The 57243-nt window shown below is 48.7% G+C and carries 55 protein-coding genes and 1 pseudogene (1 of these 56 only partly in view); 35 read left to right on the forward strand and 21 right to left on the reverse strand.

Annotated elements, in window-relative coordinates; genetic code table 11:
- Nucleotides 1–299: 299 nt before the first annotated feature.
- The 8 genes from RN22_RS10075 to RN22_RS10110 are packed head-to-tail and all read left to right on the forward strand — an operon-like array spanning nt 300 to nt 8275.
- Nucleotides 300–983 (forward strand): hypothetical protein, encoded by a 684-nt coding sequence (locus tag RN22_RS10075; RefSeq protein ID WP_002538116.1) that lies wholly within the window; start codon nt 300–302, stop codon nt 981–983.
- A 9-nt stretch (nt 984–992) separates the two neighbouring features.
- Nucleotides 993–1832 carry a transporter substrate-binding domain-containing protein gene (locus RN22_RS10080; RefSeq protein ID WP_046304165.1) on the forward strand — a complete coding sequence of 280 codons (840 nt, stop codon included), beginning with the start codon at nt 993–995 and terminating at the stop codon, nt 1830–1832.
- A gap of 14 nt (nt 1833–1846) precedes the next feature.
- Nucleotides 1847–2695 carry an ATP-binding cassette domain-containing protein gene (locus RN22_RS10085; RefSeq protein WP_002538118.1) on the forward strand — a complete coding sequence of 283 codons (849 nt, stop codon included), beginning with the start codon at nt 1847–1849 and terminating at the stop codon, nt 2693–2695.
- Entirely contained in the window at nt 2686–3150 is a 465-nt protein-coding gene (locus RN22_RS10090) for an OsmC family protein (protein WP_046304166.1), read from the forward strand. Before RN22_RS10085 ends, RN22_RS10090 begins: the two co-directional genes overlap by 10 nt.
- Before the next feature lie 12 nt (nt 3151–3162).
- Entirely contained in the window at nt 3163–3969 is an 807-nt protein-coding gene (locus RN22_RS10095; RefSeq protein ID WP_002538120.1) for a ferritin-like domain-containing protein, read from the forward strand.
- Between the two features lie 56 nt (nt 3970–4025).
- On the forward strand, nt 4026–5126 hold the full coding sequence (locus RN22_RS10100) for an NAD(P)-dependent oxidoreductase (RefSeq protein ID WP_046304167.1): 1101 nt from the start codon (nt 4026–4028) through the stop codon (nt 5124–5126).
- A complete protein-coding gene (locus RN22_RS10105) occupies nt 5119–7473 on the forward strand; it encodes an RND family transporter (RefSeq protein ID WP_046304168.1) in 2355 nt (784 codons plus the stop codon). The genes RN22_RS10100 and RN22_RS10105 overlap by 8 nt, the downstream gene beginning before the upstream one ends.
- A gap of 1 nt (nt 7474) precedes the next feature.
- The gene (locus RN22_RS10110; RefSeq protein ID WP_231590881.1) at nt 7475–8275 is read left to right on the forward strand and encodes an outer membrane lipoprotein-sorting protein; all 801 of its coding nucleotides are present in this window, start codon (nt 7475–7477) and stop codon (nt 8273–8275) included.
- Nucleotides 8276–8338: 63 nt separating this feature from the next.
- Here the strand turns inward: RN22_RS10110 and yegD are convergent, their stop codons facing one another.
- Entirely contained in the window at nt 8339–9691 is a 1353-nt protein-coding gene (yegD, locus tag RN22_RS10115) for a molecular chaperone (protein WP_046304169.1), read from the reverse strand.
- A gap of 255 nt (nt 9692–9946) precedes the next feature.
- Here yegD and RN22_RS10120 point away from each other — a divergent pair, with 255 nt between their 5' ends.
- Nucleotides 9947–10306, forward strand: coding sequence for a hypothetical protein (locus tag RN22_RS10120; RefSeq protein ID WP_046304170.1), 360 nt, complete (start codon nt 9947–9949; stop codon nt 10304–10306).
- Nucleotides 10307–10813: 507 nt separating this feature from the next.
- Nucleotides 10814–11560 carry a phosphoglycolate phosphatase gene (locus RN22_RS10125; RefSeq protein ID WP_046304171.1) on the forward strand — a complete coding sequence of 249 codons (747 nt, stop codon included), beginning with the start codon at nt 10814–10816 and terminating at the stop codon, nt 11558–11560.
- Nucleotides 11561–11591: 31 nt separating this feature from the next.
- Here the strand turns inward: RN22_RS10125 and creD are convergent, their stop codons facing one another.
- Nucleotides 11592–13043, reverse strand: coding sequence for a cell envelope integrity protein CreD (gene creD / locus RN22_RS10130; protein ID WP_046304172.1), 1452 nt, complete (start codon nt 13041–13043; stop codon nt 11592–11594).
- Between the two features lie 295 nt (nt 13044–13338).
- Here creD and RN22_RS10135 point away from each other — a divergent pair, with 295 nt between their 5' ends.
- The gene (locus tag RN22_RS10135; protein WP_046304173.1) at nt 13339–14112 is read left to right on the forward strand and encodes a hypothetical protein; all 774 of its coding nucleotides are present in this window, start codon (nt 13339–13341) and stop codon (nt 14110–14112) included.
- A 45-nt stretch (nt 14113–14157) separates the two neighbouring features.
- Here RN22_RS10135 and RN22_RS10140 read toward each other — a convergent pair whose 3' ends face one another.
- Both RN22_RS10140 and grxC read right to left on the reverse strand, forming a co-directional pair.
- Nucleotides 14158–14655, reverse strand: coding sequence for a YkgB family protein (locus RN22_RS10140; RefSeq protein ID WP_046304174.1), 498 nt, complete (start codon nt 14653–14655; stop codon nt 14158–14160).
- Nucleotides 14656–14697: 42 nt separating this feature from the next.
- Nucleotides 14698–14967: a glutaredoxin 3 gene (gene grxC, locus RN22_RS10145; protein ID WP_046304175.1), complete on the reverse strand. Its 270-nt coding sequence runs from the start codon at nt 14965–14967 to the stop codon at nt 14698–14700.
- Between the two features lie 109 nt (nt 14968–15076).
- On the opposite strand from grxC, the gene RN22_RS10150 reads away from it, so the two are divergent.
- The 9 genes from RN22_RS10150 (at nt 15077) to RN22_RS10185 (ending at nt 21551) form a co-directional block, all read left to right on the forward strand.
- On the forward strand, nt 15077–15925 hold the full coding sequence (locus RN22_RS10150; protein ID WP_046304176.1) for an AraC family transcriptional regulator: 849 nt from the start codon (nt 15077–15079) through the stop codon (nt 15923–15925).
- Between the two features lie 160 nt (nt 15926–16085).
- On the forward strand, nt 16086–16532 hold the full coding sequence (locus RN22_RS10155) for a pyridoxamine 5'-phosphate oxidase family protein (RefSeq protein ID WP_046304177.1): 447 nt from the start codon (nt 16086–16088) through the stop codon (nt 16530–16532).
- Nucleotides 16533–16974: 442 nt separating this feature from the next.
- Nucleotides 16975–17415 (forward strand): peptide-methionine (R)-S-oxide reductase MsrB, encoded by a 441-nt coding sequence (gene msrB / locus RN22_RS10160; RefSeq protein WP_046304178.1) that lies wholly within the window; start codon nt 16975–16977, stop codon nt 17413–17415.
- A 129-nt stretch (nt 17416–17544) separates the two neighbouring features.
- Entirely contained in the window at nt 17545–18048 is a 504-nt protein-coding gene (locus RN22_RS10165) for a DUF1772 domain-containing protein (protein ID WP_046304179.1), read from the forward strand.
- Between the two features lie 54 nt (nt 18049–18102).
- Complete coding sequence (locus tag RN22_RS10170; protein ID WP_046304180.1) at nt 18103–19035, forward strand: alpha/beta fold hydrolase; 933 nt, start codon at nt 18103–18105, stop codon at nt 19033–19035.
- A 93-nt stretch (nt 19036–19128) separates the two neighbouring features.
- Entirely contained in the window at nt 19129–19266 is a 138-nt protein-coding gene (locus RN22_RS25125; RefSeq protein ID WP_197076279.1) for a hypothetical protein, read from the forward strand.
- Nucleotides 19267–19479: 213 nt separating this feature from the next.
- Nucleotides 19480–20010 (forward strand): hypothetical protein, encoded by a 531-nt coding sequence (locus RN22_RS10175; protein ID WP_046304181.1) that lies wholly within the window; start codon nt 19480–19482, stop codon nt 20008–20010.
- Nucleotides 20011–20150: 140 nt separating this feature from the next.
- Nucleotides 20151–20789, forward strand: coding sequence for a glutathione S-transferase family protein (locus tag RN22_RS10180; RefSeq protein WP_046304182.1), 639 nt, complete (start codon nt 20151–20153; stop codon nt 20787–20789).
- Nucleotides 20790–20801: 12 nt separating this feature from the next.
- The gene (locus RN22_RS10185) at nt 20802–21551 is read left to right on the forward strand and encodes a class I SAM-dependent methyltransferase (protein WP_046304183.1); all 750 of its coding nucleotides are present in this window, start codon (nt 20802–20804) and stop codon (nt 21549–21551) included.
- Nucleotides 21552–21677: 126 nt separating this feature from the next.
- On the opposite strand, the gene RN22_RS10190 is transcribed toward RN22_RS10185, so the two are convergent.
- The gene (locus RN22_RS10190; RefSeq protein WP_046304184.1) at nt 21678–22562 is read right to left on the reverse strand and encodes a LysR family transcriptional regulator; all 885 of its coding nucleotides are present in this window, start codon (nt 22560–22562) and stop codon (nt 21678–21680) included.
- Nucleotides 22563–22665: 103 nt separating this feature from the next.
- On the opposite strand from RN22_RS10190, the gene RN22_RS10195 reads away from it, so the two are divergent.
- Together RN22_RS10195 and RN22_RS10200 are read left to right on the forward strand one after the other, a co-directional pair.
- A complete protein-coding gene (locus tag RN22_RS10195) occupies nt 22666–23490 on the forward strand; it encodes a pirin family protein (protein WP_046304185.1) in 825 nt (274 codons plus the stop codon).
- On the forward strand, nt 23487–24077 hold the full coding sequence (locus RN22_RS10200) for an isochorismatase family protein (protein ID WP_046304186.1): 591 nt from the start codon (nt 23487–23489) through the stop codon (nt 24075–24077). Before RN22_RS10195 ends, RN22_RS10200 begins: the two co-directional genes overlap by 4 nt.
- Before the next feature lie 69 nt (nt 24078–24146).
- Here the strand turns inward: RN22_RS10200 and RN22_RS10205 are convergent, their stop codons facing one another.
- The 3 genes from RN22_RS10205 to RN22_RS10215 form a co-directional block, all read right to left on the reverse strand.
- Complete coding sequence (locus tag RN22_RS10205) at nt 24147–24461, reverse strand: hypothetical protein (protein WP_046304187.1); 315 nt, start codon at nt 24459–24461, stop codon at nt 24147–24149.
- Between the two features lie 158 nt (nt 24462–24619).
- Nucleotides 24620–26170: an OpgC domain-containing protein gene (opgC, locus tag RN22_RS10210; protein ID WP_046304188.1), complete on the reverse strand. Its 1551-nt coding sequence runs from the start codon at nt 26168–26170 to the stop codon at nt 24620–24622.
- Between the two features lie 363 nt (nt 26171–26533).
- On the reverse strand, nt 26534–27412 hold the full coding sequence (locus RN22_RS10215; protein WP_046304189.1) for a LysR family transcriptional regulator: 879 nt from the start codon (nt 27410–27412) through the stop codon (nt 26534–26536).
- A 62-nt stretch (nt 27413–27474) separates the two neighbouring features.
- Here RN22_RS10215 and RN22_RS10220 point away from each other — a divergent pair, with 62 nt between their 5' ends.
- Nucleotides 27475–28467 carry a nitrilase family protein gene (locus tag RN22_RS10220; RefSeq protein ID WP_046304190.1) on the forward strand — a complete coding sequence of 331 codons (993 nt, stop codon included), beginning with the start codon at nt 27475–27477 and terminating at the stop codon, nt 28465–28467.
- A 225-nt stretch (nt 28468–28692) separates the two neighbouring features.
- Here RN22_RS10220 and RN22_RS25620 read toward each other — a convergent pair.
- Nucleotides 28693–28815, reverse strand: a pseudogene (locus tag RN22_RS25620) (alkyl sulfatase C-terminal domain-containing protein); the annotation flags it as partial.
- A gap of 3 nt (nt 28816–28818) precedes the next feature.
- Nucleotides 28819–30933, reverse strand: coding sequence for a methyl-accepting chemotaxis protein (locus tag RN22_RS10225; RefSeq protein ID WP_046304191.1), 2115 nt, complete (start codon nt 30931–30933; stop codon nt 28819–28821).
- A 385-nt stretch (nt 30934–31318) separates the two neighbouring features.
- On the opposite strand from RN22_RS10225, the gene RN22_RS10230 reads away from it, so the two are divergent.
- From RN22_RS10230 to RN22_RS10240, 3 genes are all read left to right on the forward strand, one after another.
- Entirely contained in the window at nt 31319–32575 is a 1257-nt protein-coding gene (locus tag RN22_RS10230; RefSeq protein WP_046304192.1) for a hypothetical protein, read from the forward strand.
- A 287-nt stretch (nt 32576–32862) separates the two neighbouring features.
- Complete coding sequence (locus tag RN22_RS10235; RefSeq protein ID WP_046304193.1) at nt 32863–33696, forward strand: hypothetical protein; 834 nt, start codon at nt 32863–32865, stop codon at nt 33694–33696.
- Between the two features lie 565 nt (nt 33697–34261).
- Nucleotides 34262–34465 (forward strand): hypothetical protein, encoded by a 204-nt coding sequence (locus RN22_RS10240; RefSeq protein ID WP_002538157.1) that lies wholly within the window; start codon nt 34262–34264, stop codon nt 34463–34465.
- Between the two features lie 155 nt (nt 34466–34620).
- On the opposite strand, the gene RN22_RS10245 is transcribed toward RN22_RS10240, so the two are convergent.
- Nucleotides 34621–36141: an FMN-binding glutamate synthase family protein gene (locus RN22_RS10245; RefSeq protein ID WP_046304194.1), complete on the reverse strand. Its 1521-nt coding sequence runs from the start codon at nt 36139–36141 to the stop codon at nt 34621–34623.
- Between the two features lie 268 nt (nt 36142–36409).
- Here RN22_RS10245 and RN22_RS10250 point away from each other — a divergent pair, with 268 nt between their 5' ends.
- Nucleotides 36410–36946, forward strand: coding sequence for a DUF924 family protein (locus tag RN22_RS10250; RefSeq protein ID WP_046304195.1), 537 nt, complete (start codon nt 36410–36412; stop codon nt 36944–36946).
- Between the two features lie 139 nt (nt 36947–37085).
- Here the strand turns inward: RN22_RS10250 and RN22_RS10255 are convergent, their stop codons facing one another.
- The 3 genes from RN22_RS10255 to RN22_RS10265 form a co-directional block, all read right to left on the reverse strand.
- Entirely contained in the window at nt 37086–37625 is a 540-nt protein-coding gene (locus tag RN22_RS10255; RefSeq protein WP_046304196.1) for a hypothetical protein, read from the reverse strand.
- A 279-nt stretch (nt 37626–37904) separates the two neighbouring features.
- Nucleotides 37905–39128 (reverse strand): M20 family metallo-hydrolase, encoded by a 1224-nt coding sequence (locus RN22_RS10260; RefSeq protein ID WP_046304197.1) that lies wholly within the window; start codon nt 39126–39128, stop codon nt 37905–37907.
- A 3-nt stretch (nt 39129–39131) separates the two neighbouring features.
- Nucleotides 39132–39785 carry a DUF1028 domain-containing protein gene (locus RN22_RS10265; RefSeq protein WP_046304198.1) on the reverse strand — a complete coding sequence of 218 codons (654 nt, stop codon included), beginning with the start codon at nt 39783–39785 and terminating at the stop codon, nt 39132–39134.
- A gap of 160 nt (nt 39786–39945) precedes the next feature.
- Here RN22_RS10265 and RN22_RS10270 point away from each other — a divergent pair, with 160 nt between their 5' ends.
- The 6 genes from RN22_RS10270 (at nt 39946) to RN22_RS10295 (ending at nt 46557) form a co-directional block, all read left to right on the forward strand.
- Nucleotides 39946–41529 carry an ABC transporter substrate-binding protein gene (locus tag RN22_RS10270; RefSeq protein WP_046304199.1) on the forward strand — a complete coding sequence of 528 codons (1584 nt, stop codon included), beginning with the start codon at nt 39946–39948 and terminating at the stop codon, nt 41527–41529.
- A 70-nt stretch (nt 41530–41599) separates the two neighbouring features.
- Entirely contained in the window at nt 41600–42547 is a 948-nt protein-coding gene (locus tag RN22_RS10275; RefSeq protein WP_002538169.1) for an ABC transporter permease, read from the forward strand.
- On the forward strand, nt 42544–44421 hold the full coding sequence (locus RN22_RS10280; protein ID WP_197076280.1) for a dipeptide/oligopeptide/nickel ABC transporter permease/ATP-binding protein: 1878 nt from the start codon (nt 42544–42546) through the stop codon (nt 44419–44421). Before RN22_RS10275 ends, RN22_RS10280 begins: the two co-directional genes overlap by 4 nt.
- Nucleotides 44418–45371 carry an ABC transporter ATP-binding protein gene (locus tag RN22_RS10285; protein WP_046304200.1) on the forward strand — a complete coding sequence of 318 codons (954 nt, stop codon included), beginning with the start codon at nt 44418–44420 and terminating at the stop codon, nt 45369–45371. Before RN22_RS10280 ends, RN22_RS10285 begins: the two co-directional genes overlap by 4 nt.
- A complete protein-coding gene (locus RN22_RS10290; protein WP_046304201.1) occupies nt 45337–46128 on the forward strand; it encodes a FadR/GntR family transcriptional regulator in 792 nt (263 codons plus the stop codon). Before RN22_RS10285 ends, RN22_RS10290 begins: the two co-directional genes overlap by 35 nt.
- A 153-nt stretch (nt 46129–46281) precedes the next feature.
- The gene (locus RN22_RS10295) at nt 46282–46557 is read left to right on the forward strand and encodes a DUF3081 domain-containing protein (RefSeq protein ID WP_002538173.1); all 276 of its coding nucleotides are present in this window, start codon (nt 46282–46284) and stop codon (nt 46555–46557) included.
- A 26-nt stretch (nt 46558–46583) separates the two neighbouring features.
- On the opposite strand, the gene RN22_RS10300 is transcribed toward RN22_RS10295, so the two are convergent.
- Nucleotides 46584–47654 (reverse strand): acyltransferase, encoded by a 1071-nt coding sequence (locus RN22_RS10300; RefSeq protein WP_046304202.1) that lies wholly within the window; start codon nt 47652–47654, stop codon nt 46584–46586.
- A gap of 466 nt (nt 47655–48120) precedes the next feature.
- Between RN22_RS10300 and fusA the strand changes: the two genes are divergently transcribed.
- Complete coding sequence (gene fusA, locus RN22_RS10305) at nt 48121–50208, forward strand: elongation factor G (RefSeq protein WP_046304203.1); 2088 nt, start codon at nt 48121–48123, stop codon at nt 50206–50208.
- A gap of 72 nt (nt 50209–50280) precedes the next feature.
- Here the strand turns inward: fusA and RN22_RS10310 are convergent, their stop codons facing one another.
- From RN22_RS10310 to RN22_RS10320, 3 genes are all read right to left on the reverse strand, one after another.
- Nucleotides 50281–50748, reverse strand: coding sequence for a DUF302 domain-containing protein (locus tag RN22_RS10310; RefSeq protein ID WP_002538177.1), 468 nt, complete (start codon nt 50746–50748; stop codon nt 50281–50283).
- A 416-nt stretch (nt 50749–51164) separates the two neighbouring features.
- Nucleotides 51165–51836 (reverse strand): response regulator, encoded by a 672-nt coding sequence (locus RN22_RS10315; RefSeq protein ID WP_046304204.1) that lies wholly within the window; start codon nt 51834–51836, stop codon nt 51165–51167.
- Nucleotides 51829–53325 carry an ATP-binding protein gene (locus tag RN22_RS10320; protein WP_046304205.1) on the reverse strand — a complete coding sequence of 499 codons (1497 nt, stop codon included), beginning with the start codon at nt 53323–53325 and terminating at the stop codon, nt 51829–51831. The genes RN22_RS10315 and RN22_RS10320 overlap by 8 nt, the downstream gene beginning before the upstream one ends.
- A gap of 159 nt (nt 53326–53484) precedes the next feature.
- Between RN22_RS10320 and RN22_RS10325 the strand changes: the two genes are divergently transcribed.
- On the forward strand, nt 53485–55017 hold the full coding sequence (locus tag RN22_RS10325; protein ID WP_046304206.1) for a cytochrome-c peroxidase: 1533 nt from the start codon (nt 53485–53487) through the stop codon (nt 55015–55017).
- A gap of 301 nt (nt 55018–55318) precedes the next feature.
- On the opposite strand, the gene RN22_RS10330 is transcribed toward RN22_RS10325, so the two are convergent.
- The 3 genes from RN22_RS10330 to RN22_RS10340 form a co-directional block, all read right to left on the reverse strand.
- Nucleotides 55319–55498, reverse strand: a complete 180-nt coding sequence (locus RN22_RS10330; protein WP_046304207.1) for a hypothetical protein — start codon at nt 55496–55498, stop codon at nt 55319–55321.
- Between the two features lie 193 nt (nt 55499–55691).
- Nucleotides 55692–56351, reverse strand: coding sequence for a c-type cytochrome (locus tag RN22_RS10335; protein ID WP_046304208.1), 660 nt, complete (start codon nt 56349–56351; stop codon nt 55692–55694).
- A 4-nt stretch (nt 56352–56355) separates the two neighbouring features.
- On the reverse strand, nt 56356–57243 hold the 3' portion of the coding sequence (locus tag RN22_RS10340) for a molybdopterin-dependent oxidoreductase (RefSeq protein WP_046304209.1). It continues 423 nt past the right edge of the window; the window shows 888 of its 1311 coding nt (coding positions 424–1311); its start codon lies beyond the right edge, outside the window — the gene reads right to left on this strand; the stop codon is at nt 56356–56358.

A 57243-nucleotide genomic window follows, 5' to 3' on the forward strand; every position in this document is an offset into this window, starting at 1 on the left:
TTATCGAAATTTTCCGCCTTGTTCTCGAGCATTTTTCCTGCGCTACTTCTGATCAGCTACCTACTGTGATTGGTATTACTTTCAATTTTATCAACACATCGGACGTGTGGCTAAGTGAATACTAACATGCTGCCACAAAAATCACACAGTTCTATAACCCATTGATGTTAAGCACCATTATCACTTTTCTCATATTTGATATCAACATATCAGTATATCTAGATATAATGAATGTATGGAATTCTTAACATGATGAATCACATCGTGGAATTTTGGTCAGGGGCAGGAGGCTTCGGTGGATGGAAGGCAGCTTAGCATTAGCGCAAAAGATGTTATTTGGCTTGCCCCATGCGCAACCGGGTGGATTGGTACTGACTTGGTGCCTGTTTGTCACCACTATCGCCCTGTCTGTTCCCCTTTCTTATCTCTTGGTCTGCCTATGCAGCAAGCGCCATTGGTTTCAGGTGGCATCCGGGGCCAGTTTTGCGCTGTTGAGGGCGATTCCACCGCTGGTGATCATTTTTACGATCGACTTTTTTCTTCCACTTGAAACCTTTACCAAAGGCATTCTGGCATTGACGGTGTACTCCATGTCTCATCTGGTTCCCATCTTTGCCAAATACATCCACCTATATCCGGAAAATCTGGATCGGGTGGAAAACGTGCTGAAGTTAGGGCTTTTGGCACGTTATGCCCGACTTCGGGCGCATTGGGTGTTCAAAAAGAGCTTTCCTGCCATGCACACCCACTTCGTTTCACTGTTTAAGGACACCAGTATCGTCATCCTGATCGGGCTGCTTGAACTGAGTGCATTAACCAACTTGCTTGCTAGCCGGGCTTACCGCCTTTCCGATTGGCTGACCATCTTTGCTATTTGCTCTGCCCTGTATTTCTTCAACGTGCAGCTCTTGAACCTTGTCGGTGACAGGTTGCGCCACACTGTTTTCCGGTCAACGCACCGGATGACAAGAAGCATCAACTAAGGAGAGTTTATGTTCCGCAAATTGGGTTTGTTTATTTGTGCTTGGATGACCCTTGTATTTTCCCCAGCCCAGGCAGATGAAAAAGGCTCTGTGATCGACAGGGTGAAAGAACGTGGAGAGCTCGTCGTCGGTATCCGTCAGGATAACCCTCCTCACTCTTTCATCAATGAAGCGGGTGATTGGGTGGGGTTTGATGTCGATATCGCCAGCGCCGTGGCCGATAAGCTTGGCGTGAAAATGAAGCGCATTCCCGTGGATGAAATTACCCGCATCACCTACCTGCAAAACGGCAAAATAGACATGGCTGCAGCATCCATGAGCCATACCTGGAAGCGTGATGATGCTGTGGACTTTTCCCAGACTTACTTTTGGTCAGCCCAAACCTTTCTGGTGAGAAAGGACGGCCCAAAATCGCTGGAAGATCTGGTGGGTAAAAAGGTAGGCATGAACCGTGGTAGTCACTCGATTGGCAACTGGAAGCATTGGCTAGAGAAAAACGGCCACCCGGTCAACGAAGAAGACATCATCGAGTTTGGTAATAAGCAAATCGCCATGAATGCGGTGCTCTCAGGCAAGATTGCCGGCTGGGCGGAAGATGCGGAAGTCTTGGTCAGTTACGCCAAACCTAATCCCGAACTCACTGTATTGACCGGTGAAGCGATCGGGATGAAACAAGACGGTCTCGGGGTGATTGAAAACGACAGCAAGATGCGTGATGCCGTGAACCGCGCGTTGCAGGAAATCGAATCAAGCGGCGAATACCTCACTATCTATAACCGCTGGTTTGGCCCCGACAGCGAAACCCCAATGCCGCTTGAAAACCGCATTGAGGTTTGGCCGCAAGGCTAATGGGAGAAACAGATATGTTTTCACGCCAACCCTCACCAGTGCCCAACCTTTCGCTGCCCGCGTTGGTGCTTCAGGAAGCCAAGGTCAACGTTGGGTCTGGTGAAACATCCGGCTTTTTCGGTGATTGGTTCGGCCAATCATCCAGTCAGGACTCAGTATCGGTGCTTAATGGCGTCAACCTGACTGTGCCTACCGGTGCCTGGTACATGTTGGTTGGGCCAAGCGGTTGCGGTAAATCCACCTTGCTGAGTGTGCTCAACAATCTCACGCCACTCAGCGGCGGACAGGCGCTCAAATTTGGGGTGCCTGTCGATTGCTGGTGCCGCAAATGGGAGTGCTGCCCCGGCACCCGAACAGGCACTGTGTTCCAAACGCCGGCTCTGTTTGACCAGTTAACCGCACTGGAAAACATCTGCATGGGCTTCGAGTGCCGCGAGAAACGCTGCCTTCACGAAAAGCACCAGAAGGCGTTGCTGGTGATGGAAGAACTGGGTATCGCCAAGTTTGCCCATCGCTACCCGCCGGAGCTGTCCGGTGGCCAGCAACAGCGGGTATCCATTGCCCGAGCGCTGGTGGGCGACCCGGATTTATTGCTGATGGACGAACCCTTGTCAGCACTCGACGAAGCCAATGCTCAAAAGGTGAATCAAATCCTGCTGGAACGTCAGCAGGCTGGCACGACAATCTTAATGGCATCCCACCGTTTGGATGGATGTCTGGAAGCATGCACAGCAAGAGTGGACATGAAAGAGGGCGTCGTCACCGCGATTCAAGCCTGTAACCACTTACCCTCGGCGACAGAGAACCAGGATGCTGTTGCTCTCAACCCCTCCATGGCAAGGAATGAAAGTGTATGGAACTGAAATCGAAAGACACCCGGCTGTTCGATGTGCAGCTGACCTACCAATCGGACTACCAGTTTAAAAATGTCGCCAGTGAGCATGGCAATCAGGCGGGCGAGCCTTATTTGAGTGACGAACCTGATCCTGTTGGCAACAACAGCGGCCCTTCAACCCCGGCGCTACTGGGAAGCGCGGTTGGGCATTGCCTGTCAGCTTCTTTGCTGGAGCACATGCGCTTTCATGGCGCCAAAACAGAGCAGGAGTGCATCGTAACCAATGCGCAAATCACGGTTTACAAGGGACCAGAGGGTTACCCGAGGATCAAAGAAATTAATGTGGCGATTAAGGCGAATGATGGAGGCGGCTTAAGCAGTCAGAACCGCGCGTCCATAGAACGGAATTTCAAGAAGCATTGCACCGTCTCTGCTTCTTTGTCGCCGGCTTTCCCTATCAACGTCACTGTTCAGTGGATATGAAGGAGAAAAGACGTGTCAAACTTAATGACAGAAACACAACGTGTTGAAAACCAAGCTTACAAAGACCTGCTTGCCTACGTCGTCACCAACACCATTTCCGGTGAAATCATGGCGGTGAACAACTACACCACCATGGTGCCGCTTATCGAGGATGTGGATGAAAAAATCCACGTGGTGAAGCAGGCGAGAGACGAAGGCGGACACATCAATGCCCTGACCAAACTTGGCCAGCACATCAACTTTCCCACCATGAAAACCATGGTTGAACCGCAATGGAAAGAGATCGGCCGCTTTGTCAAAGACCGAGCGCGTGAGGGCGATTTAACCTCCTGCATTATCGCGCAGGACATCATGGTCGAAACCTTTGCCACCGTGGCGTACACCGCCCTTCAACGCAACACCGATAAGCACACCACCAGCCTCGCTGCCAGTATCTATGCCGAGGAAGTGGCGCACCTTCAACATGGGGTTGACGAGATTCACCGCATGCTCGACAACGATGCTGAAGAAGTGCACCGCGCTTTTGAGCTGGCACACCGGGCCGTGATGCCCGCCATGATGAGCATGGTGAACTACAACTGCTTCAGCCTGTGTGACCAACTCAGCATCAAATGTTCCACCGTTTCTCTGGGTGTGATTGAGCAAGATTTGGATCAGCTGCGGATTGATGCCATTGACACCTACATGGAGAAAATCGATCGCATTGGTTTGGATCCAAACCGTGTCGCGCCTTTGCTCTCTTCACTGGTGGATGATGATTCCTCCAAATGGCAACCAAAAGACAAAGCGGATCTTTCTGGCAACCGCTGCTGTCACTAAGGTGAAAAGCCGGACGATGTGGAAACTTCGTCCGGCCTTAACAAGGAAGGATGCCTATGCGAATTCTAGTGCTCGGGGCAAATGGATATGTCGGCCGTCTTGTTGCGGCATCAGTGCTAATGGAAGCCCATCATGAACTGGTGATTGCTTCGCGGGATCCAGAAACTTTTGAGGAACTGAAGCAGGACATTACAAAGCTGGCCTGCGACACCCTTGAGGCTTCAGGTGAACCTATGCCGCAAATTGACGGTGATGCGACTCTGGGATTCACCACGGTTCAGTTTAATGATGACCTGTTTGATGCCCCGGAACTTGAAGGGGTCGAGATGGTGATCAATTGCATTGGATCGGTGGAATACTTCAATGAAGAAAACCTCAATGCCGTCAATATCACGCTAACGGACTGGATATTGGCGCAGTGCAAAGTAAAGGGCATCGAGAAGCACATCTACATTTCCACCGCGTTTGCACCTGCCGTGAGCAACGGGAAAATTGAAGAGCGGATATATGGGGATGAAGGGGATGACCCGACCTTCTATACCCAAACTAAGCGGAAAGCCGAACAACTGGTTGCCACGTCCGGGCTCGACTATTTGATCGTGCGCCCTTCTGTGGTGATTGGCGACAGTCGCACTGGCCACTATGCTGGAAAACGCTATGGCATTTACCAACTCTGGGATGGCGCCAAGCGATTACTGCCCGGCCATATCGATGTGATGCGTCTTGCCTGCCCGCAGGCGAGAATGAATTTTGTCCATCAGGACGCAGTCATTGCAGTCATGCGTTTCACCCTCAGAAAACCTTGGCGTAGCCGGATCATCAACCTCGCATCCGATTCCTTACACGCCCCAACCATGGAAGCTCTCTGGGCATTGCTTTTCGACGATATAGGCCATCCCGATTCGCTGGAATGGGCACCCACCAATGATGCGCTCGACTATCGCGGCCTGTCGCCTCGCGTGCGGGCGTTCAATGCGTTTTGTCGCACCAATTTAGAGATCGCCAGCCGTAACTGGATGTTTGATCGCCCCAGTATCACGGTCATGAAAGCCGAAGGGCTCGACTTTGCCGAAGCGTTGCTGCCAACAATCCGTATTTGTCAGTCGCACTTTATGGCGTTGTACAACGAGAAAAAAGGACGCGTGTTTAATGAGTAATTACCAGACTAAAACGCAGGGCATGGAGCAGTGGCTCATGCGTTTGGTTTCTTCAGCACTGGCTCGTCCAAAACTGACGTTGCTGCTTGTGCTGGGTGCATTACTGCTGCTGGCGGGTGGATTGGCAAAGCTGGAAGTGAACAACTCAGCGCGGGTTTTTCTCGCCGTCGGATCGCCGGAAAAAATCGCGTTGGATGAGTTGGAAGCCAATTATTCCAAAGATGAAAATGTCATGTTCGTGGTGGTGCCGCCAGAGGGTGAGTCGGCGTCGAGCCCTGAGACTCTGGCGCTGATCAGAAACCTGACGGACGAACTCTGGCTGGCACCCTATGCGCGAAAAGTCACCTCTTTGGTGAATTTTATTGACCCAGTCGCTGATGCCGATGGCGGCGGAATGATTGTTGATGATCTGGTGCTGGCGGGGGACGAAGCCAAACTCGAAACTCAGGAAACATTGGCAAAATTTTTCAGGGAACGGCCTGATGTAAAAGGTAATCTGACGGACAAAAACGGCGAAGTTACCACGGTGTTTCTGACCGTTGCCATGTCCAGTGAAGATCTATTGGCCGTGAAGAAAGTGGCGCTTCATGCCCGCGAGTTGCAGCAAAAATACCTCGACGCTTATCCCGGCTATCAAATCTACCTCACGGGCTTGGTTATGCTTGATTACGCCCTGAATGAAGCCAGCGATGCGGATTCAGGTTCTCTGGTACCCGCGATGATTGTGCTGGTGTTGGTGCTCATCGGCGTTTTGTTTCGCGCCGTTGTGCCTTCGCTTACTGTGTTGATGGTGATCCTACTCAGCATTATCGGTGCGATTGGCGCGGTCGCCTGGATGGGCTTTCAACTGAATACCGCCTCCGGCGCTGCACCGCTGATCATATTGGTACTGGCGGTAGCGAACGTCGTCCATATTATTTCGAAAACCTATCACCTCAGACAAAACATGCCCAACGCCAAACCTCTCAACGTGGTGTTGGGTGCCATGGCCTATAACGTGGTTCCCCTTTCTTTGACCAACCTGACCACATTCGTTGGGTTTATGAGCCTTAACTTCTCTGACGTAGAACCCTTCGGTGAGTTGGGCACCATTGCAGCCTTGGGGGTGTTAACCAGTCTTATCGTGAACCTCACTATCACGCCTTTGGTGTTGAAGTCCTGGTTAGGCCGCAGGAAAAAGCCACTGCCAAAGCTGCCGAAAATCCAGTTTGGGCAACTGGCGGCAAAGGTTATCGGTCATGCGCGTTGGCTTTTGTTTATCTTTTCGACGCTGGCTGTCACCGCGTTGCTGGGGCTACAGCTTATCCAGTTCAACGACAATTTCGTCGAGTATTTTGATAACAGGAACAGCTTCCGTGTGCAGACCGATCTTGTGCAGAATCACTGGGGTGGCATGGGCTTAATTGAGTATTCGTTTGACGCGCCGGAAGGAAAAACGGTCGCTGATCCGGATTATCTCAAACAGCTCGATGCGTTTGCGGATTGGCTGCGAGAGCAACCTCATGTTAATGCCGTGATTGCCCTGCCTGATCATCTTGCCAGACTGCATCAGGCATTTAACAACACGCCTTCCGCCATCATCCCGGACGACCCCTATCTGAGCGCTCAGTTGCTGACAACCTACGAGATCTCTGCGCCCTATGGACACAGCCTGAGCGATCGGGTGACGCCGGATTATGCCTCGTCCCGCTTATCGATCATGACAGACAACCTGTCTTCAGCAGAAACCATTGCCATTGAAAAAGCAGCCAACGAATGGATGCTGGAAAACGCCCCTCTACTCTCGGGAACCGCAGGCACAGGACTGTCGCTGGCATTTGCTTACGTGTCAGAGCGCAACAGCCAGTCGATGCTGATGGGGAATTTGGTGACCATCATTACCATTTCATTCCTGCTTTCTCTGGCATGGCGGTCTTGGAGGATGGGGCTATTCAGCCTGATTCCGAACTTACTGCCTATCTTGATTGTATTTGGTCTTTGGGGGTATTTCGTTGGCGAAATCAATCTGGCGGTGTCCGTGGTTGGTGCCATGGTGATGGGGATCGTGGTGGACGACACCGTATATATCCTGACCAAGTATCAAGAATCGAGGCGAAAAGGCAGCACGGTTGAGCAAGCGGTCACTGATGTGTATTCCGGTGTGGGTTTGGCGCTGCTGGTGACCACGGTCGTTATTGCCCTTGGCTTCGCGGTGATGGCGACATCCAGCTTTGCCATCAACGCTAACTTGGGTTTATTGGCGTTTGGCGTGGTGATCACCGCGTTGCTTTACGATTTCCTTTTTGTTCCCGCGCTGTTGATCACCGCCGATCGAAAGTCGCGACGACACACCGTACAGGAGGTTTGAGATGGTGAAATGTCTACCTTGGATGCTGCTCTTTGTGCTCATGCCATTGTCAGCCAGCGTGATGGCAAATGATGCCGAGAAAGGGCGGGAAATTGCAGAGAAGATGGATCAATCCTACAGCGGATATGGCACGTCCCGCGCCGATGGGGAAATGATCCTCTATTTGGGCAACCGGGAAGTGAAACGATCGTTTCGAAGCTTAACGCTGGAAGATCTCGGTAACATTCCCAGCGAATACAATGTGCTGGTGTTTGAATCGCCCGGAGACATGCGGGGGATTGCGTTGTTAACCCATGCCAAAACGGAACCGGAAGATGATAACCAGTGGCTCTACCTTCCCGCTGCTGCGCGAACCAAGCGCATCTCCAGCTCCAACGTGTCCGGCAAGTTTGTCTCGTCTGAATTTTCGTATGAGGATTTAGCAAAGCAGGAAGTGGATGAATACACCTACAAATGGCTGCGCACGGAATCCTGCCCCGGCAGTGACATGACCTGTGAAGTGATCGAAACCTACCCGAAAAACGAAAATTCTGGGTATACCAAGCGGGTGATCTGGGTGGATACAGACGAATTCAGAGCGCAAAAAGTGGATTTCTATAACCGGCGCGGCGTTCATGAGAAAACCTTATTGCTGACCGATTACACCTTGCCGGACAACGGGCGATGGCGTCCGCTGAATTTGGATATGACCAATGAGTTAAATGGACGAAGAACCGTGATGGTGTGGTCGAATTACCAGTTTGGCGAGCCTTTGGGTAAGAAGGATTTTATGAGTCAGCGTTTGAAGACGCTTTCGCGGTAGCAAGCTGAAACGAAAAAGGCGGTCATCTAGATGCCCGCCTTGGGTTTTTTTCAAGAGCTGATACTAGCGAAACGATTTTTCAGCGTATCGCGCAAGACCGGATGTGACTGAGCCAAAGAAGTCGCCTGCTACGATAGGTACGCCAGGCAAAGTGCTTTCTAACAGCGCGCGCAAAATAGGCGAACGTGCACTGCCGCCAGTCATGAAGATAGCGTCGGGCTTGGTCGCTGATTGCGCTAAGGCATCGTTGACTAGCTCGCTGACTTTGGCCACTGGATTGGCGATGGCTTCAGCTAACTGTTGTGACGTCGCATTCGCGCTCAGAACTTCCTGAACAATCGGCAGATCAATGTGTGCGCTATCGTGCTCAGAGAGACGGATTTTCAGCTCTTCCGCGCAGCGGACAATCTGATAACCCAGTGTCTCGCGGTGAACACGCAGCAAGCGTGCAATTTTCTCTGGCTCACTGGCGTCACGCATCAGTTGCTCCAGCACAGCGCGGTTAGCGGAGGCATAGAAATCAGATTGCGCGACCACATTGTTAATAGCAATTGGGTTCCAGAACTGGGTCACTGGCATGGCAATACCGCGTTGTAGGGTCGAGTCTTTACCAAACATCGGCATCAGTTGTTCGAATGCCAGATGGATGTCGAGGTCGTTACCGCCCACACGGCAGCCTGAGTGTGCCAGCAATGACGCGCGACGATCGTCTTGGTTTCGCCAGCTTGGTCCCATTTCAATCAAGCTGCAGTCGGTCGTACCGCCGCCAATATCGACAACCAGCACGGTGCTGTCTTTTTCCAGCGTGCTTTCGTATTCAAGGCCAGCGGCGACCGGTTCGAACTGAAAAATAATGTCTTTGAAGCCCGCACGTTTTGCTGCACGGGTAAGAATAGATTCAGCCTGCTCGTTGGCTTTATCGCCACCGATACCCTGGAAATTAACAGGACGGCCGATAACGGTCTGCAAGATGTCCTGCTGAGTTTCAGCTTCGGCTTGCTGCTTGATGTTTGCCATCATGGCGCAGACCAGATCTTCAAAGAAGCTGATTTGCACATCACGCAGTCCGGTGGCGCCGAGGAAAGATTTGGGGGATTTAACGTAGTAAACCTCTTCCGGATCCTCGAGGTAAGTATCGAGTGCTGATCGGCCAAAACGGAGATCACCCGGCTCGACATCAATACCTTCTTCGCGGTTAAAACTGACCGCACGACGCAGGAGTTGCTCGCCAACCTGATCGGTGGGTTTGATGTTGAAGTGACGCCAAAGGTATTCACTCACTGCTTCACGGGTAGGCGCGCAGAGGGTGGAAGGAATAAATGGGCTATTGCCTTCAAGGGTTAACAGGCGCGGTGTGCCGTTTTCCATCATGGCAACAGAACAGTTTGCTGTTCCGTAGTCGAAGCCGATAAACATCGGAGATCTCCAGCGTCAAAAAAGCGGGCTAGTTTACGTCAATACATCACGATAGCAAGAGGGACAGATGGGTTTCTGCCTGAGCAATTCATAGCAAATGTTAGCGCTTGCTAATCAATTGATTACATGGATGTCGTGAAGCTTTATAAGTGAAGTTGCATAAACGATACATGATGTGATGAAGATCAAATTAGGCTTTAGACATATCACTTCAAATAAGTGGAAGTGTAATTCCTCGAATCAAAGGAGGACACCATGAAAAGCGCCAAAGAGTTCGCAGCATGGTTGATGGAGCGTTTCGAATCCCATTCGAATGTGTGGTTGACACGAAACGACATTACAGAGCTCACCAGCCGCCAGTCGGTGCGAAGTGAGTTCATTCATGATGTTCACTGTGAATTGATGAACTATGGCCGCGCCCTTATCGCTGATATCAAAAACAACCGGTATTACATGGTTTCCTTAAGCGATACCTATTGGAAAGATGTCGGTGACATCTATGCAGAGCAAACCAACAAAGCAGAGCAAGCTAACAAAACCCCAAATTCAGCCAACACAGTTGAACGCTTCCCCGATGATGCTCAAAACAGCAGGGTGAGGTCTTTGCGCAAATAACTGTCCGTTCTGTTCCACTGCCATTGTTTCTCTTTGATCTTCTATCTTGGGCCTGTGTAAGCAGGCCTCTTTTTTTAGTGACCGCTGAATATGAACCTCTTCAGGTCGTTTAGGTATCTAGGAATCTTGGTGAGATAGTGCGCTGAAATGAGACAAATTGAATAATTTTTAAAAAATTAATCTCTTTTTAAAACAGCTGGATAAGTTGGTTTTTTCTGCTGTGCTGTCAAAGATCAACAACATAGACAACGTACGGAAAAGCAGTCTGATTTGCTTTTCCCACGACTCTGCTAAATTAGAAATACGACGTCATTTTGTACTCACTGCCGCCTTCCATTTTGCAGTCATACGTCGTCAGGGTTAGCAAACAAGAACAGTGCATTCTCGATCTTCCCCGCCTTTATGGAACTGAAAAGGCTGACACCAAAAACGCGCGCCAGCAGTGGCTCTGGCGAACTCTGGAGTCAATAACCGGGCTCTTTTCATAAGAAAAACATGGAGTGACCTATGTTGCCAGCAACAGAGGTAAAAGCAGTCGTTTTTGAATTAGATGGTACCTTGGTGAACACGGCAGCAGATGTCCGCTATGCAGCGGAAGAAATGCTGGCTGATCTTAAACTCCCCAGCCTTAACGTTGAGCATGTGAGCGACTGGTTGGGCGATGGCACAGACAAGCTCATTCACCGTATTCTTTCGCGAAAAATAGATGGCTCAGTGCCAGATCCGGTTTTCCGGCTCGGCAGTGCGCTTTTCCTCAAAGCTTACCAAAGACGGAACCACGCCAGCGCCGCGCTCTATCCCGGTGTTGAAGCGTGCTTGCGTCAGCTGACTAGAAAAAAAGTGCCGATGGTGGTGGTCACCAATCAGGCAACGTCATTGGCTAATGACTTATTGACCCAACTGGGGATCAGAAACCACTTCACGTTGGTGCTGGGTAAAGATGCGTTGCAAGAGCCGAAACCCTCGCCTGATGGTCTGCTGGAAGCGGCATTACTCTTACACATCAACCCTGATCAACTAGTGATGGTGGGAGGCAGTGTTAACGATGTTAACGCGGCAAGGGCAGCAGGCTGCGGGGCGGTTTGTGTCAGCTATGGCTACAACTATGGCGTGGATATCCGCTATGCCGCGCCGGATGCTGTGCTGGATACCTTGGCAGATTTCCCAACCTACTTAGAGGACGAGCAGCCAAGGGCAAGAAAACCACGGGCACGACGAAAAACGTCAACCCAATCTGCACGAGAAAGGCGCTGAAAAGCGCCTTTCTTTTTGTGTGGTGACCTCACTATTGCGGCGACACTTCTTCAGTTTTCCTCGCCTGCTTTCTGGTCAAGAACATCAGGGTGAGCAGCACGGCAACCAGTAATCCGCTTCCCATCAACAAGGCATAGTCCTCAAGACGCAGGATGGAATAAAGCAGGATGTAGAGGCCAAGCAACATAGAGAACATCAGCAATCCAGCACGTCGACTTCCAGTCGCGCTGCCGACATATGCGGGGATGCTGAGTATGGGCATAATGGCTGCCGCAACATACGCCATCGTGAACCCCAAGTGTTCAGAAAGTGCCAGCAACACCAGATAGAACAGGGTCATTGCCGCGCCCACCATCACGTATTGCAGCATTGAAAGGCTGTGACCCTGACTGAGCTCGAACATCAGCAGCACTATAAACGTCAGCGCGACAAACAGCAGACCATATTTGAGGGAGCGTTCGACTTTTCCATAATGGGTCACAGGCTCAAAAAGCTGGGTGTGGGCTTGTGCTTCGACCAGATTTGCGCCGCGTGTTTCCTTAAAAATTTGCGGGTAGTTGCGGCTGAGATGACTGATTTCCCAGGTCGCTGAAAAGCCTGAATCTGAGATGTTTCTTTCTGTGGGTAACATGCCGCTGAAGCTTGGGTGTGGCCAATCTGTTGTGAGATTGAAGGTGGAAGTTTCGCCCAGAGGCAAAAAGCCGATCCCCTGCGATCCGCGCAGGCGGATTTTAAAATCCAGTGTGAAAGGAGCGGGGTTGTCAGCCAGAGCCACCGGGCGGTGAAAGCCGCGTCGAAGTGCCTCTGTGGTCACGCCAGTGCCAGACGTCAGGTTGGCTTGAGGTTCCAACCCTTCACCTGTCACTTCAAACAGATCAACGCCATCAATCGCTTTATTTGCTGAAAGGCCGAACACCAGACGCGCCGAATTAAAATAGATGTGTTCTACGTTGTTGATGGTAGGAAGCTCGAAATCGAACTTGGCCTGACCTTCAATCGTGCTTTGGTAAACAAGGGAGTGGTAAATGCCACGGTCGCGGAAATCGTGGTTGAGCTGGGCGTTGATATCGAGGGTTTTGGGGAGGATGATCAACTCATCCTGCATCACGGTTCGTCGCTCTTTTCGTTCACCGTCATCGTTGGTTTCTTCGGTGATCACTACATAGCTGTAGGGCAATGCTAACACTGGGCCTGCCAGTAATTGTTCGCTGCCCCAAGACTCGCCAATCTCATTGACCACGTCTCGATAAAGGCTTTCCCTTTCCCACGCCATATCCTGCACCAAGGTCAGTGGCGCGATTATCAATACACAAAGAATGGCAGCGAGGACGCCTTTGAGAAACAGCGAACTTTTGGCTTTGATAACGGGGCTTTCAATATTGCCTCCAAAGCGGCTTATTCCGCTTTTGATCAGCGCGAAAGCGCCAAAGCCGAATACGGCGAGAATAACGAGGATGACTATCCCTGCGAAGAATTCAATCATGATGCTTCCTTGGTAATGAGTGAGGTATCCATGGATTTAGTGAATGCCATTAAACCAAAGGAAGTCACTCACAGGAGGGCAGACTGATGATCATTTGTGGCGGAAAAAGGGCAATGTTTGGGAAGGGAGATTCAACGCATGACTTTCCGCCATGGGTGTTAAATACAAACTCTCTTTCTGTCTCAATGTTGGGTCGATTTAGAGGCGTCCATTTATCGTAAAGTGCAATAAGTTGCTTAGCCTGCCATGTGTAGGTGAAAGGAAGTCTTGGACGAAGCGGTAAGGACACGGATGTATGCAAAAGTACTCATTTTTCGCTCTCACCATGTTACTGGCAGGATGCGGTGGCGGAGGTGGTGGGGGAGATAATCCCACACCGAATCAGGTGAAAGATTCTTCGGATTTTCCCGCTGAACAGATAAGGGTCAACGTCAGTTTTAATGCGCTGGGCGACGGTACGGCAAAAGTGAATGCCTATGTCCATACATCGACGGGAGAAAGCTTTATTCCACTCGGCGCAGGAGACAGTGTTTTACTAACAGCAAACGATGAAACGCAAAGTCTAAAATTAACAAAAGATGAAATTATCGAGGGCTCTGGGTCGTTCGGTGGAGAATATTATTCGTTAGTGTCTCGGGATAATTATCCTGAATACACACTCACCTTTGTCCGTGAACAAGGCTCTTATTCAAATGCTTTCACTTTTAGTCAAAATGATATTCCGACGCCCTTTGTTTTACAGGAAACGCTTTCTAATGAAGTTATTGACTTGAGATGGTCTCCAGAGGCTGACCACTCATATACTTTGCTGGGTCCAACGTTTTTCTGTTATAGCGGAAATACGGTAGAGGTCAAAGGTGGTCATCCGTCTGAGGGAGATCTAAATGGCGTCTACAACAAGAGCCTGAGCGAGATTTTCAATCTAAATCAGAGCCAGTTAGTTGCTGGGAAAAGTGGATGCTACATCGAAGCAGAGGTGCTTGGTTTTAAGGTAAACCTCAATAATGCGTCTGAGAATATATTGGTTGATGTTTCCCAGCGGCGGAATATCCGTTTTGATCTGAACTAGCGCTAAACGGAAGGAGAGGCAACTAGCCTCTCCTCTCGTTTGCGATTATTCATCCCTCAACAGCGCTTTGGCAAGCAGGGAAACCGCTGCTGACAACAAAACGATATCTTTCAGCAGGAATTGTCCTGGCACCACGGAGATAGCAGGGAAACCACCCAAGCTTGCTTCAGCGATCGGCGCGGTGAACAAGAAGCTGGTGGTTACCGCGAATGTTACGGTCGCACCCACTGCACCCACAATGGCAATAGTGCGATTTAATGGCGCCAGCAGCAGAGCAACAGCTGTAGCGATTTCAACCGTACCAATCAGGTTAGAAGCACCTTGCAGGCTAAATACACTGTACAACCAGCTTGTAAGTGGGCTTGATGCAACAAGACCTTGAATCGCGCCCGCTTCATAGCCGGTAAACTTCATAGCACCAATCCATGCCAGCACGATAACGATAGAAAATCGCACTGCGTTGTCGGCAATATGATTGAGTGAATGAACCCAATCTGCGCGTTGGTTGTTGATTCGGCCGTGTACATTGTTAATCGTTGTCATGATGCTTCTCCTTAAACTTTTGTGTCGTCGTATTTGGTTGGATTAAACCGCGTTGGTTTGGCTTTCCAGAATTTTTTCGAATTGCCCGTTTCTGATGGCTCGTTGTAAGTCGTCATTGCCGCCGACATGCACGTCTCCGACAAAAACCTGTGGCACTGTGCGGCGTTGGCTGCGCGTTTTCATTTCGTCAAACAGCGCAGCATCATCACTGACTTCAATTTCCAGAAAATCGAGTCCTCTGAGTCTCAGTGCCTTTTTCGCTGCTCGGCAGTGTGGGCAATAGCTCTTGGTGTAAATTTCAATCTTCGGCATGATTCTGCTCCGTTGTGTTTGTGTATGGCTTTACTTTAGGTGTTGCGGTCGGGACTATCTATGCATAATAATCTTGATTAAATACATCGATCGTATAGTCGGGCTATCAATGGAAGTGATGAGCGATATTCTCCGCGCCATTCGGGTGGTAGGCAGTGTGTATTTCTGCAGTCAGGTAGAAGCACCGTGGACGAAAACCTTTCAGGATTTGGATTGCGCCAGCTTCCACATGATTCGTCGTGGTGCTTGCTGGGCGAACATTGATGGGCAGATTGAAAAGCTGGAAGCGGGGGATCTTATCTTCCTCGGCCCGGGCCAAAATCACGAACTGTCTAGCCTGTCTCCTGTTAACGGAAAGCCAGATTTGAATGACACCACCTTGCTGCTGTGCGGGTCTTTTAGTTTTTCGCGTGCGGCAACAACACCTTTGATGGATGTGTTCCCCCGCATGACAATTGTGCGTGACAAAGACTTTGCCAATCACCCTTGGCTGCGCAGCACTTTTGATCAGCTAAGCGCCGAATATATGTCGCAAGGGCCGGGTTCTGAACTTATCGTCAATAAGCTCACGGAGATCATTCTGGTTGAACTTATCCGCATTAACTTTGGGCGCGAGCAATCCAGCCCGTTTCTGGATGCGTTGAACGACAAGCGGATTTCCAGAGCGCTGCAGCTTCTTCACGATAACCCTGAGCTCAGCTGGACATTGGAATCCGTCGCCAGCCAAATCGGCATGTCCCGCGCAGCATTTGCCAACCGCTTTTCCTCGTTAGTCGGTCAACCTATGTTTGGCTATCTCACCAACCTACGTATGCAAAAAGCGCAGGAGTTACTGCGCGAATCTCTGTTGCCAATCTACGAGGTTGCCGAACAAGTGGGGTACGAATCGGAACGTGCTTTTACACTCACCTTTAAAAAGCATTCGGGAACCACGCCTAAGCGGTTTCGGGCCCAATAGCCCCCGGTTCAATAGTGCGCAGCTCAATTGTCACCATGACAATTTTTTCATTGAATTCAAAGAAGTGGAGCATTGTTCTCAGCCGTACATGCAAGAGAATGGTCGTAGATAAGAGGGTAAACCTTTGTAGAATGTCAGCGATAGGAATTAGGAGGCTCAAATGACGATGAAAGAATACGCAGAGAAAAGCGTGCTTTGCTGGTTGGCGACCGTTGACAAAGATTTAATGCCGAATGTTTCCCCCAAAGAGCTTTTTACCGCGCTTGATGATGACACGCTACTGATTGCCAACGTCGCTTCCCCCATCAGTGAAAAGAATATTCTGTCGAACAATAAGGTGTGTGTTTCCTTTGTGGAGATCTTTGAGCAACGAGGTTTCAAAGTGAAGGGAATCGCCCGGGTGATTGTACCTGAAAGCACAGAATGGACGGTCTATTTAGCAGCACTTCGTAAGCTGGCAGATGAACGCTACCCTATTAAAAATATCTTTGAAGTGAAGATAACATCCAGCGCCAGAATCCTTGCTCCAAGCTATTTCCTATTTTCAGAAACAACGCCAGAAAGTCAGATTGAGAGCGCGCTTAAAACCTATAAGGTTCGCCGCTAAAGCTCCGTCTTTTCGAACCGTCCCTGAATCGTTTCTTCAACGAAATACCGTCCTTCTGGGCTTAACGCCCATACTGATGGGTACACGCAACAATCGCGTCTATTCAGAGAAATATCAGGGAAAAAATCCGCAAGAGCCTGACATCTAAGGTCTTTCTGAAAGTGTGAACATAAAATCGGCACAAAGCGCTAGGAAATTAGGCATAAAGTGGTAAAAATAACAGCTTGATGATAGATGTCTTTCATTGTTGATCTTATTGCAAAAAGCCGCATAAAAAATATGTGTTATCAGTGAGTTAAATTTATGACAGGAAAGGCCTGATATGCTCACTGGCGTCACATATTGGCTCAAGTAATGTTAGAGTTCTGTCAATTTGGATGCGTGATGTGAACTTATCTGATAATTAACATATTCGTAATTTGCTAATTTATTGGATGCTTAAATGACGACCTACTCAAAAGACCAGACTGCGATAGAAAACCTCACCGAGGAACAATATCGCGTCACACAAGAAAACGGCACGGAGCGCCCGTTTACAGGGGAGTACAATCGCCATTTTGAATCAGGCATTTATGTAGATATTGTGTCTGGTGAGCCTTTATTTTCGTCCTCAGCAAAGTTTAGTTCTGGCTGTGGATGGCCTTCTTTCTCCAAACCCATCGTCAAAGATAACGTCACAGAACATTTCGATACCAGTCACGGAATGCGGCGTGTAGAAGTGCGTTCGAAGCATGGTGACAGCCATCTAGGCCATGTTTTTACGGACGGTCCTAAAGATAAGGGTGGCTTACGTTACTGCATTAATTCCGCTTCCCTGCGTTTCATTCCAAAATCAGAAATGGAAGCTGAAGGCTACGGAGATTACTTAGACCAAGTCGAGTAACACCCCCTCCTAAATCGGTGTGGATTATCCTGACTATCGTTGGTTTTTGCGGGTCTCTCGGTATAAAAGTTGTACATTGCAACTTACTATGACCGAGGAACACAACAATAAACTGACCTTGAGGCAGGGATGACCACACCGTTTTTATTTCAACTTTCTCTCTTTTCCGCAACCTTGCTTTGCGCCCTCGTTGCAGGTTTAGTACTCGGTTTTGCGGTAGTGGTGATGCCTGGGATCCGTCGACTGGAAGACAGAGAATTCCTGCGTACATTTAAGGTGATGGACGGTGTGATTCAAAACAACCAACCCTTGTTTATGTTCGTGTGGGTCGGTTCTATTTTGGCAGTTGTGGCGACTCTGGCTCTGGGAATAGGGAATACGTCGGGATTAAGCCAGCTATTGCTTTTGGCGGCCACACTCTTATATCTACTCGGTGTTCAACTACCAACAATCCGTTTCAACATACCTCTCAACAACCAGATTCAACGTCTAAATCTGGACACAATGGAAGCAAACGAATTACGCGACGCAAGGGAGACATTTGAACCCAGCTGGAACCGTTGGAATCAGTTCAGAACCGTTGTTTCTTGCATATCGGTTGGCTTGATGCTGGCCCTCATATTCAGGCTTTAAATAAGATCGGGATGGAAATACCGGTCTGCCACTCTCTACAGGGAAGGGTTCACCATGCTTTATTTCATCGGAATACTGATACTGATTGGGTTTGTCGCTTACCGAATGACCCCACCGGAAAAGCTGTTCGAACTTGGCATTTCTGCTGAGCGAAGAATATCGGGTTTGACCTTAAAGACATCGAATATCGAAGAAGGCGAAATTGCCTATCTGGAAGGTGGGTCGGGTACGCCACTTCTTTTGCTTCACGGCTTCGGTGCAGACAAAGACAACTGGGTGAGAATGGCGAAGCATCTCACTGGCAAGTACCGGGTGATTGCGCCGGACCTGCCAGGGTTTGGTGAAAGCTTCAAACAGCCTGACTTAAACTATGATGTGCCTGCTCAGGTGGCGCGCCTTAAAGCATTTGCAGAGTCTATTGGCGTGTCGAAGTTTCACATTGGCGGTAATTCTATGGGAGGTTACATTGCGGGAAATTACGCGGTGGAACACCCTGATCAAGTGTTAAGTTTGTGGCTTCTTAACCCGTTAGGCGTCGCAACCTCGCCAGACAGCGAGATGTTTGCCATGTTACGCCAGCAAGAACGCCCCGCTGTGTTGGTAGGCGATGCCGAACAATACAGAGAACTTTTGGCGTTTGCATTTCATAAGCCACCATTCATCCCTGGGGTGATGATCAAAGAACTCGCTAAGCGGGCAGAAGCCAGCTTTCCGCTGAATAGCCAAATCTTCCAACAGATCCACCACCTCAATGACGGGCAAGTCCATTTCACTGTGCCACTGGATACCGTGCTCGAAGGCTTCGAGCAACCAACACTGATTACCTGGGGCGACAAGGACCGAGTCCTGCATGTCGCTGGTGCAGACATCCTTGGCAAATTAGTCCCTCAGTCGGAAGTGCACGTGATGAAGGATATGGGGCATCTTCCGATGATTGAAGCGCCTTCCCAAACGGCGAAGCAATTCCTTCAATTTGACCAAGCGTAAAGCAAGGTAAAGCTAAGTAAAGCGCCTTCTTTTTCCTGAAAAAATCACGATACTTGCGCGTATTGTTGAGCATGAATAAGAAGGAATAACTCAATGAAAAAATTAGCGATTGCTGCCATGGTATTGTTTGGGTTGATGGGCACTGCCTATGCATTTGATGCGCATTGGACGCATGGCTGGGAAATGTCAGAACTCTCATTGTTTGGCTGTGGGCATGGTAGCCATCATTAATGCTAAAGACTTTGATAAAGGAGCCACATTGTGTGGCTCTTTCTGTTTGTGCTCTTTATGAATGATTAGTTTTCCCTCAGCAAAAAGAGGCATCTGTGATCTGACGTGAGGCTGATGGTCTTGAGGCTTTATTTTGAGACATCTTCGATCGTTATAGCGGTGTTAATCTCCCGAAAGATGGCTTGGAAATAAAAGCACTAAAAGGGACAAACAATGAAAAAACTCATCATGGCTTTGGCAGTGGCTGCTTTGGTATCAGGTTGTGCGAACAAAGACTTCGGCGAAGTGGTTAATGACGGCGTAAACGGTGCTATCGACGGTGTGCTTGGTTCAGTCGGTGTAGGGAACGGCACCGTGGTCAAAAATAGCGACGGTGGGTTCAGTGTTGAAAAAGAGGAGTTTTACATCACGGACAGCAGTCGAACTCGCAAAAACTACGGCTCAATAGGGATAGCTTCAACAAAGAAAAACCCAAATGGAAGAACGGAAGCTTTTATTGAAACTTGTGTTCACCCAAGAATTGGTTCTGTTGAATGCACAGCTTACCTTTACGAAGTGACACCTGAAGGTTGGCTTGTTGATGATGCGATTCCTGTTAGAACCGACAATAGGTCTAAAGGGCTTGCAGCAGGAAAGTACTACTTCAAAGTCCAGTCAGAAGGACTGGGAAATAAATACATTGCAACCGGTGAAGCAACGATAGTTCCTTTCGTAACAAACTACCTTTCCATAACTCTTGAATAAAGTACTCGTTTTTTGAAAGGCAGGTGTGAATACCTGCCTTTTGTGTTTGTGAATTCGGACGAATCTTCCCGAGACCATTCGACTATTACCTGAAGACCTAATGCTACTATTCCGTTGAAATGGATTCGGAGGAGATAGCTTTGTATCAACTGTTTTACTACCCACGCAACGCAAGTTGGGCACCTCATATGATGATGGTGGAAATGGGACTGCGACACGAGCTGATTTTGGTCGACAGGAAGTCCAACGCCCAGAAATCCGAAAGCTATCTGAAACTCAACCCCACGGGTCGTATTCCTGTGCTTGTTGATGACGAATTGGTCATTCATGAAAGCGCAGCCATAGGGCTACACCTTTGTGAAAATCACCCTGAGTCTGGCCTGATTCCCGACATGGGAAGCCATGAAAGACCGATCTTTTTCCAATGGCTGTTCTACCTGACTTCGTCGTTACAGTCAGAGTTGATGGTCTATTTCTACCCGCAACGCCACACAGAAAACCCCGATGAAGCGACAGCCATCAAACGAGCCCAAGAAGCCCGCGTGACAGACATGTTTGCTTTGATTGACCGTGAGCTTGAAGGCAAAAACTTTCTGGTGGGGAACCGAATCAGTATGTGTGACTTCTTCCTGTTCATGTTCGCTCATTGGGCCAGCGATTTTGATAAACCACCGTTGAGCTTTGAACATTTAGGTCGATATTTAAGGGATTTGGCGAAGCGGAACTCAGTGGTTGCAGCGAGTGAATTGGAAGGTACCAACTTGGACATCTATCGCTAAAGGAGTGGGGAAATGAAAATACACAGCCTGTTTAACGATAAGTCAGATCTTTACGAGAAAGCGAGGCCCGTCTATCCCGATGAGATTTATCGGTATCTGGTAAGTATCTCTCCATCGAATCTCAAAGCATGGGATTGCGCTTGTGGAAACGGCCAGGTGTCAGAAGGGCTGTCGCATTGTTTTGAAGGTGTGATAGCGACGGATGTCAGCGAACAGCAGATTGCGAATGCAAAGCCATTCGACAACGTCATTTACCGTGTTATGCCATCGGAAAGCACAGATTTCCCTGACGATAGTTTTGATTTGGTATGTGTGGCTCAGGCTCTCCATTGGTTCGATTTCCCCGTTTTCTGGCCGGAAGTTAAACGTGTATTGAAGCCTGATGGTGTATTCGCAGCGTGGGGATATACATGGCCAGTGTTGCCAGATGAAATAGAGAGAATTTTCCATGATCAAATTCTCGATGTGATTGCGCCTTACTGGGCGACCCAAAATTCACTTTTGACCGGTCACTACAAGGATGTCGAGTTTCCTTTTGAAAGACTGAGTTCACCAAAATTTGAGATGAAGGTTGAATGGAACCTCGATCAATTCTTCGAATTTATTAAGACGTTCTCTGCCACCCGACGGTGCACTGAGGAACATGGCGAGGCATTTCTTGATGCTGCTTACGAGCAGATTGAAACTCATTGGTCTGCCGATGAAAAGCCGAGGGTCATTCCGCTTGAATTCGTTTTTTATGTCGGCCGGAATACCGAGTAAAATGAAAACCCGCCAGTAAGGCGGGTTTTACTATTCACCTACAGCGCACGAATTTGGGTTATTTCATCCGGCCCAATGCCAAGTAATTCCAAAAATTTCTGGTGTTCATCACCCATTTCTATCCTGCTATTCCGCCAACACCTCGACGACGTGATCAATAAACAAACGGGTAATCTGAGGGAGATGCTTGTGGGATTGATAAACAATGTGCATGGCGCCTGCATCAATAATCTGATCGTCCAGCACTTGGACGAGGCTTCCCTGAGCGAAGTGGAATCTCGCCAACGCTTCAGGAAGTTTTGCGATCCCCAATCCAGCGATCGCCGCTTTAATTTTCAAGTGGATGCTGTCAGCAAAAAAGCGTCCACTAACGGGAACATCAACGACCTTTTCCCCGTTATTAAATTGCCAAACTTGGGGCTTGTCAGTGTGCCTATCAAGAATACAGCAATGATGAGCCAGATCTTCCGGAGATTCGGGATAACCATACTGTTTTAAATAGGTCTCGCTTGCACAAAAGACATTCATTTTACTCATAAGCCTTCTTGCCACGAGTGAAGAATTGGCAAGAAACCCTGAACGAAACGCAATGTCGATATTGTTTTCTATCAGATCGATCAGGCTGTCGCTAATAACGACTTCGACATTAATTTTGGGGTGCTTTTCCATGAATGAAATGATGACGGGTTGCAAATAACAGTCTGCAAAATCGATAGGGGTGGTGATCCTGAGTAGGCCCTGCGGTTCCTGCTGCATGTGCAGTAATGACTGATTGGCATCTTCAATTCCAGCCAAAAATGTTTGGCATTGTTGAAAGTAGATGTCACCTGAATACGTGAGCGAAAGCTTCCGTGTACTTCGATTGATCAGCCGGGTATTTAACGCATCCTCTAATTGCTGAACCTTCCTGCTGACGGTGGTTGATGGCATTCCCAGGCGTTTTGCCGCCCCAGTAAAGCTACCACTTTCAACGACATAGACAAAGACCTTTATCTGATTGAGATCGATCATCGATTGCGCTCATTAATGGGATAAATAAAACCAATAATACCATCTAATAAAGTAATGGAGCCGTGGATAAGATGAGACAAAAGGTGAAGAACAAGGATTGAACATGATAAATGCAGTAATGACCGGGCGTCGGCATGGCCCGATTCACGGTTTTATCGACAGCAGCAACATGGGGGCACTGAACCCGTTCTGCCTGTTTGACCACTTCTCGTTGCAATCGGACAGAAAGCAGGCTGGTTTTGATTTTCACGGTCACTCGGGAATAGGTGTCATTACCTACATTACCGGCGCAGACCTCAAGCACGAAGACTCAACCGGCGAAACCCGGATGCTTGAGAAAGGTTCAGCCCAGCTTTTAATTGCGGGTGGCGGTGCCATTCACAAAGAAACCCTGTTGTCAGAAAACGGTAGTTTTGAAGGCTTTCAGTTGTGGACGATTTTGCCTACTGACAGGGAAATGGAAGCCCCAAGCTACCAGTTTGCAAACAATTCAAACGTACCTGTTGTTAGGAGTGGCTCCACGGCAACCAAGGTAATCGTCGGTGAATATCAGGACGTGAAAAGCCCTTTGCAGCACATCATCGACCTCTCCTACTTTCATGTCTCGATGGACGGCGAAGGCAGCGAATGGACACATCGATTTAGTGGCAAAGAAAAGAGCCGGTTTATCTACGTCATAAAAGGGCGAGTGGGCGCAGGTGAAAGGTCGGTTGGCACCCGGCAATTGATCAAGCTCGACATAGAGCTAAATGACATGGTGCTGTCAGCGATGGAGGCGGATACCGAGTTTCTGGTGTTTTCCGGAGAACAGCTGGCTCAGAACATGGTGTCGACAGGACCATCTGTTCACTCTAATTCAGATAACGCACGTCAAGGGACACAACGTATTCAACAACTACTACAACAACGAAGAGAGGAAGTGAAATGAGTCATAAATGGTTTTCAATTGAAGATTCTGCAGTGCTGCTGATCGATCACCAAGTCGGCACGATGGGATGGGTTCACTCAGCAGATTTGGACCAGATTAAGCGGAATACGATCGCATTGGCTAGAGCTGCTAAAGAGACGGGTATGCCGTTGGTTTTAACGTCCAGTCAGGAGCAAAATGCTCAGGGATTACTGTTTGAAGAGCTTCAAAAAACGGTTCCGGAAGAGTATGAGAACCGCATCCAACGCGAAGGTATTGTGGATGCGATGCAGGATCCGAATTTTGCTGAAGCCGTCAAAGCCACCGGCAAAGAGAACCTGATTATTTCTGGAATCACCACGGATGTATGTGTGATTTATCCTGCCATTACTGCTTTGTCGCTGGGCTATAACGTACAAGTCGTGGTCGACGGTTGTGGCTCTCCAACCAAAACTGCCGATGAAACTGCGTTGAGAAGAATGGAATCTCACGGCGTCACCCTGACCTCAACCAATCAGGTCATCGCTGAACTGGCACAAGACTGGAGCAGTGAAAACGGACAGAAACTGGTGGGTATCTTGTTTGAAGAAATCCTTTCCAAGCAATAATGCGCCCCATGAATCAAAGGCCTCACAAGAGGCCTTTTTCATTCTGAGCGGGGAAAATATTTGGGGTGCTTAACCTGCCACCCACTCCACCAAATCTTTCTCTATTTGGCGGTTTACCTGAAACGGCAGACCAAGCAGCCTTGACGGCTTATTGGTATCTGCCTCGATATGCAGTTCCTGACCGTCAGTAAAGGAAAGACGAAAACCCATGAACACACTGGTGAACATGCCATTCCCTTCAAAGTCTTCATGAATTTCCCGGCAGCTTTTTACTCGGCGATTGGTTTTTCCGTCGTTAAAGTAAAGAGCAATGCCTTGGTCGAAAGCGTTGTTTTTCAGCAAGGGATGGATATGTCCGGCTGAATCAATGTTAAAAATAATCACTTTTCCGTGGTCTCATATTTATGGAATCTATAGCGCGGCGTGATTTCTATCACGTTTTCACATGGGTTGTGGTCGGATGTGTGTGATTTAGAGGATGGTAACATGTTTAAAAGTAAGGCATTTCGGTTGCATCTTGAGCCGAAGTGCCTGTTTGGGAATCAATATAAGTTCAATAAGTGAATGGTTTGGTCTTGCGCTTCGTGGTGGGCGAACTTAATCAGTGCCATAGAGGGCGGGCCTTGCGGTGCAGGGTTGTTTGAAAAACCAAATCCTTCAGAAGGGATCCCATTCGTACCGAACGACAGCGTGTTGTTACCATCTACATCCTGATATGCCATGATGCCGTAAAAGCCTGATGGCAGTGCTTCCAATGTGATGCCCTCGCGGGCTTCGTCTGATGTGTAATGGTTGGCATGGGCAGTTGGCGCGCCTCCCATCAGGTTGTCTGTTTCGTTGTAAACCAACACAACCACCCCCGCTTCCTCCACGCGAATATCCGTGATTTTAATCGTCAGCGGGTAGGATTCACCCTGTGCGAATGTCGGCACTTCTTTGGGCTGCTTGCTAATTAAACTGGCACTCAATACCAAAACAAAAACAGACGCCAGAGCCGTAACCGGTATCAAGGTCTTGCCAGCCTGCTTACGGCACTCCTGAAGCCAGGATGCGATCCACAATGTCGCGGTCAGAAGCAGCACCAACAGGGTGTAATAACCACTGAGAACGGTTTCGCTCAGGAAAGGTGCGGCAAAGTAAATCAGTACAGCGTGCCAAGTGAAAACCTGAAGTGAGTTTTTACCAATGTAGCTCAATGGGCGGAAAACCAGCGCTGAAGGCCATTTACGGATAATTGTCGCGACAAGGTATACCCAAACCATCAGGTTCAGCATGCGCAGCCAACCCAGCTCTGGCTTATCAGCAAAGGAATACAACACGCCCTGATGGATACCCATGGAAAGAAACGCGCCGTGGTGAGCAGCAAATAGCAACGCAGCGATAGCCAAACAGACCGTGGCAATGGCAGGGTGATACCAACGCAGCTTGCCTTTGGCATTGGAAAAGCCAATTGCCGCGCCACCAATAAACAGCAATTGCCACGCAAACGGGTCGAAGTAGCCGACCTGAACATTTGTCTCAAACAGTGAGGAAAGGAGGCTGGCGTTAATCTGTGTGCTGATTGCCCAAACCCCGACACTGATTGCCAGCACCAGCCACATCAACCCCCGGCGGAACGCGTACAGCGCGATGGGCAAAATCAGCATGAAAATGACGTACAGAGGCAGTATCTCAAGGTAATCAGGTTTGTTGATCAGCAGAGCACTCAGCACAATGGTTGCCAGTGGCGCTTCCCCGAGGTTGTTAAAGCTGTTACCAAGGGATTGCGCGACAGTGGGCAACGCAAAAGCGCAATAAGAGAACCACACCATCACCAGAAGCAGGCTGACCATATGGTATTTGTAGATGGTAAAAGCGCGTCGCAGGACTTTCCCTGTGGCCTCCCTGTCTGAAAGTTCAGCGCGGCTATAAACCGCACCTGCTAGCAGGCCGGAAATCGTCACAAAGCCTTCTGCCGCACCAAACTGACCAAGGGGTTGAAGGGTAAAGTATTGGAGCAGGCTTCTACCGCCACTGAGCCATATCAGATGGTTAATCGTCATTAAAACCAGCAGCAAACCGCGCAGGCTATCGAGCGCAGGTATTCTTTTCATAACTCGTCTCCCTGTGATTTATTGCAACTTATTGTGTCGCAAGCAAAAAGAGAGCATCTGACAAAAATTGCGGTATTGAATTTAGAAAGGGTTTTGTCAGAAGGATTGATAGACGAGTCGAAAAAAAGAGCCTCCATTGAGGCTCAATTGCATATCAGTGTGTGACGGTTATTTCTGCACTTTTTGTTCGATGATGTTGAGCCAGAATTGGAAGAGCCTTGCCCCCACGCCTTTGAGCTAAATTGGTTTTGGACAAAAATGGCTTAGAGTCGGAACTCTAAGCCATACAGATCAGATAAACTGGGGTAGGGGAAAATCTAAGTTACTACAGCCTACGAGTTCGGTGGCCATTCACCTATAGAATCAACTACGTTCAATTTGCATCTTCTCAACAAATTGAATGAAATTATCTTTTGCAAAGCTCTCTAACTGCTTATTCCAAATTAGGCCGACATCCCATGAGCTACTTTCCCCGGGCAGTTCCCAAAAAACGACGTGCTCATTCGCAATATGCTTTACACTTGCTGGAACAATAGTGAAGCCCAAATTTGCTGATACTAGTGCCAACAATGTTTGAATATCATCGGCCTCCTGAACTACATTAAGTTTTTTCTCATGCTCCTCTAATAGCATGTTAATTTGTTGGCTTAGCCCCTTACCTCGCTCAGGGTTAAGCTGTAAATAATCGATTGAATCTAACGAAGACCATAATTTGTTTTTGTCTATGATTTGGCTTCTATGTATCGCAAGCACTAATTGATCTGTACAGAGCTTCACGCCCGTCAGCGGAGCTACAGCTGGTAGTCGACTAAAGCTAAGATGAAGATCCCCCAGAAGTAGGAACTCTGACTGCTTTTGAGATGGTATATCGTTAAGTGTAATGTGGATCTCTGGGTAGTGTTTTTTAAACTTAGCTATGTAATCTGGTGCAAGGTGGTAGGAAGATATACCAAAACCTATATTAAGAGTTCCTGCAATTCCCTTGGCGACTCGTTGAGTTAGAGATTTATAAGATTCAAAACTCGATACAATTCGTTGCGCTTCAGGTAAAAGAGCTACGCCTGCCGCAGTAAGACTGGCTCCTTGTCTTCCTCTCTCAAATAAAACTACTCCACAAAAAGCTTCAAGGCGCTGAATCTTCTTAGTTAAAGCTGACTGAGTGATGTGTAAGTGCTCTGAAGCTACTCGATAGTTACCATCTAACGCTAACTGGCAGAATGCGCATAAATCGATAAAATCCATTCCATAAGCTCATTAAATATAGGAATTTTATTCATTATACGGAATCAAACGACCTTTTTAAAATGGTTGATATTCACCAAGTAAAGGGAACAATTATGAAAGATATCCGTGTTGCGACTGTCCAATTTAACCACCATGCGAACGATAAAAACTACAACTTATCGGTCATTCAAAGTTACGTAGAAAAGGCGGCTAAACAAGGGGTAAAAATCATCGCATTCCCTGAAATGTGTGTGACTGGTTATTGGCATGTTTCGAAACTTAAAAAATCAGAGATCAATGATTTGTCCGAGTTCATCCCACAAGGGGAAACATCTCAACGCTTGCTAAAAATGTCTGAACAATACCAACTCAGCATAGGAGCAGGTTTAATTGAAAAGGACAAGGACGGAAATTTCTATAATTCTTACATAATGGCCATGCCTGATGGCCAGATAGCCAAACACAGAAAGCTGCATACGTTTGTCAGCGAACACATGAGAAGTGGTAATGAATACACTGTATTTGATACGCCACATGGATGCCGCGTAGGGATCCTGATTTGCTGGGATAATAATTTAGTCGAGAATGTTCGAATAACAGCATTAAAAGGGGCTGATATCCTAGTCGCGCCTCATCAAACAGGCGGCACGAACTCTCGCAGCCCCAATGCGATGGGGTTGATTGATCCCGAGCTTTGGCATAATCGTAAACAGAATCCAGATTCGATTCGTTCTGAAATGCAAGGTTCTAAAGGAAGAAAATGGTTAATGCGTTGGCTACCCGCGCGTGCCCATGATAATGGCATGTTCCTGATCTTTAGTAACGGTGTTGGGGTTGATATGGATGAAGTTAGAACGGGGAATGCGATGGTGCTCAATCCCTACGGCGAAATTATCGCTGAAACTGACTGCGTCGATAATGATATGGTTATTGCTGATCTCAATGCGAAAGATCTAAATATGTGTACAGGCAGACGCTGGATAAGAGGTCGTAGACCTAATTTATACGCTCCCTTAACGATGGAAGGGAATGAATTGACGCCTTATCAGGCAAGATTCTCGACACTAAAATAGATGACGTAACTTATTGAGTGGTCGCCAACGAATAATACGTTGGCGACCATTAATATATTGTTTCATAAAGAGCCCCTAACAAACTTTGGGGCACAATCCAGCCGAAACACACCGCCAATTGGGTTGCGAATTTCAATAAAAAAAAGAGCCTCAATTGAGGCTCTTTTGCATGTCAGTGTGTGACGATCACTTCTGAACTCTTGGCTCGATAATATTGAACCAAAATTAGAAGTTATCCAGCATTCCCACGATGTCGGTTAGTGCTTTACCGTTACCGTCTATTTTCGCGTTGCCCTGCTCAACAAGTTTGGTGATAGATGTCTTGCCCATCAGCACTTTGTTAATCCGAGGTTAGACGGTGAAATGGCTGACCATTTTATCGAGAGATTCGGCGGTTTCTTTCAGCTGTTGGCTACTGCTTTGTGATTGGCTTGCCGCGCTGGATAGTTCGGTCACCACCTGGCTGATCTCCACTAGATCTTGACTGACTTGCTCTGACACCATGCTTTGCTGCATTGCGATACTGGCGACTTCAGTATTCAGCATCGAAATGTTGTCCACTTCATCTGTCATCTGGGTGAGCTGCGCAGCAGCATCGTTTGCCAGTTCGACGCAGGCCTGTGCACTCTGGCTACCTGCATCCATCACTTCAACCGCGCTTTCCGCATCAACCTGCAACTGGTTAATCAAATCGTAGATTTGTTGGGTAGAAGACTGGGTGCGTAGCGACAGAGAACGCACTTCGTCAGCCACCACGGCAAAACCGCGGCCATATTCGCCGGCGCGGGCGGCTTCAATCGCTGCGTTCAGTGCCAGCAGGTTGGTTTGGTCTGCAATGCCTTTGATGACATCAATAATGCCATGCACGTTCTGGCTGTTTTCGCCAAGGCGGGTAATGACGTTAGACGCTTCCGACACTTCGCTTTCCAGCTTTTCGATAGCCTGTTGTACTTCGTTAAGCATTTGCTGACCGCGAGCGGCTGCGTTCTGGGTCGATGTTGCGGCGTTCGCGGCGCTCTCTGCGTGTTGGGCCACGGTTTGTGCGGTGGTGCTCATCTCGGTCGCTGCTGTCGCCACTTGATTCACCATCTGCATTTGGCGACTGACACCTTCCAGCGTTTGCTGGGAAACCGCAGAAGACTGAACAGCGTTGTCAGACACCGTATGGCTGGTTGCGGTCACTTGCTTGATCACCGCCTGAGTCTGGTCAAGGAAGGTGTTACAAGCACGCGCTAGCTCTCCGGTTTCATCCGGCGCGTCTGCTTCACTGCTCAGACGGCGTGTGAAGTCACCATCAGCCACCTGAAGCATAAACTCAGACGTGCTGCGGATAGGCGCAGCGATTCGGCCTGCAATCACCCAAATCAGGGCAATATTTGCCAGCAACACCACCACACCCATCAGCAGGGAAATCAGGGTTTGTTCGCGCTGATCTTCCTGTGCTTGTTGCTGGAGTGCGATAACGTTTTTTAGCACCAAGGCTTTGTCGAGTGTCACTACCAGTGTCCACGGTGCGATATCGGCATTGGCCTTCACCGGAATCATCGCCGTGATGCGTTGATCATCGGCACTGGTAAAGCTTTGATAGCCGTCTCGGCCCAGACGGTTAGCCCAAAGATTTGCATCGCCACCTAATGATTTGACTGAGTCACCCAGCGAACGGTCTTCACTGTCTGCGGCAATTGTGCCGCGATCCGTCACCAGCATGACGTGGCTTTGGCCTTGATAGAGACGTTGGCTGAGCGATTCCGCGACGTGTGAAAGGGCAGCCAATGAAATATCCAGACCCGTGATACCCGCAAATTGACCATCTACCATGACCGGAGAGACCACAGAAGTCAGCAGCACATTCTGGCCATTAACCGGGTACACGTAAGGGTCGAGCAGGCAGTTTCGGCGACTGTCGCGGGAGCAAAGATAGTATTCACCGACACGTGCGCCGCCATCCGTGCGGGTTTCATCCGCATAGCCTGCCAGCGGTTCCAGTTGGAAACGGCCAGCTGCATCGCGGTTCCAATAAGGAATAAAACGCCCGCTGCGGTCATGTCCAGTTTGGCTGGCGTAAAGGCTATCCATACCATCAAGGGCATTCGGCTCCCATGCGGTGAACACACCGAGAGCATTTAGGTTGCTCTCCAGTAACCCTTTCAGTTGGTGGTTCAAGCTGGCGCGTAAGGTATCGCGGGTATCCTGATCGCTGGCTTTCTGTTGGCGGGAGAAATTTTCTGCCATCAGGGAAGTTTGAATGAAGCTGTCCGATAGCTCGCCGGCGATCATCTCAGCGGCAGAGCTTAATTCAGCCTGCAGACCATTGTTGAACATCTCCAACAGTAAGGTTTGGTTACGTTGGTTTGAATGGGTTTGTAACTGGGTGGAAGAATAGAGCGAAAATGCCGTCATCACGCTGATCGCGGCAAGGGTGGCAATACCAGTAAACGTACTGATTTTTAGCTTAATCGACTTCATAAAAATGTGTCTTTAGATCCGAAAGAGGAAGGAACTAAATAAACCCAACATCGGAAAATAGTATTCATTTCGTCCGTTGAGCATAAAAGGCGCGCAATATTCGATGAAGTCTTGATAAATGTCTATATCTTCGGCATGAAATAAATTGATTATTTAACAGTGATTGCTTCATTGGTGCGACAAGGTGAATTATTTCCGTTTTTTATAAATCTTTAATTTAATTTTTTCATCGAAGTGCCCGAAAAGCTTTGTTTTTGAACGGTGTGTTTTCTCATTTAACGGCCAGTCCAATGAATAACACACTAGGCATCTCGACCCAGAAACCCCACAAGCTTATGTTTTCTGAACACCTCAACAGACCCTAGAGCCAGGTATCAGGATGAACATGTCAAAGTTATCAATTCAGGGGGCTTTTGCCATTTCACTGCTGACTGCCACGCTTTCTTTCTACGCGCAGGCAGACACGGATCTGGATAAAAATCTGCAAGCCATAGAAGCGTTCAGCCAGCGCACTGAGTCCTTGTTGGAAGCCTCCCAAAACAATGGTGTTGCTTACTCAGATCTGGTTGAGGGGATTGGTGATGTGCTGGAGCGAACCCAAAGTGCCAAGGCCGCGGTATCCAGCATCGATCTCAGCAAGCTGTCGGTGATTGCGAACGACAATGCCGCTTTAGGGGATAAATACATTGCCGAATACCGCGATTTCCTCGGTGAGCTCGATAAAAACTCGGCCTGCTATACGCCGAATATGGTCGACGAGTACCAAACCGAAGTCAGCAAGCTTCGTGACTTTGCCGATTCAGTGACGGATTACGCGTCAGTCAGCGATGAAGGTGAAGCCTATGAAGCCATGATGGCGATATCCGCCAATAGCGTGTTAGTCGCTGCGGTGCCTTCTCTATTCGCCATACAAAACATGTGCATCGCGCAGGATGCCGCTCCTGTGATTGAGCAGTTTGGCGAAGTGGAAGGTGCCATCGTCAATGCGCTGATTGGTCAAGCGATCTTGAATGAAGAAGGGGAATTTGATTTGCCGTCAGAGATGCTCAATGGAGGCGAGGATGATGCATTCTTTGAAGAGGATGACGGCTATGACGAAGACGACTCATCCCCGTTGATATCAGAGCTCACCTTCTTAGAGCCAAAGATAGCGGAGTGCATGAAACAATCTGCGGATGCGAGTGGGGTTGAACGTGTGAATGGCATAACGATGTTTATCTGTGATTTGCCCAAAAACGCAAAGGTTCGCCTAGACGATCTGGCTCAGTTTCCTTATCTGGATATGGTGATACTCAGTGGCGGTGATATTGAATCTCTGGCACCACTGACAAACGCCACCTACCTGTCCCAAATCACGGTGGAAGACAGCACTATTCAATCTTTTGGTGATTTGTCCGATATGACGGCCTCGGTGGTGTTTTCCTATGTAACAGCCAGCAACTGGGGCTCGCTTGCTCAATCCGGCCTTGATTACATCACCATTGAACAACCGCACGACTGCAGCGAGCTGTCTCCGCTACTTGGCTCCGGCGCTGTCACTGTCGAATATGTGGATGATGAGCAGGATACGGTAAGTGATGAAGCGTTAGAAACTGCCAACTTGCTTGTGGTGACGGATTGTCGTCAAGACAGTGTGTTTTAAAAGGGAATGGGCGAGGGTTGCGTGTCTTTAACCCATCCTCCAATTTTCCACTGATGATACAGCCTGTTCGCCGCAGTTAGGCACATACTTGGTAAACAAAGCTATAGATATCGAGTGGACGGTGATCTCTAACAGGGGCGTCAACGGATGCTATAAGTCCTCACTTCTTCGCCAAAACACGTTTCATTGAACGGATTTACGCGGTTTAGGCAGTGTAATAAGTGCCAGACATCACGGTGATATCTTCAGTCTCTCAATCCGGTTTGCAAAGCAAATAGGAGGGTAAAATGAAGATCCCAAGCCAACTAATAGCATCAATCGGTGCTAGCGCATTCTTGCTGATACTTTCAATCACTAGCGTCCATGCGACGCACGACAGCTCAGGAAAACGGCACTCCGACTTACAAGCGTTTGCCTCGTGGGCAGATTTGGTTGACCGATGGAAAAACCTGGATGGTCAGCTCATTGATTTTAAAGTCATCAAGTTCACCTCGGATGGTGAATATCGGTATATAGGTGCTTGGAAACTCGGAGACGGCAAAGGGGGCGCTCTTTTCCGATACCCGAGTTGGGCGGAGTTCGTTGATCAATGGAATGAGCTTGATAACCAACGCTTGATTGATATTGATATCTCCAAGGTCGGAAATACCACTTGGTATACCGGTAGCTGGCAGTTGGGTGCGCCGAGCGGGGCGCTTTATTCCTTTGGTAGCTGGCAGTCATTCGTTAATAAATGGAATGCACTGAGTCATCAAAAGCTCATTGATTTGGAAGTCAGCAGTGTGGATGGCAACACGACATTTGTTGGTGTTTGGCAAGGTGACGCGACCAGTGGTGCGCTGTATCGTTTCGGTAATTGGCGCTCATTGACCGACAAATGGAAGGCGCTAAACCGCGAAGGCCAACGCTTAATCGATGTTGAAGCCTATCAAGCGGGAAATAGCCTCTATTACACCGGAGTGTGGGAAAAAGGTTCAGGGAATGCCCTGTACCAATTTTCTAGCTGGCCGTCGCTGATGAACAAATGGCTTGAACTTGATCGCGAAGGTTATTACCTCGTCGATATCGAAGCTGAGCGATTTGGTGATCGAGAAATCTATCTTGGTGTATGGCACAGGTAGTCGGTGAGTAACGGAAAGACAGTCGCTAAGCGGGCAGCCTAATTGAGTTGTCTTAGCTCGTGTCAGGTGTTTGCTCTAGAGTGTTTCTGCTCAAAACGCTCCAGAACCAAGAGCCAAACAGCCTGCGCTCTGGGCGATTTTAAAACCGAAAAAGACACGACTCCCGATTAAAGGAGGGAAACCAGGCTTTTCAATATCAACAAGTACACCGCTTAAGCACTTCGAATCAATAGCACAGAAGGATAGCAACAAAGGCCAATTAAGAGGTTAATAATTCCCCATTAACTCGCTGAATAAATTGGCGAAAATAAATCATACAAAGAAATGCCTATCTATTCCTCAAACAACCTGTATAGTGTCGCGAGCTCTCGAGTTAGAGCTATGAATGAAACATTTAGTCCAAGTATTTTCTCAGTTTCCATTCGATTCATTTCGTCTTCAGTAAATTCATCTTCTTAATCGTCCATTTAGTAGCTTTCCTCTACGAGCCTGATTTCCGTCGTTCAAAGTGACAATCCCTCACTAGAACCTTCAAGCTTCATGGGTTTCAAAAAAGGAACTAGCAATGAGAAAGAAAAGAGCAAACCTTCAGAAACAAGCATGGAAAAATGGCAATGAAGCCAGATTTGAGCAGATGGTAAGCGAATACCACAAAGAAAAAGCCGTACTGGAAGCCATGACTGCGGGCTCTGAAGAATATGACCAGCAAAAGAAATTGTGTGAAAAACTGTTTGCTAACGCAGAGCGTTTTTTCAAGCAACACCAGTAATCTGAGACTCAGCAGCTGATGCAGGCATCTTCAACTGTCTGATCGCGTCGGTGATAAGCCCGGCAGGATTCGGGCTTCAACCTTTTATCTACATCATGTCCCCACAGAGATAATCACCCCGCTCCCTGCTGGGACACCGTTTTCAGCATTCCTTTTTATAGTTCCGCCCGATACTTTGGTTTCACCTCCGCTGGGGGGTGAATTTCATCCAGTGCTTGAGGCAGGCCATGATCATTGATCATCTGGGCATGGAAGCGGCGAAGTCTGCGTGGTTCGGTTACGCCGCAGGAGTGGGCAATCACACCGACTTCATACATCATGCTCTTGGCATAGTGGGCAACACGCTCGGCTTTGTCGGTGACCACTAACCCTTTTTGTAGTTTAGGGTCATGAGTGGTGATGCCGGTTGGGCAGGTGTTTTTATTGCACTGAAGTGCTTGAATACAGCCTAACGAGAACATGAAGCCCCGGGCGGAAACCACGAAATCTGCACCGATACACATAGCCCACGCCACTTCTGCTGGGTTGACCAGTTTGCCTGAAACAATCACTTTCACCCTTTGTTTCAAGCCATAACTTTCCAATACATCAACCAACATCGGCAGGCTGCGTTTGATAGGCAAACCCATAAAGTCCATCAGCGATTGAGGTGCTGCACCAGTGCCGCCATCTGCTGAGTCGAGCGTGATGAAATCAGGCGCGGATTCTATGCCACGGGCATGAATGGCCTCCATTAGGTTATCGAGCCAACCGTAAGCACCCAGCACCATTTTGAAACCCACAGGTTTACCTGTGACTTCTCGGATTCTGGCGATCATGTCCAACAGGTCGTCAATGCTTTGAATGTCCGTGTGTCCATTTGGGCTGATGGAGTCCTTCCCTTCGGGAATACCGCGAATAGCCGCGATTTCTACGTTCACTTTGTTGCCCGGCAGAATACCGCCTTTACCTGGCTTCGCGCCCTGACTCATTTTGATTTCAAACATCCGCACTTGTTCATGGGCGGCGATTTGTTTGAGCTTTTCATGGCTCAGATTGCCGTTTTCGTCCCGCACACCGTATTTGGCGGTACCAATCTGGAATACGATATCTGCGCCCCCTTCAAGGTGGTAAGGGGAAAGGCCACCTTCGCCGGTATTCATCCACACTCCCGCTTTCTTTGCACCCTTAGAAAGCGACAGCACGGCAGGCACACTCAAAGCGCCAAAGCTCATGCCGGAGATATTGAAAAAACTTGATGTGGTAAACGGCGTTCTTGCTACCCCTTCTCCAATGGTGACAGCGCTGGCTGGCACGGCATCCTCAGAAAGCGTTGGGAAAGGGCAGTTGAGAAAAATGATATCGCCAGGCTGGTTGAGTGCCCGTGTTGAACCGAACGCAATGGTACTGTCGACATTTTTCGCCGCGCGGTAGACCCAGCTTCGTTGGGCGCGGTTGAAAGGAAGTTCGTCGCGATCTTGCGCGAAGAAGTATTGGCGGAAAAACTCGCCCATGTGTTCAAACCAATAGCGGAAACGGCCGATCACCGGATAGTTGCGGCGAATGGCTTGTTTGGTTTGGGTGATGTCCCGAATGTAGATATAGATGAGTGCAAGGACACCGCACCCGATCAGAAAGACGAATAGCGCTGCGCTGATTTCAAGCACGCGGGATGCCCAGCTGGTAACAACTTCCATTTTGTATCCTTATTCATTTACCCAATTTGATGGGATTTATTGCTCTCGATTCGATAGACCGGATAGGTAAGCTTACGCTTTCCACTACTTTCATGAGGCTCGTTAAGAGGCTTGGAAGAATCGTTTTCATTCCCGACACTTGCATTTAAAGTGAGTGTTTGGACTAAACATCCAATTATCTGAGTGACGAGACAGTTATATTCAACGAAGTGCGCTATACCCTATGAAGCTAGCAACAATGGAAGTTATAAATAGAGGGAGGGAAAAGATGTACAGAAAGGTGCTGACATTCTGGTTTGAGGAACTCACGTTAAAGCAGTGCTTTGCCAAGAGTGACGAGTTGGATCGCACCATTGAGGCGCGTTTTGGAGAGGTATTAGAGCAGGCGTCGATCTGTGAGTGTTTTGACTGGCGGGAAGAGCCGGAAGGTCGGTTGGCAGAAATCATCGTGCTCGATCAGTTTTCGCGTAATATTCATCGCGATACGCCGCGTTCTTTTGCTCAGGACCCTCTTGCTTTAGCTTTGGCGCAGGAAGCGGTTTCTTTAGGTATTGACCGGGAACTTCCGCCTGTTCAACGGAGCTTTTTGTATATGCCATACATGCACAGCGAGTCTAAGACTGTTCACGAGGAAGCGCTGCGCTTATTCAATCAACCGGGTCTTGAAGACAACTATCAGTTCGAAATTCGCCACAAAGAAATCATCGATCGTTTTGGTCGTTATCCGCACCGAAATGAGATTTTGGGGCGCGAAAGTACGCCAGAGGAAGTCGAGTTCCTGAAACAACCAGGCTCAAGCTTCTGATAGACAAACAAACTAAAGACGAAGAACTTAGCGAGTTTGGCTGGCATTGGGAGCGCGGCATTCCTTTGTGGGGGAGTCATCTCGGTCAGAAGGAAAGATATAGAGGGGGCTGCATGGTGCAGCCCTTCGCTATTTCCTATCAGCAGTTTATCGAAAAATACAATACGTCGAAGGTCGTTGTTAGAGAAAACTTGAATACCATACGTTCTGAAGGGCTGCCTTTTATGGTTATAGCGCCAGGGGCTAACTCAAGTTCTATGACTTGTTCGAAAGGAGCATCAGGCAGCAAAAAGGTTCGTGAGAGCCAGATGGTGCCATCAGATTGATGTCTGAAGGCGTTTTTAGTCTTCAGTTTTTCACGATTTTCAGGCTGGATAAGACGCACTTTATTGGTATCAAAGAAGATGTCATTGATGTCGAGTAGCGGTTTATCAACAAGGGCTGAAACGCTTATGGTTACGCCATTTCTACCATCCTGGCTGGCATTGACTTTTATAATGTAGTCATCGAAAGACTGCTGTAGCGCATCTCGATTGGTGCGCAGGTAACCGCAACTTTGCGAAGCAACAGCTTCACCAAAACTGTCCTCTGGTTTGTAGTAAGTTCTGTCCGTTGGAATTACGCAGCCAGAAAGGCCAATTGCGACAGCGCTGGCCAGAAGAATGGTTTTAAGTTTCATCACTATTCACCCTTTGTTACAAGAGTGCGCCATTCTAATCACGATAAAACGAGGTTCAATTTCGGATTGATAAGTTGCACATTTTGATACCTAAAGGATCAATTTATGGACTTTGTCTTTTCTGAACTTCTTAGTGGATAGGCAATGATGATGGTTAAGGTGGAAACCTGAGTCGTTATATCAAGTGCAATAGATGTCCGAAAGCGTGGTAGCTTTGCTTCCGGAACATCCGTTGAAAGGCCTTTCGCTTGTGATTTGGTTATTCTCTGAATTAAAGAGTTAACACTGTAAATCGAGAAGCAGCGCCATCAAGGCTTCAATAGCCAACCCCATGTCTTCGTCGCTGGCGTATTCCGCTGGGTTATGACTGATCCCTTGCTTACACCGGACAAACAGCATAGCGACACGGGTAAGGTCAGCCATGGCTGAGGCGTCATGGGTGGCACCGGAAGGTAAGGTAAATACACGCTTATCAAGGCTACCAATCGCTGTTGCGATCGATAATTGCAGTGCAGGGTCGCAGGCTGTAGCAGGTTGGCTGTAAATTCGGGTGACTTCGCAGCCCAGCCCGCGAATTTGTGCTGTTTCTTTCGCAAATGCTTGCAGTAGCTCTCCCGCTTTCTCCCTGACTTCATCGACGGGAGAGCGCAGCTCGATCATCATGGAAACTTTGCCTGGAACGGCATTGGGCACATTGGGTGTGACGTCCAATTGCCCAACATTGGCGAGTAAATCCGGCAGTTTTATCGCGAGCTTTTCTGCTTCCAGAGTGACTTCCGCGGCTGCAGTCAGAGCATCCTTACGAAGGTGCATGGGTACTGTGCCAGCATGGGCGGCTTGGCCCGTAAACGTGAGTTGATGCCTTTCAATACCACAGATGGCTGAGACCACTCCTAAAGGCAAGCCTTCGTGTTCGAGAACGGGTCCTTGTTCGATGTGTGTTTCGATGAAGCCGAGAATATCTTCAGGATTGCGTTTGAGTCGGTCAATGTTCTCCGGTTGAACACCAAAACTGGAAAGTGCCGAACGTAAAGTGATTCCGTCTTTGTCTGGTCGGTTGATGACACTCTTATCCAAAGTGCCTGCCAGTGCTCGTGGGCCGACCAGCGCAGTGGGAAAACGCACACCTTCTTCGTCAGCAAAAGCGAGTATTTCGACAGAATAAGGTAACTTTTTCCCCTGACGGTTCAGCGCTTCAAGAGCAATGATTGGCAACACAATCCCCATGATTCCATCATAAGCGCCACCCTGTTTAACACTGTCCTGATGGCTTCCCATCAGCAGCGTTTTGGTACCTTTTCCTGCATCGTAACGACCAATCAACGTGCCTGCGTCATCCATGTGAACGGTTAGGCCGGCCTCTTCCATCCATACCGTCAGTAGCGCGTTGGCACGCTTATGTTCTTGCGTAAAAGGAAAGCGAGTCACACCGATTTCTGAGTCCGTACACTCGGCAAGTTGCTTTAAATATTCTTGGGCTCGTTGGCCTATAAAGTGAGTCATTGATTATCGCTCCGGATTTTCTTGTGTCGGCAAGGTATCCCTCCATGCCTGATAGTCGGGGTCGCTGTGGCGTTCATAAAGCGTTTGCAAGGCGAGCAAGGGCGAATCGTGGTAGTCGATACGCAGGGTTGTCGGTGGCGAGTCGGGCCTGTAAACGAGCAAAGCTGCAGATAATAAGCCCCGGTAGTCGCCTCCTGATTTTTCAGCGGCAAACAGGGCAGCGATTAATCTTTCTTCAAAGCTTTTTTTGCTGTTTTTGTAAGCTCTCATCATGGCATCCAACACCAGTGTGTCTGAGAGCAGATTTCCACAAACCACGATATTGGGCTCGATCAGGCTGCCTCGAGCGGCACCATTTTCGCTTCCCGTGTGCACAGCCCCGGCACCGTGAAGGTCTAGTGCGGCAAGTTGGCGGTGCGCTGCGCCAGAGTCTGCGCAGGTGATGGCATTGACCGCATCGACCGCACTGACGCCCGACGCCATTTGGGACAGCACATCATTTCCCCAGAGTGTGCTGGGCTTCGCACCTTGTGAGGCTGACATGCCAGCTTTTAAATTCCCTCTGATCACCCAACCTCCGACGCAGAGTGCGCCCGTGGCCGCCGCAGCCCCAATCGCGCCAGATTCCGGATCTCGTGCCAATATTGAATAAGTCATAGGTCTCGCTCCTGAGCCAGTGATCTAAGTGTGAATTTAACACCCAGCGTTGTCAATTTATCATGATAAATACTTGCGGCAAGTAATTTATAGTGATAAATGTGAATAAAAGTTAAACAGTTCTTAACATCACATCCACAAACTGGGAAGGAGTTTCCCCATGAAACAAATAAGAAGTGATTTCATGCAAAGGCTGCGGAGTGCAGCGAAAACCGCGTTGTTAGCGGTATGTGCGATCGTTCCTTTAACTTTGCAGGCGCAGACACCACCGAACGTATTGATCGTTGGTCAGGTGGCTGAGCCTAAGTCGCTCGACCCGCATGCGGTTACCGCAGTGAACGACTTCCGGATCCTGATGAACCTTTATGAAGGTTTGGTCCGTTACAAAGATGGCACACTGGAAGTGGAACCTGCTTTAGCAAAGAGTTGGACAGTCAGTGAAGATGGCAAAACTTACACCTTTACTTTGCAAGAAGGCGTAACATTCCATGATGGTACACCGCTGACGGCTGATGCGGTGAAGTTCAACTTTGACCGTATGCTGGATGAGAAACATCCGTATCATGAAACGGGTCCTTTCCCGCTCTCTTTCTTCTTCTCATCGGTAGAAAACGTCGAAGCCGTTGACCCGAAGACGGTGAAGTTCACCTTGAATGCTCCTTACGCCCCGTTCCTTTCCAACCTTGCTTACCCAACGGGCTTAATTGTCTCTCCTGAAGCGGTGAAAAAGCATGGTAAGGACTTTGGTCGTCAACCTTCAGGAACCGGTCCTTTCCGTTTCGCTGAGTGGGCGTCAAATAGCAAAGTGGTTGTGGTGCGTAACGACGATTACTGGGGCGACAAAGCCAAGTTGGAAGCAGTGGTATTCCGCCCGATCACAGACGCGAACACCCGAGTTGCTGAAATGCTGGCAGGCAGTATCGACATGATGGTGGAAGTACCGCCAAACGCGTTGTCTGAGTTCCAGAATAACCGTTATCAAGTCGCTGAGCAGGCTGGTCCACACGTATGGTTCCTTATCCTGAATGCCAAGGAAGGCCCCTTCGCGGATAAGCGAATGCGTCAGGCTGTGAACTATGCCATCAACAAAAAAGCCTTGGTAGAAGGTGTGCTTGAAGGTACGGCAGAAGTGGCCGCTGGCCCAACACCGCCAGCTTTCGCTTGGGCTTACAACGACAGCTTGCAGCCATACCCGTATGACCCTGAAAAAGCCAAAGCGTTGATCAAAGAAGCCGGTCAGGAAGGCGCGAAGCTGACGTTCTATGTCACTGAAGGTGGCTCCGGTATGTTGGATCCAGTGCCTATGGGTACCGCGATTCAGGCAGATCTGAAAGCGGTGGGTCTTGATACTTCGATTGAAACTTACGAGTGGAATACCTTCCTTGGCAAAGTGAACCCTGGTCTGGAAGGTAAAGCTGACATGGCGGAAATGGCTTGGATGACCAACGACCCTGATACCTTGCCATACCTGGCACTTCGCACTGATGCATGGCCGGATAAAGGCGGTTTCAACTCGGGTTACTACTCAAACCCTGAAGTCGACAAACTGCTCGAAGCAGCGCGTGAGGCAACTGACCAAAATGAGCGCGCGAAGCTATATCGCGAAATGCAGGAAATTGTGCAGGAAGATGCGCCTTGGGTGTTTGTGGCGAACTGGAAACAGAATGCCGTGACCAATAATCAGGTGCAGGATTTCAAATTGCAGCCTTCGTTCTTCCTTATTCTCAAGGATGTACAAAAATAATAATCAAGCACTCAGGTCTTTGGCCTGAGTGCTGTTCTCCTGTCGATGAACGCAGAAAGGAGCACTGCGCGTGGGTAACTATTTTCTTCGACGATTGCTGTCCGCGATCCCGGTGCTTCTCGGGATAACGGTTATCGTCTTTCTCATCATGTCGATGATTCCCGGCGACCCGGCTACGGCCATTTTGGGCGCATACGCGACGCCTGATAATGTCGCCAAAATCAATAAAGATCTCGGTCTCGACCAGCCTTTGGTCAGCCAGTACTTTATCTGGCTGTCGAACATGCTACAGGGTGACTTTGGCCGTTCTTATTCGCTCAACCGTCCTGTGCTTGACGAGGTGTTGGAGCGTTTCAATGCCACGCTGATTCTGGCGGGTGTCTCCTTTGTGTTGTGTTCTTTGCTTGGCATCATCGCTGGTGTGGTGTCTGCGGCACGCCAGTTTTCGTTGACGGATAAAGGCATCACTCTGGTGGTATTGCTTGGTATTTCTATTCCATCCTTTTTCCTCGGCATGATGATGATCCTGCTGTTTGCCATCAATCTGCGTTGGTTGCCGGTTTCCGGTATGTATGCGATCTACGGCGGTGGCGACTTGCCGGACTTGCTCAAACATTTGGTGATGCCTGCCCTGGCGTTGGCGTCTGTGGCGACGGGGGTTATCGCCCGTCTTTCACGCTCTGCCATGCTCGAAGTATTGAGACAAGATTACATCCGCACTGCCCGTGCCAAAGGCGTACATGAGCGTCAGGTGGTTTGGAAACATGGACTGAAAGCGGCCATGGTCAGCATTATTCCGGTGCTCGGTATTCAGGCGGGCTTTGTGCTTTCAGGCGCGGTCTATATCGAGATGGTCTTTCAGTGGCCCGGCGTTGGAAAAATGCTGGTGGAAGCGATCCTCAAACGCGACATTTTGCTTGTGCAGGGCGGGGTAGTGTTTGTGGCTTCTTGTTACGTGCTGTTCAACATTGCGGTAGACATGCTGCAAAGTTGGCTCGACCCGAGGATCAAAGCATGATGGCATTTTTGAAACTTCTGGTTCGAAACCGACTGGCAGCCTTTGGCGGCATTGTGATGTCGATGATTGTCTTTCTTGTATTGATCACGCCACTGTTGGGGCTTCAAGACCCCGCCGTGACAGACACTGCCAACCGCTTTTTACGCCCTTTCAGTGATGGCCACTTGTTAGGGACTGATCATTTGGGTCGTGATTTGTTATCCCGCTTGCTTTGGGGTACCCAATTGAGTCTCGCCGTTGGCTTTGCAGCAGCGCTCATTGCTGCGTTGATTGGTTCAGCGATTGGCATTATCGCAGGCTATTACGGTGGTCGCGTTGATAATCTCTTTATGCGCTGTATCGATGTGTTGATGGCCTTCCCTTATATTTTGTTGGCATTGGCGATTGTCGCAGCGCTGGGTCCCGGTTTGCTGAACGCTTTGATCGCGGTCGCGGCGGTCAATATTCCCTTCTTTGCGAGAAACATCCGCGGTGTGACCGTCTCGCTGGCACAACGTGAATTTGTTGAAGCAGCCAAACTTTGTGGCATGTCTGACCGACGCATTATCTGGTCTGAGATTGTGCCTAATGTCGTTCCTGTGATTGTTATTGCGATGTCTACCACCATCGGCTGGATGATTCTGGAAACGGCAGGACTGTCGTTCTTGGGCTTGGGCTCCCAGCCGCCGCAAGCAGATTTGGGGTCTATGTTAGGCGAAGCGCGAAATTCGCTGATCACTGATCCCCATGCGAGTGTGGTGCCGGGCATTATGATTTTCCTTATCGTGATGAGCATTAACCTCTTGGGCGATGGCGTGCGCGATGCGCTGGATCCAAGATTGAAATCAGGTGCACTCACCCGTCCTCAACCTGCCACCAAAGTGAGCGATGAATTCCATTCTGTCGAAGCAAGTGAAACAAATCATGCGGTACTGAAAGTCGACAAACTGGAGACGCAATTTCACATCAACCACCGTGTATATAAGGCCGTGAATCAGGTGTCATTTGAGATCGCACCGGGCGAGTGTCTGGGATTGATTGGTGAAAGTGGCTCAGGGAAATCGGTGACGGCACTTTCTGTGATGGGATTGGTCGCCTCGCCACCCGGGGTGATTTGTGGCGGTGATATCCGTTTTAAAGATGAATCTCTGATTGGGGCAAGTTACGAAACACTTCGAAGCCTGCGTGGTAAGGATGTGGCATACATCTTCCAGGATCCGTTGGCGACCTTGCATCCGCTCTATCGTGTCGGCGAACAAATGATGGAAGCGATTTTAGTGCACGAAAAATTGCCTGCGAGTGAAGCGAGGCAGCGTGCAATTTCTTTACTGGATGCGGTACATATTCCCAACGCTGAAGAGCGGATGAAGGCATTTCCCCATGAGCTCTCCGGTGGCATGCGTCAACGTGTGGCGATTGCGATGGCTCTTGTGAATAACCCTTCACTCATCATCGCTGATGAACCGACGACTGCGCTCGATGTGACGGTACAGGGGCAAATTCTTGCACTGTTGGACGAGCTTCGACGTACCCGAAATGTCTCGGTGTTGTTTATTACCCATGATTTCGGGGTAGTGGCGCAGCTTTGTGATCGGGTGGCGGTGATGTATGCCGGAAAGATTGTGGAAACTGGGCCGACCGAGTCTGTGCTCGATTCTCCGGCTCACCCTTATACGAAAAAGCTGATTGCCTGTGTGCCTGAGCTTGGAAGAGGGAAAGGAGATTTGGAAGCGATTCCGGGATTACCACCTGTGGTGGACAAACTGCCGCAAGGCTGTGCGTTTGCCGCAAGGTGCAGCAAAGCCAAAGACAGTTGCCAAAACGGTGAAGTAGCAAGAAGCGAAGCGTCAGGACGCATGGTGCTGTGTCATTATCCAGAAGAGAGGTTGGCATGACAGCGGCTCTACAAATTCAAAGATTGAAGAAAACGTACTTTTTCAAGAAACCTCTTTTTGCGCCGGCGCTTCCGGGTGTAAAAGCGGTACAGACGATTAATCTCGATGTGCAGCAAGGGGAGACTCTGGGCATCGTCGGTGAATCTGGTTGCGGAAAGTCGACGTTGGCAAGAATGCTGGTGGGGTTAACGACACCGACCGAAGGCCGGGTATTGGTTGAAGGTGAAGTCTTGTCACCGGATCGCCCCGAAGAAAATGGGAAACGTATTCAATATGTTTTTCAGGATCCTATCAGCAGCCTTAACCCTAGAAAAACTATTCGTCAGTTAATGGAAGTCCCGCTTATTTATCTGCACGGTATGGACAAACCGGCGCGGGATGAACGTATTGCCGAGATATTTTCACAGGTCGGGCTTCGAGAGGAGTTTTTGGCACGTTACCCCCACGAGTTTTCGGGTGGTCAGGCGCAGCGTATAGGTATTGCACGGGCGTTAGCAGCGAATGCCAGAATATTGGTGCTTGATGAACCTGTCTCCGCACTAGATGTGTCTGTGCAGGCGCAGGTATTGAACCTGTTGGCTGAACTGAAGCAAACGTTATCTCTCACTTACCTGTTTATCAGTCATGATCTGGCAGTGGTAGAAGCGGTGAGCGACAGAGTCGCAGTGATGTATTTTGGTTCACTGGTTGAGCTTGCACCTGCTGAAAGGATTTTCAATTCTCCAAAACATCCGTACACTCAGTTATTAGCGAACAGTGCGCCTGTTGTTGGGAGGCCGTTACAGGTACCCACACAACATGCAGAACTGCCAGACCCGCTCAATCCACCTCAAGGTTGTGCATTCGCGGGTCGATGTCCCAAAGCACAATCTGAGTGCCTTGCTGCTTCGCCGCCGCTGACACAAATTAAGGAGAATGAATTTGTCGCCTGCTACTTCCCGCTCGAATGACCCAGCTCCTTCTGCAAAAATGCGTCGTCCCTATAAAGTAGCGGACGCTATTAAAACCTGGATTGTCGAACAGGGACTAAAGCCAGGAGATAAATTGCCCCATGAGCAAACACTGATGGAGCTGTTTGGCATGTCTAAAGGCACCATCCGCGAAACCATGCGGGTGCTTGAAGCGCAGGGTCTTATTGTGACCCGCACGGGTCCAAAGGGCGGCGCATTTATCAATGCAGTGTCTGAAGCGATGGCAAGCAGCCTGCTGAGCAACTACTTCTTCTTTAACGAACTCTCTGTCAAAGACATCTATCAGTTACGCTGCCTGTTAGAGCCTGAACTCGTCGCTTCACTGGCAGGACGTCTTTCAGAAGAAGATCTGGCAAGGCTTGAAGCGAATATTCAAAAGTACGCCCAACCCGCGCTCAATGCCGAAGTTGAGCGCGCTCAGCATATCGACTCTCTCCAGTTCCACATCATTCTGGCTGAGCTTGCCGGAAATGAATTACTGGGCTTTATCATCCGTTTTATGGCCCGTATGCTCGCTGATCTCACGGTCAACAGACACCTTTATGAACCTCATAATCATGAGCTTTGGGAGCAAGGCTTTAATCACCAGAGAGATTTGATTCTGGCCTTGAAAGAGGGTCGCTCTGGGGATGCCCGCAATATTATGCGTGAACATATGGAAGTAGCTCAGAAGCTGATGGAAGCGCAGGAAGTCGAAATGACTCGCAGGTTCATGCTTCACGCTCCCCAGCAATAAGTTTCCCTCTCATTCTTGCCGCATGAGATGCCATTACTGATCAACTTTCAGTGATCCGTGATTGGCGCGTTTCTGTATTGAAAATCATAATTTTAATGCAGAGAAACCACTCTGCACTTGCTGCTAAAACGTGGCAGTTGTGAGGGAATGGCAATGAAAAATGAACTCAACCCAGCGAAGTTACTGGCCGCTTTTGAAGTGGTGATGGAAAAAGGCGAAGACACCGAATTTGGTAAGATTTATGAAGGTGTGGAAGCATCGACAGACTACGACGGTTACAACGTCTATCTGAGGGGTAATGGCGTGGAACTGCATATCGGGTTCCACAACACCTATGATTTGAAATACGACCAAGCCCACCTGAGAGACAGTTTTCTGAAAAAGGTAGAGGCTTTGGTGACAGATAAAGTTGTTGATGACCACCATTAAAAAGCCCGGAATCTCCGGGCTATCTTTTACTTAGTGGTTTCTGCTGGCGTCAGTGCTTTTCTTTTCCCTTTCGTCATTTCCACCAGAAATCGCGTCAATGGCGTCTTCTCTAAGCACCACACCAAGCCCAGTGAGAGCAATAGAGTTAAAGGTGTCACAAGCATGTCTTTCACTGGTCCTTCAATCGCGTACATGCCGAATAGATTAAACAGCAAGATCAGCGGCACGAAATGCGCGACATAGACACCCAAAACACGCTTGCTAAGGGCAAAGGTGAGTGGCGTGTTGCCAAGGTTTGGGTTATTCATTAGTAGGGCAAATAACCCTAACGCCATCACCGGTGTGCCTATCAGGAAGTCATGATTGGCCATCCACACATCGTATCGAGACAGGTTAACGCCTTCTGCTAAACAGAGTGCCATGCCGCCAATTGTCATTGTCCAAGCCGCTTTGTTGGAGAAGCTGATATTGCGACGTCGCATTTCAAATCCTGCGGTGACCATTAATAAGCTGAAAAAGGGTCCGTTGCGGGTGAAGATAGGTGCTTCCCCTTCCATAATAGGTTGGTAGCTACCCGCACCCAGTCCCCAAACATACAGACCGAGTGCCAGAGGCATGATAAGGCCTTGCTGGTTCTTATTAATCAGCAAAGCGAGTATACCAAGCGCTGAAAGCAGCCCCGGGATATACCAAAGATGCACCAAGCCACCTTCAAAAAGCGTGTTGAGCGGCGCTTGAAGTAGATAGTTCCAGTATCCAGTGCGCTCTGTGAGATAGCCTTCTATCATGGCAACATCCAACCGGAAAGGCACCGCAAGATAAATAAGGCTCCACGCCAGCCAAATCATCATCAATGGCTTGGCATAGTGCATAAACGTGCGGGTTGGGGTTTCAGTCAGTTTAGGTTGGACAAAGTAACCCGTCAGAACAAAAAAGAAAGGAACGGCGAAGCGGCAGATTTGGTTAATTACATCAGACAGTGTGTTGATGCCTTCGCTGTAAGCCTCCCCACGAAGAGGGCCTGCGTGGATGATGACAACGGCCAGAATAGCCAATAAACGACCCATCTCTAATGAAGGGATACGGGCGTTGGACATGTGGTCTCCTCAAATTGCACAGCGTGCACAAGTAGAAAAAGCAGAGTGAACGCGAACTATATGTAATTTTCGTCCTTAATCTGAGGCGTGATTCTCGAATATGCGAAGGCGGAAATTAAAAGCGTTGCAAATTGTAAGTGATTGGTTGAAAAAGCATCGGCAAATCTCCACATAGAAAAGCCAAACCTAATCACGCATTCGGGTCTACCCTGTATAGTCGAACGACCCTATTCCTGTGGGAAGCGATTTCTCATGAAGGGTGTTTGGATAGTCTGAGCTTGCCAAAACTGAAGAAGGCAGGCACTAGAAGTGAGGAAAGTGGCACCAAGATGCGCAGAAATGTATCGAATCGGCTATCAGTGAAAACTTATCTGATATCACTGTGTTCTACATGTTTCTTTACGCGACGACGCCTGCTATACTCCCGGCCCTGATATAAGCCAGTAATTGTTTATAGAGACGAACAATGACAGATCTAAGTAAATACAGAAACATTGGTATTTTCGCGCACGTTGATGCGGGTAAAACCACTACTACCGAGCGTATCCTGAAGCTAACCGGTCAAATCCACAAGACTGGTGAGGTTCATGATGGTGAATCGACTACTGACTTCATGGAACAGGAAGCTGAGCGTGGTATTACTATCCAGTCTGCAGCTGTAAGCTGTTTCTGGAAAGACCACCGCTTCAACGTTATCGATACTCCGGGACACGTTGACTTCACCGTTGAAGTTTACCGTTCTCTGAAAGTACTTGATGGCGGTATCGGTGTTTTCTGTGGTTCTGGCGGTGTTGAGCCTCAGTCAGAAACCAACTGGCGTTACGCTAACGAATCAGAAGTTGCACGTATCATCTTTGTAAACAAGCTGGACCGTATGGGTGCAGACTTCTTCAACGTTGTTGAGCAAGTTAAAAACGTTCTGGGTGCAAACCCAGTAGTGATGACTCTGCCAATCGGTCGTGAAGATGAGTTCGTAGGTGTTGTAGACATTCTGAACCGTCAAGCATACGTTTGGGATGACACTGGTCTGCCAGAAAACTACGAAATCAAAGAAGTTCCAGAAGATATGCTGGAGCAAATGGAAGAATATCGTGAGATGATGATCGAAACTGCTGTTGAGCAAGACGATGATCTGATGATGGCTTACATGGACGGCGAAGAGCCTTCTATCGAAGACATCAAGCGCTGCCTGCGTAAAGGTACTCGCGACTGTTCATTCTTCCCAACTTTCTGTGGTTCTGCATTCAAGAACAAAGGTATGCAGTTGGTACTGGACGCAGTTGTAGATTACCTGCCGTCTCCAACAGAAGTTGACCCACAGCCGCTGACTGACAAAGAAACTGGTGAGCCAACTGGTGAAGTTGCAACTGTTTCTGCTGACGAGCCACTGCGCGCGCTGGCGTTCAAAATCATGGACGACCGTTTCGGTGCCCTGACCTTTATCCGTATTTACTCAGGCGTTATGAAGAAGGGTGACACCATCCTGAACGCAGCGACGGGTAAAACTGAGCGTATCGGCCGTATGGTTGAGATGCAAGCAGACGAGCGTAACGAGCTGACCTCTGCGCAAGCGGGTGACATCATCGCTGTTGTTGGTATGAAGAACGTTCAAACTGGTCACACTCTGTGTGATGTTAAGCACGAATGTACTCTGGAACCAATGATCTTCCCAACTCCAGTAATCTCTATCGCTGTGTCTCCTAAGGACAAAGGCGGTTCTGAGAAAATGGGTATCGCGATCGGTAAGATGGTTGCAGAAGATCCATCATTCCAGGTTGAGACTGACGAAGATTCTGGCGAAACCATCCTGAAAGGTATGGGTGAACTTCACCTGGATATCAAAGTTGACATCCTGAAGCGTACTTACGGTGTAGACCTGATCGTTGGTCAACCACAGGTTGCTTACCGTGAAACTATCACTCAGCCAGTTGAAGACAGCTTCACTCACAAGAAGCAGTCTGGTGGTTCTGGTCAGTTCGGTAAGATCGACTACCGTATCAAGCCAGGTGAGCCAAACTCAGGCTTCACTTTCACTTCTACTGTTGTTGGTGGTAACGTTCCTAAGGAATTCTGGCCAGCAATCGAGAAAGGCTTCGCGGGCATGATGGAAACGGGTGTTCTGGCTGGCTTCCCAACGCTGGACGTTGAAGTTGAGCTGTTCGACGGTGGCTTCCACGCAGTTGACTCATCAGCAATCGCGTTCGAAATCGCAGCGAAAGGTGCATTCCGTCAATCTATGCCAAAAGCTGGTCCACAGCTTCTTGAGCCAATCATGAAAGTTGACGTGTTCACTCCAGAAGATCACGTTGGTGACGTAATCGGTGACCTGAACCGTCGTCGTGGTATGATCAAAGACCAACAAGCTGGCGCAACTGGCGTTCGCATCAAGGGTGATGTACCACTGTCAGAAATGTTCGGTTACATCGGTACCCTGCGTACTATGACTTCTGGTCGTGGTCAGTTCTCTATGGAGTTCGCACACTACGCACCATGTCCAGCAAACGTTGCTGAGAAAGTTATCGCTGAAGTTAAAGAGCGTAACGCTAAGAAGTAATTCTTAACGACTTTCTAAAAGAAAACCCCGCAGCTTGCTGCGGGGTTTTTGTTTGTCTAAAGAACGTCTTTTTTATTGCTGAGGCGTTGGTTGCGTGGCCAATCTTGCTAGAGTCACCAACGCTTTCTCTACCTTCCTCACCGCCAAATCGCATTTATCCAACCTGTGGCGTTTAACGACATAGGCGGGGTTGTTATAACCAAGCCAGACAGTTCCATCATCGTCTTCCCATATCAGGGCTTTTTGCGGTAGGTCGATGCCTGCGGTCTGATTACACTCAATCAGAGAGCTACCGACGTTGGGGTTCCCAAAAATGACCAACTCCGTAGGACGCAAGTCTCTGCCTGTTTCTCGCGCACCATCCTCGTGGTCAATACGGCCTATCACATTCAAACCATGCGCTCTTACTGCCGCTATAAGACGGTCTGTAGTGGTTCGTACATCGTATTGGCTTTGTACCTGAACCATTCCTTCCAGCGCCGTTGAAGGCAGGCTAACGAAGGCAGCAATGAACGCAAAAAGTCGGATGTTCAATTTCATAGCTGAATCCTTTTTACGAATACCAAATTGAATAATCGCCAATACCTAACCCTCCATATGCACTGTCATCAATGGAGCAAGGCCCAATAAATCAGTGTTAATGAATGGTTAGGTATGCAGAAGACACCATTCATCACGTTTAAATGGATGAAGTAGAACTGCATGCCGACACATAAAGACTAGCAAATTGTTTTAGAAGTCACTTAAATGACTGAGAATCAAATGTGGGATTCTAGGGGCTGTTGTTCTTTGGTGATGGTTTTTGCAGCAGTTTGTGGGGACTTTATGCAAGGCAGAGGCTTCGAAATGTAGCTGGCCTACATGAGATGCCGATAACGCAGGAGAAAGTCCCCACAAACGCTTAGGGCTAGAACAAAATTTAACCACCAAAGGTCAACAGCCCCTACGCAAGCTGTTTAAAGTACCAGCTTATAGCCGACGCTGTAGACGGATTGCACGACTTCGTCTTCAGGACTGATGGCATTGAGTTTTTTGCGAAGCTTTTTGATATGACTATCAACGGTTCTTTCGCTGACAACTCTATGATCTTGATAAATATTATCGATGAGTTGCTGTCGCGAAAATACCCGCCCAGGGTCGCTGTATAGAAGATTCAACAGGTTGAACTCGATGGCAGTTAATGCCACTTCCTGTTGTTTGAACGTCACGATGTAACGCGACTCGTCGAGCTCCAGATTACTTGGGGTTTCTTGTTGGTTCGTCTGATTTCCAAGCCGACGAAGCACGGTTTTTACTCTGGCAACCACCTCTCTGGGGGAGAAAGGTTTACAGATATAGTCATCGGCACCCAACTCCAATCCGAGTAACCGATCAATCTCTTCGACTTTGGCGGTAATCATGATAATGGGAACATCACTTTGCTGTCGGATTTCACGGCATACAGTCAGTCCGTCTTTCTCTGGCAGCATCAGATCCAACAAAATCAAATCCGGTCGATGAACTTGCTCCCAATCTACCGCTTCAGCACCAGTAAACTGTTGGGTAACGTCATGGCCTGCTTGAAGGAGATAGTCTGTGATCAGTTGAGAAATTTTAGGTTCGTCTTCAACAACAAGTATCTTAGCCATGCTCTTTTCCTGTGTTAAAGGCATTGGGTAAGTTCACGGTAATCCTTAGCCCGCCTAATGGTGAGTGGCTGGCCTGAATACTTCCAGCATGCGCTTCGGCAATTTTATGCACGATAGCGAGCCCAAGGCCTGAACCGCCTTTTTCCCGGTTTCTTGAGCTTTCTACCCGATAGAGTTTTTCGAATAAACGGGGTAACGATTCATCTGGTACGCCGGGTGCAGAGTCTTCGACGATCAGATTAACTAGATTATGTTCTCTTGCCAGAGATAATCGAACAGCGCCCGGAGAATCGGTATATTTCTCGCTGTTGCTCAGCAGGTTCTCTATAAGCTGTTGTATTCGAGTCTCGTCACCGTCAATCCAGATTGATTCATCGCCTACTTCCCATTCCAGATTTAGCCCAAGCTTTTGCATTTGAAGCGTGCGTCGCCGACAGGTTTCTACCACCAGTTCGCTGATATCCAAGTCGGACATTTTGTAGCGATACGCGCCTATGTCTGCATTTGTCAGCTCATACAAATCCTCGATCAATTTCTGTAGATGAACGATCTCTTCTTCAATAGAGGCTAACGTTTTTTGGTTAGCAGGTCGGACTCCGTCAATGATTGCTTCGAATTCTCCTTTGATGATGGATAGAGGCGTCCTGAGTTCATGAGCTGTACTGGCTAACCACTCTTTGCGGGCACTTTCTGCAGTTTCTAGTGTGGCCGCAAGCGTATTTATGTCAGCCGCTAACTTGGCCACTTCGTCTTTTCCATAAACCTTCGTGCGGGCAGTGTAGTTACCTTTTGCGATCTCCCCTGTGGTCGAGGCGATCTGGGTGACAGGTCGAATAAAAGCTCTTGAGAAGAACAGAGCAGCAATGGCACCCAACAAAAGCGCAACCAGAGCTAACAAAAGAAATGCATGTTTCTGGCTTTCTGCGAAAGCTACGTCATAAGAAGCTTCCGGTACCTTGGATGGCGGCCAGGCAAGGTAAGCGATTAGGGTCCCATCGGCAGTGATGGGTAATGTTGAGAAGTCTTTCTTATAAGGTCCTTTGACGGGGACGCGATCTTCATTGAGCAGAGAGACACGAAGTTGATCTTGTGGGGGAGGATGTCGACCCCGCTTCCTCTCGTGAGGTGGCGGTGGTTTGCTGCCAAACTCTCTGCTCCTTGGTGGCGGCCGCCGAGCGTTATCTGGCTCAAAAAGCATGCTCATCACCCAGCTGCTCATTAACTCATCGGTGAGGGTTTCACCTTGCTTTGAACTCTCCACAAGTTGGCGCCAGTAATAGGGTTCTTCCTCAATGAGGGAAAGGTTGCCATTTAACTCATGGAAGTGCTTGATGTTGTCAGCCAATGTTTGGAAAACGACGGCTTCACGTTGATTAATATAGCGGATTAAACCTTGGTCGAAGCTCCATTGAATAGCGATGTAGAGCAGCATGAGAATCGCACCCAACGTAATGAGAAAACTAAGCCATAAGCGGACAAACAGTGACATGAAAACTCCAATTCTTTGACTTAACAAGAGTATAAGTTGAGTGGTGTCGCTGCGAATACCTCGTCGCCAACTTGCACAATTGATCCACATTTCTTGCACAAGGCCTGCACTTTTCCTTTGTAACCTAAAAAAGCACAGGTTGTGTTTAGGGGAAAGACAATGGAAATTGCAGCAAATAATAACAGTCATTGGGCTGCACTGATGTTATGTAGTAGTGCGTTGATAGGGTGTGGCGGCGGGGGCGGTGATGAAGTCAGTGCCCAAACGATGCAGACAGCAGAACAAACTGAACTGACGGGGATAATCGAGAATCTGGGGTTAGCGGTAAGCCCACTGTCGGGCAGGACGTTTCCTAATATCAATGATCCGCTTCCTCAGCTCGGTAAAAAGCTGTTCTTCAGTAAAAGCTTGAGCGGCGATCAGGACGTAGCATGTGCAAGCTGCCATCACCCCATGTTGGGTGGTGCTGATGGACTGAGCCTTCCTGTTGGCGTTAATGCGATACAACCGGAAGTTATGGGAGTGGGCCGGGTAGATGGGGACAACCTACCAGATGTTCCGAGAAATAGCCCAACCGTTTTCAATGTCGCGCTTTGGGATACCAGTCTTTTTTGGGATTCCCGAGTGGAAAGCTTAGGCAAGGAACTAGGACAAAACGGCTCTGTCTCTGGCATCAGTACGCCGGACTCTGGTTTTGGTGTTGCAGATACCAATGCGGGTAACAACCTTGTTATGGCACAGGCTAGATTTCCAGTGACATCCGATGAAGAGATGAAAGACACCACCTTTGAGTCTGGGGAAACCAATGATTCAATTCGCGACCATCTTGCCGCACGGATCGGCGACTACGGTGAAGGTGTTGGCGAACTTGCTACTAACGAATGGCTGACGGCTTTTCAGCTCGCTTTTAGCAGCAGTGATGACGCAGCAACACTGATAACCTTCGACAACATAGCATTGGCTCTGTCTGAGTATCAACGCTCCATGGTATTTGTGAATTCGCCTTGGCAGAACTACCTCGATGGAGATACCACCGCGTTAAGTGATGATGCCATTGAAGGAGCCATTCTGTTTTATACCTCAACGGACGATGATGGTGGAGGCTGTGTAAACTGCCACAGTGGAGCGCTGTTTAGTGATGGTCAACAGCACACCATTGGCTTTCCGCAAATTGGCCCTGGTAAAGGAGTGGGGAATGATGACGATTTTGGTCGTGAGTCCATCACTGGAGTTCGCGACGACAGGTATCGCTACCGTACACCTTCGTTGTTAAACATCGCAGTGACCGCGCCTTACGGTCATGCAGGCGCGTATGCTGATTTGAATGATGTGCTTCGTCACTACAATAACCCCAGAAATACCGTCGATGACTTCTTTGATGACGATGAACTATGCGATTTACCGCAGTTTGAAAATGTATCGGGTTGCACCAGCCTCTACCCCGATGCGCGTCAGAATTCGTTCCGTGCACTGAACAAGTTGGATGATGAGCAGGACGAAGGTACATCGCTTTTTGGCAACATCAATATTAACGGCAACGAGAGAAACCAGCTCGAAGCGTTTCTGAATGCGTTGACCGATCCCTGCGTGAGGGACAGAGACTGCATGAGTCCATGGATTGCTGATGAAGTCGCGGATAACCCAGACGATAATGTACTGATCGCGACTGACCAGTTTGGCTCGCCACTATAGTGTTTAAATACTGCCCTAAATTGGTCAGATTCTCTCTTGCCCAGGTTGTTGTTTTGGAAAAAAGGAAGATTAACCATCAACGCCAAGAGTGACCGCAGAAACAAAAAATGCCCCGATTGGGGCATTTTTTCTTGAGCGAGAAAAGGCTTAGGCTTTCTTAAGCGCTTTTTTGATTTTCTTCACTTTCGCTTTTGCTTTCTTCAGTGATTTTTTCAGTTCTTTCTTTGACTTTGCCATGATGCAATCTCCATTTAATTCTCAAATGAGGCCCTTTGGTAATGCTTAATCCGAAGAACTCCTGTTAAAGGCCGTTTGACCCATTTTCCTTTAGGAACTGTTTAATAAACTTGCGAATTTCCCGTGCCGCCGAACTGTCCAGTTCTTCACAGAGCGACACAAATTCATCCCTTTGTTGGCCATTGATCCGGATGATGAGTTGGCTGTCTTTTTTGTTGGTCTCGCTTTTCTTTTTACTGGCCATGTACAAAATCCGTATCGCCATTAGATATACAATGTATATACACAAAGGTTGCCGGCATCTAGCAAACTGTCGGCTTTTTTGAGGCAAATAACGCTGCCATGTAAGTTGAAGTATTTAAGGCTACGGGAGGTGAGATTTGAATTGGAAAATAGAAACGTTTGCCAATAATGACAAACGTCTCTGGCGGTGGGATTTATAACCCGTAGTACGTAGAGAGATAAACCAGCACAGCTTCGTGATCATCAGGATCTAACTCGTCCATGCCTTGCTCATCCACCATCCATTCAAGGGTTTCATCCCAGCTGTCTTTGCTCAAACCTTGCTGGACGACAAGATGAAGAGAGTGGCAGGCTGAACAAACAGCAGCAACCAGCGCCATGTTTTCTCCGGGTTTGAGAATACCGTCTCCAACAGACTTAACAGGAGCACCCGCGGCAGCGGTTGTCCAGAGTGGCGGCTTCGGATTTTTACTGGCAAGCCAGGCAATAATGGCAGCCCTTGCACCCGGGTCTTCAACACCGGGAAACACCATATTGGTACCCGGAGCGAATGTAGCTGGAGACTTCAAAAAGGCATCAAGCTTTTCTGCGTCCCATTGCCCTTGATGCTGTTTGAGGCCTTGGCTGTAGTTAAAACCTTCCACCGACGCGATATTCCTTTCCGCCAACCCCCACAGGGGCGGGCCGACAACCGCAACACCATCAGGCTCTACCTGATGACAGGCTTTGCAAACCAGAGCTTGCTGTTCTCCTGACGCTATCAATTGTTCATTGGCGGAAAGCGTAGTACTGAAGACAAAAAGCAAAGATAGAGAGAGCGGATTAAACCGATCAATGACGTTGAATCCATGCATCCACTTACCCCTTCACAACAACCGCAACCCGGTGAAAGCTGTTGTTGAGATAGCCTTTGGGGTTCCATGCAATGGCGAAGGGCTGGCTGACGCCCTGATCATCAGTGGCTTTTGCCCACACTTCGTAGTAGCCGGGTTGGGGGAATTGCACCTTAGCATTGAAGGTCTGCCATGCGCCTTCGTTTGCTGGATCTGCTAGATCCGCATCTAGCCATGTTGCTCCGAAGTCTGTGGATAGTTGTACTTTGTTAACTTTGCGGTCTCCTGACCAAGCATGGCCTTTCACCATTAACTCGTTACCACTGATTTCGGTATTGGTTTGTGGCGACGTGATGAGCGACTTCACTGGCATACGCTCAATGATAACGAAATCTTCCTTCGCCACTTTCTCTCCCGGTGCGACAGGACGGTTGGGAACGCGGTAAGCCTTGCCTGTCATTTTTGGGCCGTCATGAACCTGATCCCTTACCTGAATGCGTGTTAGCCATTTTTGTGAACAGGAGCCTGGCCATCCTGGGACCACCAGACGAAGTGGTGCGCCATTCATTGGGTGAAGCGGTTCGCCATTTTGTTCAAAGGCTATCAGATTTTCTCCGCCCATCGCTTTAGCAATAGGTAATCCACGGGATATAGGGAGCTTATCTGCTTTCCCTGAAAGGTGTTTGTCAGCGCTGTAGTGTGCGGTGTATACGGCGCCATCCTGAACACCTGCGGCTTTGAGCACATCTGCGAGCCTAACGCCTGTCCAGTTTGAGCATGCCACGGCACCGTAAGTCCACTGGTTGCCTTTGGCTTTGGGCTCAAAGAAAGCGCGGCCATTTCCTCCACATTCCACCACCAGTTGCTGCTCAACCACGTCGAAATTTTTCTTCAGATCTTCTATGGTCAATGT

Origin of the sequence: Grimontia sp. AD028, assembly GCF_000973155.1 — a bacterium.
GTDB lineage: Bacteria > Pseudomonadota > Gammaproteobacteria > Enterobacterales > Vibrionaceae > Enterovibrio > Enterovibrio indicus.

Excerpts from the sequence above, each read along its gene's own strand:
- RN22_RS10335 (WP_046304208.1), bottom strand. The coding sequence starts at position 56,351 with ATGCATGGATTCAACGTCATTGATCGGTTTAATCCGCTCTCTCTATCT.
- RN22_RS10170 (WP_046304180.1), top strand. The coding sequence starts at position 18,103 with ATGCTTTATTTCATCGGAATACTGATACTGATTGGGTTTGTCGCTTAC.
- RN22_RS10230 (WP_046304192.1), top strand. The coding sequence starts at position 31,319 with ATGTCAAAGTTATCAATTCAGGGGGCTTTTGCCATTTCACTGCTGACT.
- RN22_RS10245 (WP_046304194.1), bottom strand. The coding sequence starts at position 36,141 with ATGGAAGTTGTTACCAGCTGGGCATCCCGCGTGCTTGAAATCAGCGCA.
- RN22_RS10100 (WP_046304167.1), top strand. The coding sequence starts at position 4,026 with ATGCGAATTCTAGTGCTCGGGGCAAATGGATATGTCGGCCGTCTTGTT.
- RN22_RS10080 (WP_046304165.1), top strand. The coding sequence starts at position 993 with ATGTTCCGCAAATTGGGTTTGTTTATTTGTGCTTGGATGACCCTTGTA.
- RN22_RS10190 (WP_046304184.1), bottom strand. The coding sequence starts at position 22,562 with ATGATCGATCTCAATCAGATAAAGGTCTTTGTCTATGTCGTTGAAAGT.
- yegD (WP_046304169.1), bottom strand. The coding sequence starts at position 9,691 with ATGTTTATCGGCTTCGACTACGGAACAGCAAACTGTTCTGTTGCCATG.
- RN22_RS10300 (WP_046304202.1), bottom strand. The coding sequence starts at position 47,654 with ATGTCCAACGCCCGTATCCCTTCATTAGAGATGGGTCGTTTATTGGCT.
- RN22_RS10195 (WP_046304185.1), top strand. The coding sequence starts at position 22,666 with ATGATAAATGCAGTAATGACCGGGCGTCGGCATGGCCCGATTCACGGT.
- RN22_RS10110 (WP_231590881.1), top strand. The coding sequence starts at position 7,475 with ATGGTGAAATGTCTACCTTGGATGCTGCTCTTTGTGCTCATGCCATTG.
- RN22_RS10105 (WP_046304168.1), top strand. The coding sequence starts at position 5,119 with ATGAGTAATTACCAGACTAAAACGCAGGGCATGGAGCAGTGGCTCATG.
- fusA (WP_046304203.1), top strand. The coding sequence starts at position 48,121 with ATGACAGATCTAAGTAAATACAGAAACATTGGTATTTTCGCGCACGTT.
- RN22_RS10090 (WP_046304166.1), top strand. The coding sequence starts at position 2,686 with ATGGAACTGAAATCGAAAGACACCCGGCTGTTCGATGTGCAGCTGACC.
- RN22_RS10260 (WP_046304197.1), bottom strand. The coding sequence starts at position 39,128 with ATGACTCACTTTATAGGCCAACGAGCCCAAGAATATTTAAAGCAACTT.
- RN22_RS10075 (WP_002538116.1), top strand. The coding sequence starts at position 300 with ATGGAAGGCAGCTTAGCATTAGCGCAAAAGATGTTATTTGGCTTGCCC.
- RN22_RS10280 (WP_197076280.1), top strand. The coding sequence starts at position 42,544 with ATGATGGCATTTTTGAAACTTCTGGTTCGAAACCGACTGGCAGCCTTT.
- RN22_RS10185 (WP_046304183.1), top strand. The coding sequence starts at position 20,802 with ATGAAAATACACAGCCTGTTTAACGATAAGTCAGATCTTTACGAGAAA.
- RN22_RS10255 (WP_046304196.1), bottom strand. The coding sequence starts at position 37,625 with ATGAAACTTAAAACCATTCTTCTGGCCAGCGCTGTCGCAATTGGCCTT.
- creD (WP_046304172.1), bottom strand. The coding sequence starts at position 13,043 with ATGATTGAATTCTTCGCAGGGATAGTCATCCTCGTTATTCTCGCCGTA.
- RN22_RS10135 (WP_046304173.1), top strand. The coding sequence starts at position 13,339 with ATGCAAAAGTACTCATTTTTCGCTCTCACCATGTTACTGGCAGGATGC.
- grxC (WP_046304175.1), bottom strand. The coding sequence starts at position 14,967 with ATGCCGAAGATTGAAATTTACACCAAGAGCTATTGCCCACACTGCCGA.
- RN22_RS10155 (WP_046304177.1), top strand. The coding sequence starts at position 16,086 with ATGACGATGAAAGAATACGCAGAGAAAAGCGTGCTTTGCTGGTTGGCG.
- RN22_RS10125 (WP_046304171.1), top strand. The coding sequence starts at position 10,814 with ATGTTGCCAGCAACAGAGGTAAAAGCAGTCGTTTTTGAATTAGATGGT.
- RN22_RS10320 (WP_046304205.1), bottom strand. The coding sequence starts at position 53,325 with ATGTCACTGTTTGTCCGCTTATGGCTTAGTTTTCTCATTACGTTGGGT.
- opgC (WP_046304188.1), bottom strand. The coding sequence starts at position 26,170 with ATGAAAAGAATACCTGCGCTCGATAGCCTGCGCGGTTTGCTGCTGGTT.
- RN22_RS10200 (WP_046304186.1), top strand. The coding sequence starts at position 23,487 with ATGAGTCATAAATGGTTTTCAATTGAAGATTCTGCAGTGCTGCTGATC.
- RN22_RS10285 (WP_046304200.1), top strand. The coding sequence starts at position 44,418 with ATGACAGCGGCTCTACAAATTCAAAGATTGAAGAAAACGTACTTTTTC.
- RN22_RS10220 (WP_046304190.1), top strand. The coding sequence starts at position 27,475 with ATGGTTGATATTCACCAAGTAAAGGGAACAATTATGAAAGATATCCGT.
- RN22_RS10140 (WP_046304174.1), bottom strand. The coding sequence starts at position 14,655 with ATGACAACGATTAACAATGTACACGGCCGAATCAACAACCAACGCGCA.
- RN22_RS10330 (WP_046304207.1), bottom strand. The coding sequence starts at position 55,498 with ATGGCCAGTAAAAAGAAAAGCGAGACCAACAAAAAAGACAGCCAACTC.
- RN22_RS10235 (WP_046304193.1), top strand. The coding sequence starts at position 32,863 with ATGAAGATCCCAAGCCAACTAATAGCATCAATCGGTGCTAGCGCATTC.
- RN22_RS10250 (WP_046304195.1), top strand. The coding sequence starts at position 36,410 with ATGTACAGAAAGGTGCTGACATTCTGGTTTGAGGAACTCACGTTAAAG.
- RN22_RS10315 (WP_046304204.1), bottom strand. The coding sequence starts at position 51,836 with ATGGCTAAGATACTTGTTGTTGAAGACGAACCTAAAATTTCTCAACTG.
- RN22_RS10150 (WP_046304176.1), top strand. The coding sequence starts at position 15,077 with ATGGAAGTGATGAGCGATATTCTCCGCGCCATTCGGGTGGTAGGCAGT.
- RN22_RS10325 (WP_046304206.1), top strand. The coding sequence starts at position 53,485 with ATGGAAATTGCAGCAAATAATAACAGTCATTGGGCTGCACTGATGTTA.
- RN22_RS10225 (WP_046304191.1), bottom strand. The coding sequence starts at position 30,933 with ATGAAGTCGATTAAGCTAAAAATCAGTACGTTTACTGGTATTGCCACC.
- RN22_RS10165 (WP_046304179.1), top strand. The coding sequence starts at position 17,545 with ATGACCACACCGTTTTTATTTCAACTTTCTCTCTTTTCCGCAACCTTG.
- RN22_RS10265 (WP_046304198.1), bottom strand. The coding sequence starts at position 39,785 with ATGACTTATTCAATATTGGCACGAGATCCGGAATCTGGCGCGATTGGG.
- RN22_RS10175 (WP_046304181.1), top strand. The coding sequence starts at position 19,480 with ATGAAAAAACTCATCATGGCTTTGGCAGTGGCTGCTTTGGTATCAGGT.
- RN22_RS10310 (WP_002538177.1), bottom strand. The coding sequence starts at position 50,748 with ATGAAATTGAACATCCGACTTTTTGCGTTCATTGCTGCCTTCGTTAGC.
- msrB (WP_046304178.1), top strand. The coding sequence starts at position 16,975 with ATGACGACCTACTCAAAAGACCAGACTGCGATAGAAAACCTCACCGAG.
- RN22_RS25125 (WP_197076279.1), top strand. The coding sequence starts at position 19,129 with ATGAAAAAATTAGCGATTGCTGCCATGGTATTGTTTGGGTTGATGGGC.
- RN22_RS10295 (WP_002538173.1), top strand. The coding sequence starts at position 46,282 with ATGAAAAATGAACTCAACCCAGCGAAGTTACTGGCCGCTTTTGAAGTG.
- RN22_RS10290 (WP_046304201.1), top strand. The coding sequence starts at position 45,337 with ATGAATTTGTCGCCTGCTACTTCCCGCTCGAATGACCCAGCTCCTTCT.
- RN22_RS10085 (WP_002538118.1), top strand. The coding sequence starts at position 1,847 with ATGTTTTCACGCCAACCCTCACCAGTGCCCAACCTTTCGCTGCCCGCG.
- RN22_RS10270 (WP_046304199.1), top strand. The coding sequence starts at position 39,946 with ATGAAACAAATAAGAAGTGATTTCATGCAAAGGCTGCGGAGTGCAGCG.
- RN22_RS10215 (WP_046304189.1), bottom strand. The coding sequence starts at position 27,412 with ATGGATTTTATCGATTTATGCGCATTCTGCCAGTTAGCGTTAGATGGT.
- RN22_RS10240 (WP_002538157.1), top strand. The coding sequence starts at position 34,262 with ATGAGAAAGAAAAGAGCAAACCTTCAGAAACAAGCATGGAAAAATGGC.
- RN22_RS10120 (WP_046304170.1), top strand. The coding sequence starts at position 9,947 with ATGAAAAGCGCCAAAGAGTTCGCAGCATGGTTGATGGAGCGTTTCGAA.